The sequence below is a fragment of the Peptoniphilus ovalis genome (assembly GCF_018919265.1).
GTDB classification, from domain to species: domain Bacteria; phylum Bacillota; class Clostridia; order Tissierellales; family Peptoniphilaceae; genus Peptoniphilus_A; species Peptoniphilus_A ovalis.
This window is the reverse complement of record NZ_JAHLQO010000003.1, coordinates 1-57,671: the sequence shown is the minus strand read 5'-3', so window position 1 is coordinate 57,671 and position 57,671 is coordinate 1. Positions and strand designations below refer to the sequence as shown.

Below are 57,671 nucleotides of genomic sequence, written 5' to 3'. Positions count from 1 at the left end.
TAAGAAGACCTGCTTGGATTGAAATTAATCTCGATAACTTTATACATAATATTAAAGAGATTAAAAATAAAATCAGCGAAGATGTTCAAATTATGAGTATAGTAAAAAGTGATGGTTATAGATTAGGTGCAATTCCTTTTGTTCGAGAATCAAGAGAACTTGGAGTGAAATACTACGGAGTTGCAACATTGTCTGAAGCTTTAGCTCTTAGAAAAGAATTTGAAGATGTTGAAATTTTAATCTTGGGATATACTCCCGATTATCTTTTTAAATCAGCAATAGAAAATAATATAATCCTTTCCCTTTCAAGCTTAGAAAATGGTTTAAAGCTAAATGAAAAAGCAAAAGAATTAAATAAAACTACTAAAGTTCATATTGCTTTTGACAGTGGCATGTCTAGAATTGGATTTCTAGCAGATGAAGAACACTTAGACGAGGTTGAAAAAATTTATAATCTATCTAATCTTAATGTAGAAGGAATATTTTCACATTTTGCAGCTTGCGAAGGTGATCATGATTTTACAAAAAATCAATTTGATAAATTTTCTGATTTTCTAAAAAGACTTGAAAAAAGAGAAGTTATTTTTAAATACAAACACATAGCTAACTCTGCTTCAATTTTATTTTATAGAGAATATGATTTTAATATGGTAAGACCTGGAATTATTCAATACGGACTAACTGATGCAAAAGAATTGGCAGATTCATATAATTTAAAAGAAATATTTGAATTAAAAGCACAGATTGCTTCAATAAGAGAAGTTAAAAAAGGTGAAACTGTAGGATATGAAAGAAATTATACTTGTGATAAAGACACTAAAATAGTTACAATTCCACTTGGTTATGCCGATGCTTTTCCCAGAATTTTATCAGGTAAGATCGAAGTTTTAATAAATGGTGTTAGATGTCCTCAAGTTGGATTGATTTGTATGGATCAAATGATGGTTGATGCGACAGATGTTGAAGTTAAAATTGGAGATGAAGGCGTTTTAATTGGAAAACAAGGTGACGAAGAGATAAGAGTAAGAGATATTTGTAAATTCAGCGGAGACTGCGAAACATCTTTTATTACCCACTTTAATAGAAGACTTCCTAAACACTATTTTAAAAACAATAAATTAATAGATACAATTGATATAATTTAAAAAAACTGGTAGAGAAGTCACAGGCTTCTTACCAGTTTTTATTTATTCTTCTTCATTTTCACTATCTTCAGATTGTATTTCATTTAATACTTCTTCGTATTTCTTAAATACAACATCTTCTAATTCTTTTCTAGTCTCAGCATTAATTGGATGTGCAATATCTCTGTATTCACCGTTAGGAAGTTTTCTGCTAGGCATTGCTAAAAATAATGAATCATTACCTTCTATGATTTTTATATCATGAAGTGCAATTTCGTTGTCAAATGTTACAGATACAATTGCTTTTAATTTTCCGTCTGCGGGTATTTTTCTAATTCTTACATCAGTTATATTCATTTTGTGCACTCCCCTTCTTTTTATTAATTATAGCATAAAATCTTGATAAAATAAATTATATTTAAATATATTAATTAATCAAAATAGTTAAAAGTTTTTAATTTTTTTACTTTATTTCTCATATTATTAAAATCATGACTATTTGTGGTATAATTAAAAAGAATTGGAGGAAATAACTTTGTTTGAAATTAACATAGATAATAGCGATTATAAAAATATATTTTTTATTGGTATTGGCGGAATTAGTATGTCAGCACTTGCAGAATTAATGCTTGATAGAGGCTATAATGTTTTTGGAAGTGACAGAAGTCATACAATTAATACAGATAAATTAGAAAAAAACGGCGCAACAATTTATTATGAACATAAGAAAGAGCATATAAAAAATATGGATCTTGTTGTATTTACAGATGCAATTAGTTTTGACAATGAAGAATACATGCAAGCCGTTAAAGATAAAATTGATATTGTAGATAGGGCAACTTTTCTAGGCGCTGTAATGAAAAACTTTAATTCTTCTATAGCAGTTTCTGGAACTCATGGAAAGACTAGTACAACTTCTATGATTGCTGAAATTATTAAAGATTTAGATGTTAATCCTACAATTATGCTTGGAGGTCAACTAAAAGATATTGATGGCAATATTAGAATTGGTGGAGAAGATTTATTCTTAACAGAAGCCTGTGAATACAAGGCAAATATATTAAAATACTTCCCTACAACTGCAATTATTTTAAATATTGATGAAGATCACTTGGATTATTTTGACAATATTGATCACATTATTAAGACATTTAAAAGATATGTAGATAACTTAGATAGTGAAGCCATTGCAATTTTAAATGCCGATGATGAAAATGTTGAAAAACTTTATCCAATCGAAAATTGTAAAGTTATTACGTTTGGTATAAATAATGAAGCTGATGTAATGGCAAAAAATATTGATTACGATGAAAATGGATTTGCATCTTATGATTTGTATATTAATGGAGAAAAAATAAATCGTGTAAGTCTTTCAATTATGGGTAATCACAATGTATTAAATTCTCTTGCAGCTATTGCAGCTTCTCGTGTTAATGGAATTTCAATCGAAAATTGTATAAAGGGGCTAAAAGATTATAAAGGCGTTGAAAGAAGACTTGAAAATAAAGGAACATATGAAGGTGCTCAAATTGTAGATGATTATGCACATCATCCTACTGAAATAAAATCATCTATTCATGCTCTGAAGGTTTCATGTAAAGGAAAACTAATAACAGTTTTTCAACCTCATACATTTACTAGAACTAAACTTTTATTAGATGCATTTTCCAAGTCTTTTGATGAGTCTGATATAATTATTATTACTGATATTTATGCAGCTAGAGAAAAAGATTATGGTGATATTCATTCAAAAACTTTAAAAAATGCCATTGCGGAACACAGAGACAATGTTTATTATATTGCTGAGTTTGATGATATAATAGATTTTATAAAAAATAATATCGAGGAAGATGATATAGTTGTCACTATGGGTGCAGGCGATGTTTATAAAATTGGAGAAATTTTGTTAAAAGAAAAAGCGACTATTTAAAGCCCGCTTTCAGACTGATGACAAAGTAAAAACCCACTATAAAAGCTAACTCGTTAAGCTTTATAGTGGGTTTTCTATAATCTGATGCAATTATTAAAGTCGCTTTTTTATAATTTAAAATCTTTTCTCAAAGCAGCTCTACCAATTCCAACCATATCACATGATTTTTCATCTAGTAATTTTTGAGCTTCTTCTCTTGACTTAATTCCACCAGCCATTAAAACTTTTAAATTTGTTTCATCTTTAACTTTTTTAGCTTCAGATGTGAAATAACCAAGTTCATTTTCAGAATGTTTTAAGAATCCTGTTATTCCACCTGATATGTCAATGTAGTCGATGTATTTTTCAAGAATTTTAGAAGCCTTTACTGCATCTTCAATTACATTTCCACCTTCAACATAATCGCAAGCTCCAAGTCTAACAAAAACTGGGTAATCAGGCATTTCATTTTTTATTTTTTCTAAAATTTCTATTAAAAATCTAAGTCTATTTTCTAAACTTCCGCCGTATTCATCATTTCTTTTATTAGTAACTGGTGAGAAGAATTGATTTAAAAGATATCCATGAGCAGAGTGAATTTCCACAGCATCATATCCCATATTCTTAACCCTAATTGCAGATTGTAAAAACTTCTCTTCAAGTTCTTTTATATCTTCAACTGAAAGTTCTAATACTCCTTCTTCTTCTGAAGCTCCAAACTTAATTTCGCTTCCCTTTGAATTTCTACCACCATGGGCAATTTGCATTATTGCCTTAACTTCATGCTTTTGAATAACTTTTCTAATTTCAGTAAGAGTCTTTTCATCATAATTTTCATCAATAGACATTTGTTTTGGACTTGCTTTTCCCCTTACATCAACATAGGCATGCTCTAAAACTATTAGTCCAAACCCTTTATTTGCCATTTCCTCATAATAATCAATTAACGAAGGGTTTGGTATTCCATCGATTGAGTTTTCTTTTGCCATTGGTGGCAAATAAAAATTGTTTTTAAATTCCATATTACTCCTTATTGCTATTTATATTATTGTCATTTTTAGAATTTTTATTATTGTTTATATTATTATTAGAATTTTTATTGTTATTCCTTTCTGATTGTTCTTTATATTCAATTATTGATTCTTCAATTACATCTTTTTCAGAACTTGAATTATCTGCTTTTGAAATAATTTCAATTTCGCGAGTTTCGTCAATATAATTTACATTCATTCCAAGATTTTCTGCAACAAACCTAATAGGCACATAAGTCCTATCGCCTTTTATAATAGATGCTTGATCAATTTCTAGATTACTTTCATTGATTTTAATAATCTTAGAATCTATTGGAAGTTCAATAATATTTCCGTTGTAATTAATTGTCACAAGTCTTGAATCATTGTTCCAATTTACTTCTCCACCTATAGCTTCAATAATAAATCTAATTGGAACAAGTGTACGAGAGTTTGAAATAAATGGTTTTGCGTCCATTTTTTTTGCTTCTCCATTTATGCTGTAATTTACATCATTGACTTTCATTTTTATAAATTTAGAATTTTCGTCAAACAATCTTAATGTTGAAGTTTTTTCTCCAATTTTAGCTATAATCTTTGGATTTTCACCGTAGCTTATAATATTTATACTAGAATCACTTGGATTTATATTTGCATTAATATCTTCAAAAGAAATATTTATAATTTTTGGAGAAATATTTATTTTTCTTCCATTGAATTCTCCAATAGCTTTTAATTTAATGTTGCTTCCATTTTTAATAATTTGTGTGCTTGGAGTAATTTTAATATTATTATATGCTGAAGCATCAGCTACATTTATCTCTTTATTAAAACTTTCTCCCTTATCAGTAGTTACTGTAAGATTAAATTTACCAGGAGTTAGAGCGGTATAAAGAGTTCCATTTAAAATATTAGCTCCATTTGAATTTTCAGATAAACTGTAATTTCTATTTTTAATATCAATTGGATTTAAATATTCATCCCATGCGGACTTTAATTTATATTCTGAAGTTTCTCCAACTATAGTATTTAAATTACCTTCAACTTTTCCATTTACAATTACTCCAGTATTTTTAGTAGTATTAAAAACTCCAAGTCCATTAACTACTTTTCTCTCGCCTGCATTTTTTTCAGGATTAGTAACTCTTGTTCTATTTATATCTCCAAGATTTCTAACAGACATTGCAGTTGAGCCACCACCATCAAGGTTAAGAGCAATATCGCAACCTAAATCAAGCATAAATTGAGAAAGTTCTCTTAAACTCATACCTGATGATCTATTTGTCCTTCCTTCTGTAGTAACTATAAAAACTGTTTGCTTGTCTTTACTTACTCCAACAGCAGTTCTTGCTCTAACTCCACCAAGTGATGCAGTATCCTTGGTATAATTTTTTACTGCTCCATTTTGCACTAAAAGAGCGTGTCCACCAATCATCATCTTCCAATTTCTGTTTGGATTAATATTTGTTTCAATTTTTAACTTGTCTCCAACTTTCACATTTTGTTGGATAAATCTTTCGGACCCACCACTGACTTGAAGAACTTTCTTTCCTTCTGGGATTTTCATATCTATATTTTTTCTAAATTGGATTTGTTCAACAACATTGTCTTTAGAGAGTAAGACCTCTCCTGCTGTTTTATCTCCTCTGGATTTTGAAGACCAAAAAGAATCATACATCTGAATTTTAGATTCGTGAGAATATTCTTTTGATGGTTGATACCAATAATATGTCTTATTTAGTCCATCAATAGGATATGAATTGCCATTAGGTGCAGTAACTTTTCCTGCAAAATTTGTAATCTCAATATGAGCGTTGTTATTAGAGTCAATTCCAAAAGACCAAATATCAGTCAACACAGCTGGAGATGACTTTATCTCACCATTAATTACAGAAGCTCCCATTGGTGCACCTTGAAGATTCATAGTAAAGAAATCTCCATTAACTAGTGCTACTGCATTAGTTCTATTTGCCATTTGTGTGACTGTAGCTTTATTAGTGTAAGTACCCGCACCTGCAACTGTATTAATTTTAATATAAGGATTGTTTAAATCAACTTTAACTACATTAGCTTGTGCATTTTTAGATTTTTTCTCAACTGTGTATTTATATCTAACAACTCCAGGTGCAATTTCTTCTTGGAAAAGCAACTTATTTTCAGCAAATACATTTCCAACTAAAGTTATTAGAAAAACAAGAGAAAAAGCACATACTATTTTCTTTATTTTTTTATTCATAATTTCACCTACATTTCAAATATGAGTATAAATTAATTGCGTTAATTACTCAAAGAAAATATGCAATTGTAATAAAAATTTAATTAAAAAGACCCTAGTATAACTAGAGTCTAAAAAGATTATAATCCTAAAACTTCTTCAATATTTTTTGTAAGGTATTTCATATCTTCAATTGTATAATCTCCCATATGACCAACTCTAAAAGTTTTATTTATTAAGTCTCCATATCCATTGGAAATCATAATATCTCTTTCCATTAATTTATTATTTAAATCATTAAAATCAATATTATTTGTGTTATTTATAGCAGTAATAGTAGGAGATTGATATTTAGGATTGCCATAAACTGGGAAATATTTATTAGCCCATTGTTTGAAGTAGTCGCTCATTTCAAGATGTCTTTTATATCTATTTTCTACTCCCTCTTCATTTACTATATAGTCAAGTTGATAAGCTGCGCTAACCATATTTGAAATTGCAGGAGTTGAAGGATATTGGAAGTCATGATCTTTAATAAAATCGTATAGATTTACAAAGTCAAAATAATGCCCTCTATTTTCAACGGTCTTTGCTTTTTCATAGGCTTTATCTGAGATTGAAGCAAAGCTAAGTCCTGGAGTGAGGCCTAAACATTTTTGAGATGAAGTGATTACTATATCTATTCCATAATAATCTTGATTAATTGGAGTACCACCAGCCGAACTTACTGCATCAAGAGCCCAAATAATATCACTGTGTTGAGCAATAATATCTTTAAATTCATCTAAATCATTTTTGATACCTGTAGAAGTTTCATTGTGAGTAATTCCAACAAAATCGAAATCGTTTTTATTTAAAAGTTCCTTTAATTTATTTATATCAGTAGCTTCTCCACTTACAGATCTTAAAATATCAGTTTCAATGGAATTTTCAAGACCAAGTTTATACCATAACTCTCCAAAAGATCCTAAGCTACAAATTAGTGCTCTTTTTTTAGTACAAGATCTAATAGCACCTTCCATAAGTCCTGTACCTGAAGATGTAGAAGTTATAATAGTGTGCTCTGTGCCTAATATTTTTTGTATATTTATGCTAATAGTTTTTTGGATTTCAGAAGCTTGTGCAGATCTATGTCCAATAACCGGCTCTAAAAACTTTTCTAATACTTCTTTTCTAACAGAAACAGGTCCTGGTAAAAATAATTTCATCTTTTCCTCCTAATTTTATTTGAAAATAAAAATCATCTATATTTCTACTTAAAAATGATAATACAAAATTTTTATATAGTCAAATAAAAAACTCTGCATATGCAGAGCCTTTTTATGACTTGGGTTTTGCAAATATCATCTTCCCTGCGGAAGTTTGAAGTGCGCTTGTAACCACTACATCAATGCTATTACCTATTAAATTCTTTCCATTTTCAACTACAATCATTGTTCCGTCGTCTAGATATGCAAGACCTTGATTTTGTTCTTTACCTTCTTTAATAATATGGATGTGCATTTCTTCGCCAGGGAGATAAGCAGGTTTAACTGCATTGGCAAGCTCGTTAATGTTTAGCACATCGAGGTTTTGAACTCTTGCAACTTTATTTAAATTAAAGTCATTTGTTACAATTTTACCGCCAAGATCAAGTGTTAATTTAAGAAGCTTTGAATCAACTTCAGGTATTTCATCAATCATACCCTTGTAAATTACAACTTCAATATTATTAAGTTCTTGAATTTCAGCAACTGTATCAAGGCCTCTTCTTCCTCTATTTCTCTTTAAATTATCAGAAGAGTCTGCAATATGTTGAAGCTCCTCTAATACGAAAACTGGAACAATTAAGGGTCCTTCTATAAATCCACTTCTTGCAATGTCAAGTATTCTTCCATCAATAATAACTGAAGTGTCTAAAATTTTAGGGATTCCTGAATATTCTTTTGAAGGCTCCTTAATCTTAGGTGTTTTCTTAGATGATGATGAAGTAATTTCTCTAATTCTATCAGAAAGAGTTATCTTACTTGACATTCCAATTTTTAAACCTAAATATCCTAACATTCCATATAACAATATGGATATTACAGAACCCACATAAGGTATTGGAATTTTATAAATTGGTTGTGAAACTAAAAATGCTATTATAAGTCCAATTATAAGTCCAACTGCCCCTAATAATATTTCTGTTAATGATTTTGTTTGAATTTGTTTTTCCCATACAGATAAAAGTTCTTCCAAAGTTTTTAAAGCCTTTGGAGATAGTATAAAAAATATAAGTCCGAATAAAATAACAATTGCAGCAGAAACTGCAGTAACTATACTTTTATTTTCTATGGTTCTAACAAATTGGATTTCAGACAAAACATTTACAAGAAATAAACCAGCAAGTGCTCCAATTAAAGTAAATAATACTTTAAATATTCTGGACACTATTTTTCTATTCTTGCTAATAATAATCACTCCTTATCCAAATATTGCTTTGTCAATTAATTTAGTTATTTCTTCAACGTCTTTGTCATAAACCAATGCCATTTCTGAAACAATAATTTGTCTTGCTTCATTTAAAATTTTTCTTTCACCTGTAGAAAGAGATTTTTTTTGATCTAAATTCTCTAGACATTTAATAACTTCTGCAATCTCTATAAGATTTCCAGATTTTATTTTTTCAAGATTAAATCTATATCTTCTGTTCCAGTTCTTAGGAACTTCAATTTCTTCAAGTGAAGACAATTCTTCTAGTACACTGTCCATTGCATCAACATTAGAAATTTTACGCAAACCAACTTCTTCGGCATTTTTTATAGGAATCATTACCTTCATTTTATTTATAGGTAGTTTCATAATATAATATTTATGAATATTTCCTAATATTTCACGTTCTTCTATTGATACTATTGTACCCGCTCCATGCATTGGATATACAACTTTATCGCCAATGTCAAACATATTTTACCTCCTATTTCCCCACATAATAGTATATCAGAAAAATTCTATAAAGTAAAATATTTAACTATACCATATTTTATTAACTTATGCAAAAATATTTTAAAACTAAAATAATTTATTTTATTATAAAACTTTATTGTGATAATATCAAAGATAATTTGTGAAATTATTTCTAATATTTTTTACACTTCTATATTGGGGTATAAATCAGATGAGGTGAAGTTAATGAATAGCAATTTAAATATAAAAACTATATATCTTGCTGGAGGATGTTTTTGGGGAACTGAATATTATTTTCAAAACATTAAAGGAATTTTAAAGACCATAGTAGGATATGCAAATGGAAAGACTGAAGATACTAATTACGAGATTGTTGCTTCTACTGACCATTCAGAGACAGTTAAAATTTATTACGATTTTTCTGTGATTTCTCTAACAGAAATTCTACTCCATTTTTTTAGAATTATAGATCCTCACTCAGTTAATAGACAAGGAAATGATATAGGAAGACAATATAGAACTGGAATCTATTGGGAAAAAAATGATGAGAAGTCTAAAGAAATTGTTGAAGACTTTATAGAATATCAAGAAGAAAAAATTGGAAATATTGCAGTTGAAATCTCAGAAATAAAGAATTTTATAAAAGCCGAAGATTATCATCAAGATTATTTAGAAAAAAATCCAAATGGCTATTGTCATGTTAATTTAAATTTAATAGATGAGCCACTTATAGATGATGATAGAAAATTTATAGATTCAAATGAGAAAAAGAGAGAAATATTAAATGATATAAGTTACGATGTTATGGTTAATTCAGCAACTGAAAGACCTTTTACAAGTGAGCTAAACGATGAGTATAGAAAGGGAATTTATGTAGATAAACTTTCTAAAAAGCCTCTTTTTGTGTCAAGTGATAAATTTGATGCCGGTTGTGGTTGGCCATCATTTTCAAAGCCAATAATCTCAGATGATTTAGAAGAAGTTAATGATACTTCTTATGGAATGAGAAGAACTGAAGTTAGATCAATTTCTTCAGATTCTCACTTAGGTCATGTATTTCCAGATGGTCCAAGAGATAAAGGTGGACTTAGATATTGCATAAATGGAGCATCTCTAAAATTTATTCCCTATGAAGAAATGGATGAATATGGATACTCTGATTATAAAATTTTTGTAAAATAAAGAAAAAGCAGAAATTAATCTGCTTTTTTTATTTTGTCTAATATTATTTTTCTTATATCTTTTATTAAGTAAAGTGATCCGCACCAAAGTATTAAATCTTTTTCACTTGCAAGTTCAAAGGTTTTTGAAACTGCTTCTTCCCTATCTTTTATTGCATAAATGTTTTTATTAGAAAATTCTTTGAATTCCCTTTCTAAGTCTTTTAAATCAGTTTTTCTATAATTATCTATTTCAGTTATGACTATTTCATCTGCAATATTTTCAACTAGTTTTAAAATATGAGAATGATCCTTGTCTTTTAAAAGACTAAAACCTAGAATTAATTTATCATAATTAAATTTTTTAATATTTTCAACAAGTCTTTCAACTGAATCTAAGTTGTGAGAACCATCAACAAGAATTGTTGGATTTTTAGATAAACATTCTATTCTTCCAATATTTTTTGCATTTTCAAGTCCTTTTTTTATTAAATCTTCATCTAGATTTAATTCATCTTTTAAAAAATCAAGAATAGTTATAGCAAGAGATGCATTATATGCTTGATACTCTCCAACTAAATTAATTTTTAGATTTTTATGCTTTCTAAAATTAAAAACTGTTTCATTATCTCTAGATGAAATTATTTTAACTTCTTCAATTTTAAATTCATTGTAATTGGAATTTTTTTCTTTTGATATTTTCTTTAATGTATCACTGGCTTCTTTTTCTTGAGGGTAGCTAAAGACATTTGATTTTTCTTTTATTATTCCACCTTTTTCTTTTGCAATTTCATGTAAATTATTTCCTAAAATATTTACATGATCTAATGAAATATGGCAGAAAACTGGAATTGATTTTTCCATTACATTAGTTGAATCAACTCTTCCTCCCATTCCAACTTCAATAACTCCAAAATCAACCTTTTCTTTTGAAAAATAAATAAATGCTATCGATGTAATTATTTCGAATCCACTTACATAAATTTCTTTACTATCTAAGAATTCAACTTTCTCTCTAACTTCATTTGCAATTTTTGTAAAGTCATCTTCAGAAATATAATCTTCATTTATTTGGACTTGTTCTCTTATATTTGTAATATAAGGAGATGTAAATTTACCAACTTTTAAATTATTCGCAAGTAAAGCATTACTTAAAAAGCTTGCAGTTGATCCCTTGCCATTAGTTCCTGTTATGTGAATAACTTTATATTTATCTTGAGGCTTATCAAATAATTCTAAAAGCTTTTTTATATTGTCTGTTGTAAACTCACCAAGAGGAATATTTCTATTTTCAACCCATTTAACTGACTCTATATAGTTCATTTCTTACTCCTTTAAGTTATGTATAAACATATATTAACACTTACATAATTTTTAGTCATTAAATAATTTGCAAACTTTTAGATAAAGTAAAATTATTTTACTTTAAAAATACCTTATTAATTAATAAAAGGAAAGTATTCCATAAGAAAATGTGATATTATATTTTTATATACGTGGGAGGTTTTTTTATGAATCGCGAAATTAAATACAATGATGTTTTCATTATTGGTTTTGCACTTTTTGCTATGTTTTTTGGTGCAGGAAACTTGATTTTTCCACCATATTTGGGACTTATCACTGGTTCTAAATGGTGGGTTGGATTTTTAGGATTTGGTATTGCTGATGCTGGTCTTGGACTTCTTTCAATTATTGCCCTTTCAAAATACGATGGAAACTTAAATTTACTTGCTTCTAGAGTTAATAAAGTATTTGCTATTATTATTTCAACTGCAATTATATTATGTATAGGACCTTTTTTAGCCACTCCTAGAACAGCAGCTACAACTTTTGAAATTGCAATAGCTCCTATATTTGGAAGTTCAATAAATAGATATGTATTTTCAATAATTTTCTTTGTAATTACATGTCTATTAACTATTAGACCAAATAAGGTTGTAGAGATTGTAGGAAAATTTTTAACACCTGCTTTAATTATTTGTATCGTAATTTTAATTACAAAGGGAATTTTTTCTCCTATTGGAGAAATTTCTGACAATTCAATGATTACAAATATTTTAGAAAGAGGAATTAAAGATGGTTACCAAACAATGGATGCAATAGCAGGTTGCATGTTTTCTCTTGTTGTCATAAATGCCGTAAAAGAAAGAAATTATTCTTCAGAGAAAGTTGAAATAGAAGCAACAATAATTTCAGGTATTATAGCTGCTATTTGTTTGGCTGCAATTTATGGTGGACTTACTTATCTTGGAGCTCAAGCTTCAGGACTTGGTAACTATGGAATAGATACTAATAATACTACACTTCTAGTTGATATTACAAATAGAATCCTAGGAGGCGTTGGAGTTTATATTCTTGCAATTATTACTGCTCTAGCGTGTTTAACTACGGCAATCGGTCTTGTTTCCTCAGCTGGTAACTTTTTTAATGATCTTTCCAAGGGAAAAGTTTCTTATGAAGTAAATGTAATTATTTGCTCAGTTATTTCATGCTTAATATCAATGCTTGGTGTTAGCGAAATTATAAAGATTTCAGCACCAATACTAGAAACACTTTATCCATGTGCAATGACAATTATTTTAATCGGACTTTTCAGTAAAAAAATTAAAGATGATTTAATTTTCCAAATTCCTGCATTTGTATCATTATTCTTTGGAATTCTATTTGTTCTAAATGGATATGAAATTCTTGGATCTTTTGGGGAAACATTAAATAATTTACCCCTTCAACAATATGGAATTGGCTGGATTGTTCCCATGCTTATAGGACTTTTTGTAGCAATTGTAATTTCTAAATTTAAAACTAAAAAAGCATAAAAGAAGCTGTGGACTGCCCACAGCTTTATTTTAATTTAAAAACTTCTTTTAATAGTTCCAAAATATTTGAAACTTTTCTTATTTCTAAGGTTTTATAATTTTCTATTTTGACATTTGCATACTTAGAAACATAGGCCTTTTTAAATCCCATTCTTTCAACTTCTCTAAGTCTAGGCTCTAGACTTGGAACATTTTTAAGTTCTCCTGTAAGTCCAACATCAGCAATAAAAACTGAATTTTGTTCAACGGATTGATTTAGTGTTGAAGAAACTATGGAAACCATTACAGATAAGTTTGCAGCCTGTTCTTTTAATTTTATACCACCAGTTGTCTTTACAACTATATTTTTATCCAAGAATTTTATTCCAGCTCTTTCTTCAAGGATTGAGACCAATGTGTTTAATTGATCTTTTTGAAGACATTCAGAAATACGAGATGGATAAGGTAAAAATGTTTTAGATGCAAGAGCTTCTGTTTCAAGTATTATAGGTCTTGTCCCTTCTCTTATCACTGATAGAGATGAACCTGGAACTTCTGCATTTCCCTCTCTTTTTGTCATAAAATATTCTGAAGGATTGTCAATTGATAGCATTCCCTTTTCAGTCATTGAGAAAAATCCAATCTCACCAGTAGAACCATATCTATTTTTTGTGGCCATTAAAGACCTTAAATCTTCTGAAGATTCGCCTTCAATTAATAAAACTGTATCCACTAAATGCTCAAGACTTCTAACCCCTGCAAGTTCATCTTGTTTAGTCATTTGACCAACTAGAAAAACCATTCTAGGTTTGTTAATATCCTTAGCTATTTCAGTCATTTTATAAGCACATTCCATAGTCTGCGTTGGTGTACCTGGTCTTTGTGTAAATTCATCTAATGTAAATGTTTGAATTGAATCAATGATTATAAAACTTGGATCAATTTTATCAACTTGATCTAGTACAGAATTAAGTGAAGTTGTAGAATAAACCCAAATATTATCAGATAACTTATCAAGAATTCTCTCGGCTCTCATTTTTATTTGAGTTTCTGATTCTTCTCCTGATGCGTATAAAACCTTTAAACCTTTATTAGCTAGGTCATTTGCCACCTGCATTAAAAGCGTTGATTTACCTGAACCTGGCTTTGCAGTTAAAATACTAACAGAGTCACGGACGATTCCACCGCCCATAACTCTATTAAATTCTTCAATATCAGTTTTGATTCTCTCATCAGATGAAATTTTTACAGATGATAATTTTAAGGCATCTTTATTTGATTTTTTCTTAGAAGAAGATTTATTACCTGTTTCCTCTTCTTTTTCTTCTAAAGTATTCCATGCTCCGCAATTAGGACATTTTCCAAAGTAACCATGGGAAATATATCCGCAATCACTACACTGATACACTGTCTTCTTTTTCATTTTTTACTGACTTTTTCCTTTTTGATTTATTAATTTGAATCTTCTTGTACTTAACATCAACATTAATTTCGTCGCCGTCTTTAATATTACCTTCAAGGTATTCGTCTGCAATTTTATCTTCAATTAATTTAGTAATTGTTCTTGAAAGTGGCCTTGCTCCAAATTTCTTGTCATAACCTTCTTCAACAAGAAAATCAACAAGCTTGTTTGTAAATTTAGCACTGATGCCCATGTCAAGAAGTCTAGTTTTAAGAGTTTCAAGCATATTCTTAACAATTGATTTAATTTCTGTCTTATCAAGAGTTTTAAATATTACGACATCATCAATTCTATTTAAAAACTCTGGTCTAAATCTCTCTTTTAGTGAACTATTTATAATATCTTTCATTTGCTCAAATTCATTTTTCTTGGCATCATCGCTGGATGTTGAGAAGCCTAAAACTGAATTTTTAGCAAGTAAGTTAGCACCAACATTAGAAGTCATAATTATAACGGTGTCTTTGAAACTTACAGTTCTTCCCTTTGAGTCTGTAAGTCTTCCATCATCTAATATTTGAAGTAAAATATTAAATATGTCAGGATGTGCCTTTTCAATTTCGTCTAAAAGAATAACTGAGTAAGGGTGTGTTCTAACAGCTTCTGTTAATTCTCCACCTTCATCATAACCTACATATCCTGGAGGTGATCCAACAAGTCTAGATACGGTAAATTTTTCCATATATTCAGACATATCGAATCTAATCATATTTTCTTCTTTACCGAAAAGATTTTTAGCTAGACTTTTTGCAAGAAATGTCTTACCTACACCAGTTGGTCCCACAAACATAAAGGATCCAATTGGTTTATTTGGATCTTTAAGTCCAATCCTAGATCTCTTAATCGCCTTAGAAATAGTCTCTACAGCATTATCTTGTCCTTTTACATCTTCTTTTAAGTTTACATCAAGATCTTTTAACTTTTCGCTTTCTTCTTCAGTCATATCCTTTACAGGAACTTTAGACCATTCAGAAACTATATCGGCAACTAATTCTTTAGTAACTTCTTTTTTCTGCTCATTTTCTTTAAATTCTTCAAGCTTTTTCTTGTATTCAGCTTCAACTTTTTTCTGTTCATCACGAAGATTTGCAGCTAATTCATAGTCTTGATTTTTAACGGCTTCATTCTTTTTGTCTTCTATTTCTTCTAGCTTAGCTTTATATTCTTCTTCAAATTCTGGGACTTTATAAGATTCTATTTTTAATTTAGAGCTAGCTTCATCAATCAGGTCTATTGCCTTATCTGGTAAGAATCTGTCATTTAAATATCTATCAGAATATTTGACTGCAGCTTCAATTGTTTCATCAGAAATTATTACATTATGATGATTTTCATAAATGCTCTTTAATCCATTTAATATCTTAATTGAATCTTCTACACTTGGTTCTTCAACCATAATTGGCATAAGTCTTCTTTCAAATGCACTGTCTTTTTCAATATTTTTTCTATATTCATTAATTGTAGTAGCTCCAATTACCTGAAGAATTGATTTTGTAAGCATAGGTTTTAGAATATTTGATGCATCAAGTGAACCTTCAGCAGATCCAGCACCAATAATTACATGCATTTCATCAATAAAAAGAATAATATTTTTATTCTTTGAAGCTTCAGAAGTTACATTTTTAAGTCTTTCTTCAAAGTCCCCTCTGTATTTAGACCCTGCAATAAGTCCTGAAACGTCCAGAGTTAAAATAATTTTATTTTTCATTACTTCAGGAACATTTCCTGCTACAATTTCTGCTGCAAGACCTTCAGCAATGGCAGTTTTACCAACACCAGGTTCACCTATAAGAACTGGATTATTTTTAGTTCTTCTTGAAAGAACTTGTATTACTCTTTTAATCTCTTTATCTCTTCCAATTACTGGATCAATTTTTCTTTCTTCAGCTTTTTTATTTAAGTTAATTGTATATTTTTCTAATGCTTCTGATGAAATTTCAGGACTTTCGTCGTCATCTTCATATTCATCTATATTATTTAATATTTCATTTTCTAGATTTATAATGTCAATTCCTAATCTTTTTAGGACTAAAATTGCCACACCTTGACCTTCTCTTAAAATTCCTAAAAGAAGATGTTCAGTTGAAACTGTAGTTTCTCCTAATTCTCTTGAAATTTCAAAAGCAAGTTCAAAGATTCTCTTTGTTCTAGGTGTGTAAGCAATACTTGAAAGAACTGGGCCTTGTCCCATAGTAACTATATCAAGTGTTGCATCTTTAGCTTTCTTATAATCTATTCCAAGTTTAGAAAGTACATGAGCACCGGCATCAGTACCTTCTTTAATTATCCCAAGCAGTATATGTTCAGATCCAATGTATGAATGTTTCTGTTCTCTTGCTTCTTGTTGGGCAAAAAGTATGGCTTTTTGTGATTTCTCACTAAATCTACCAAACATACTCATCTAAAAACCTCCCTCATTAAGGCTCTTGTTTTATTAGCTCTTAAAATATCTCTTGATTTTAAGTCTAATATTGAGCCTCTATCAATTTGCAAATGACCATTTCTAAGATTTTGAACTTCACTAAAGAAATCAAAATCTCTATTAGGTTTTAAGATAGACAATTCTACGCCTAAATTAATATTGCTCATTGAATTAATCATCTCTTCTTCTGATATTACCCTAGCGTTGGCAAGAGTCCCATAGGACCTATTTACCATATCTTCAAGAGTAATAATATTATCTAAATAAAGTTTTTTTCTATTTTCCATTTCTATATCAGAAATTTCATTTATTATTATCTTTAATTTTTCTATATAAGATTTTTCTTCTTCGCCAAAAGTTGATTCAAATCCTATTGTAAAAATACTTCCAATTGCTCTTCCAGATCTATCTCTAAAACTTCCAAGAGTATAACCAAGTCTTGAAAGTCCACTTGCCATTTCTTTTACTCCAAAGTAGTTAAGTGCTGGTAGATAAATTAAAGACATTGGACTAAGTCCTGTCCCAGCAGTTAATACATTAGGAGTTAAATATCCAAAATTTGGATCAAAAGCAAAGTGTACATGATTTTCAAGTTCTTCTTCTAATTCATAAATTTCATTAAATAATTCATCTAAGGATTTCTCTGCACTTGAAATTGAAAGTTCAATATGATTATAAGAATTAATTAAAATATCAGGCTTATTATCTTTAATATAATAACCTTTATGCTTTCTATCAATAAATTTTTTATCAAGCTTTCCTTTCTCAATTAATTCTAATTTTTTAAGTGATGATAAATTATCAATGTCTAATTTTTCATATCCTAGATTTAATACAATTTCTTCTAATTGTTCAAGATTTTCTCTCAATTCATCATCATTCATATTTTTTACAAAGTTTTTCGAGTCAACATTCCGATATAATCTCATTGTATTTGCTAAAACAATATTATGCAATTGTATCTCCCTTTAAACTTTTAATTTCATCTCTTATCTCAGCTGCTTTTTCATATTCTTCTAAATTAATAGCAAGATCAAGTCTAGATTTTAAATCTTCAAGTTTTCTATTGTAAACTATATAACTATCTGCATCTTTCGGAATTTTTCCTTTGTATTTAGAATTAACATTTAATGCATTTAAATATTTCTTTATATCAGCTTGAAAAGTTTCATAACATTTAGGACAGCCAAGTATTCCTGAATTTTTGACTTGTGTAAAACTTGTTCCACAAAATTCGCATTTTACATCTTCTTCATCTTTAGAATTATTTGCAGTAAATTTAAAAATATTATTTAATGCATTTTCTATTTGAGGAATAATATCTTGATACCCCTTAAATTCTCTTTTAAATTTTTCTTCAGCACATACTTCGCAGAGATGAACTTCTTCCACTCTATCGTCATTTATTTTAGTATATGAGATTACTGATTCTCTCTCTTTACAATTGTCGCAAAGCATATTCTTCCCCCTAACTAAAAATAACTAGGAGCATATTCTTTAATAAACTTGCTCTTAAATTATTCTTATTTTCGCTTTCGCAAAGAGCCCTATCAGATAAACATACCTTAATTAACTCTGACTCTCTCTTAGTAATTTTTTTTAATCTATAAAGTTCTTTTAATAATTCATCGGATTTGTCTTTAGTAATAGAGTCTCCGATAAAATCAATAAAAGTATTTAATGTCTCTTTGTCATCATCAAATTTAACTTTAACTATTCTAATGTATCCTCCACCACCACGTCTTGATTCTACATAATACCCTTTAAATGGTGTAAATCTTGTGGTCAATACGTAATTTATTTGTGAAGGAGCACAATTAAAATAATCTGAAATTTTAGATCTCTGTATTTCTATTGCTCCACCAGATTCAAAAATTAATTCATTTAAAAAATCTTCTATGGAGTTAGATAATTTTGCCATATAATCATTCCTTCTGACTATCTTTGTCTTTTAACGTAAAAAATAATAAATTTGACTATCTTTTACTAATTATATTTTAATATACTTCATGTATTTTGTAAAGTTTTATATAAATAAAAATTGGGTCCCCTTAAGGACCCAAATAAATTTATTTTTCTTTTCTTTCTTCTATTATTTTTTCAGCGATATTTTGTGGAACTTCTTCGTATCTTATAAATTCCATTTCGAAAGTTCCTCTACCTTGAGTTAGTGATCTTAAATCAATAGAATAAGTGAATAACTCAGCTTGTGGAGCTTCAGCTATGAGAACTTGAGTACCATCATTTTGTTGATCCATACCTAAGATTCTTCCACGTCTTTTATTCATATCGCCCATTACATCTCCAAGATAAGCTTCAGGGATTGTTACTTCAACTTTCATTATTGGTTCAAGTAAAACTGGACTTGCTTCTTGCATACCTTTTTTAAATGCCAAGTTTGCTGCTAGTTTGAAACTCATTTCATTGGAATCCACATCATGGTAAGATCCATCGTATAGAACAGCTTTGAAATTAGTAACAGGATATCCTGCAAGAACTCCCTTTTCTTTTGATTCAATAATTCCCTTTTCAACTGCTGGGAAGTAGTTCTTTGGAACTGCTCCACCAAAAACTTCTTCATCGAATTCAAAGTCTTGATCAGATGGTTCAAATCTAATCCAAACATCTCCATATTGTCCGGCACCACCAGATTGTTTCTTGTGTTTACCTTGTACGCTTGCTGTCTTTCTAATAGTTTCTCTATATGGAATAATAAATGGAACTATTTCAACTTCAACGCCATACATATTCTTTAATCTTTCAAGAATTACATCAAGTTGAACTTTACCTTGTCCACCAATTGTAAGTTGCTTAGTTTCAGGATTTCTTTCTATAACAAAAGTAGGATCTTCTTCTCTAATTTTCTTAAGTGATTGAGAAAGTTTTTCTTCATCACCTTTAGTTTTTGGTTCAATTGCATAATAAAGTACTGGTGTTGCATATTTTAATTTCTTATATTCAACTATATGATCTTTGTCACATAAAGTGTCTCCAGTTACAGTATTAGAAAGCTTAGTTGTTGCTCCAATATCTCCTGCATATATTTCTTCAATTTCTATTTGTTCCTTACCTCTCATTACATAAATTCCACCGAGTTTTTCACTTTCTTCAGAATTTACATTGTAAATAGAAGTTTCTTTATTTAGTACCCCAGAAATTACTTTAAAAATTGATATTTTTCCTAAGAATGGGTCAGAAATTGTTTTAAATACAACTGCTGCGAAAGGTTCTTTAGGATTTACTGTTCTTTCTTCCCCTTCTTTAAATCTAAATCCAGTGTGAGCACGAGGATCATTTGGTGCAGGCATGTAGTTAACGATAGTATTAAGAAGAATATCTATTCCTATTCCTTTTTCACCAGAGCCTACAAGAAGTGGTACAGCATCACCTTCTAGTAGAGCTGTTGTAACTCCTCTTAATAAATCTTCTCTTGTAAATTTTTCTCCAGAGAAATATTTTTCCATTAAAACTTCATCAGATCCTGCAACAACTTCTGCAATTTCTTCATACATTCTTTCGGTTGCTTTTAATTGATCGTGATTAAGTTCTGTTTCTTCAGGTGCAGAATTAACATATTTATATCCTTTTTGGAAAATTACATCAGTAACTCCAACAAAGTTTTCTCCTTCACCAATTGGAACTGAAAATGGAATAACTTTCTTGCCAAAGGCATCTTCTAATTCTTCCATTAATTTTCTAAAGTTTACATTTTCACCATCAATTTTATTTATAAAAATAATTCTTGGAAGACCAATTTTTTCTGTATATTTCCAAGTTCTTTCTGTTCCAACTTCTATTCCCTTAGTTGCATCAATTACCATGATTGCTGCTTCACTGGCTCTTAAAGCTCCATGAGCTTCGCCTGAAAAGTCTAAAAATCCTGGTGTATCTATAACATTGACCTTGTAATTTCTCCATTCAACAGGAATAATTGCTGTACCAATTGATGTGCCTCTTTCCTTTTCTTCTTTAGAAAAGTCAGATACAGTATTTTTACTAGAAACATTTCCAAGTTTCTTAGTAGCACCACTTTGGTATAGCATTGCTTCTGTAAGGTTGGTCTTTCCAGACCCAGAATGTCCTACGAGAGCAAGGTTCCTAACTTGTTCTGTTTTATAAACTTTCATAGTCTTCCTCCTAATATGTAAATTTTTGAAATCGTTTTATTAAATAAATTATAACATACTTTTTATTATTTGAAAACTGAATAAGAATTTGTAATAAGGGTATTAAATAAATAATAAAGAAAAGAGAGTTTATATGAATAATAATTTTTTTAAAAACATTTTCAAAAAAGATAATCTTCCATACATAATAATTTCTATTCTTCTTATAATAATAGGATACCAGTATTATGTTTCAAGTAATGTATCAAATGAAAATTATCTCTTAGATATAAATACATCGAAGGAATTTAAAAATAATAAAGAAGAAATTGAAATTGAAAATAAAAATGAGAGTAAAAGTGGAGAAATTTATGTACATATTTCTGGGGCTGTTAAAAATCCTGGACTTTTGAAATTAAATAGTGATAGTAGGATTGTTGATGCTCTCGAAAAAGCTGGAGGACCAATTGATGATGCAGATTTAGATAAAATAAATCTTGCTAAAAAATTAAATGATGAAGAAAAGATTTATATTCCTAAAATTGGAGAAGTTGAAACTCCAATGGTAAACAGTTTAACTTCTATTCCTAGTTCAAATTCTGGACCACTTATTAATATAAATACAGCTGATAGTTCAGAGCTTCAAAAAATTCCAGGAGTTGGAGAAAAAACTGCAGAGAAGATTATAAATTACAGATTGAATTCTCAATTTTCATCAATTGAAGATATTAAAAATGTTGATGGGATTGGAGATAAAAAATTTGAATCAATGAAGGATTATATATCGACTTATTAAAAAAAGCCCCACATGGGGCCTTTTTAAATTACAAAATTTCCGTCTTTGAAGATTTGAACTTCTTCTCTATTTTCTTTGATTCCTACAATATTTGTAGTTTCATCGCCAACCATAAAGTCAACATGAGTTAGAGAATCATTCATTCCTCTTTCCTTTAATTCTTCAATAGATAATTTTTCTCCACTTTCTATACAGCTTGGATATGATTTACCAAGTGCAAAGTGACATGAAGCATTTTCATCATAAAGAGTATTAAAGAATAGAACTTTTCTCATAGAAATTGGAGTGTTGTATGATACTAGTGCAACTTCTCCAAGTTTTTTTGATCCCTCGTCAGTTTCTAAAATATTTTTTAAATATTCTTTACCTTCTTCAGCATCATAGTCTACTACTTCTCCATTTTCAAATTTCAAATAAAAATCTTTTATTAAATTTCCATTGTAATTAAGTGGAAGAGTTGAATAAACTATACCATTTACACCATCGAGTTTTGGAGCAGAGAAAACTTCTTCACTTGGCATATTTGCAATAAATGTTTCTCCATCACTATTTTTATCAGTTGCTCCTGCAAAGATATATCCTTTTGGTAGCTCTACTTGAAGATTAGTTCCCCTTTTAGATGTATATACTAATTTTTCAAATTTATTTTCATTTAAAAATTTGCTGTATCTATTTAAATTTTCAATATGTTCATTAGTTGCTTTTACTGGATCATTTTCAAAAAGTCTAACTGAATTAAATATTTCAAACCATAATTTTCTTACTGCTTCTTCTTTGTCTAAATCAGGAAATACTTTTGTTGCCCAAGATGGAATACTTGCACCAACTACTATCCAAGATATATAATTTGCCATCATCTTAGCACTAAAGTCTTTAAGTGCCTTTGAGCTAGCAAGATTTGCTTTAAATAATTTTTCTGAATCTACTCCTTTAAAAGCATCAGGATTTGCACCAGTTACAGAAAGATATTTTGCTTTCTTTTCCATATAGTAATTCTCTTTATCAACTTTATGCTTTGGGATATCTGTCAATACTTCAACTGATTCATTTTCATATTTAAGTCTTGATAAAATTTCATCTCTGTAGTCCATTTGCACTTCAATCGCGCCTAGTTCATAAGCTTTTTTAGTAATTGAAATTGCAAAATCTCTAGCGTCAACTGGACATCTAACAACAAGTCTGTCGCCTTCTTTAATTCTAAGTCCTGTTTTTAATATTAGTTCTGAATATAAATCTATATAATCCTCAACTTTAAAATCTTTATAATTCATTTAATCACCTTTCCTAAAAATAAATATACAATAAATTCACATTAAATGCAAAAATACTACCTAGTTTCCTAGATAGTATTTTATATTAAGCGTTGTATTTATTTTTTAAGAACTCTTTAGCAACTTGTGGGAATAATGCATAAGTTAAAACATCTTCTTCACATCTTGCTAAATCTCCAACTTCTTGTTTATATTTATCAAGAGCTGGTTCTAAGTGGTTTGCTGGTCTATCAGTAATAACTTCAGCATCTCCAATAATTGATTTTCTAAAGTCCTCATCAATTTCAATTGGAGCTTTACCATAAAGTCCCTTTAGATAATCTTTGATTTCATTTGGAACCATTTTATATCTCTTTCCAGTCATTACGTTAAAACTTGCTTGAGTACCAACCATTTGACTCATTGGAGTAACAAGTGGTGGATATCCCATGTCTTTTCTAACATTAGGAACTTCAGCAAGAACTTTGTCAAATAAATGATCTTGTTTTGCAGCTGTAAGTTGAGAACTTAAGTTAGAAAGCATTCCACCTGGTACTTGATAGATAAGTCCCTTAGGATCAACTGTAAGCATTTTAACTCTCATAGTTCCATCATTTAAATATTTGTTTTTAACTTCTTGGAAATAAGGAGCAAGCTCATTTAATATATCTAAATCTAAATCAACATCATATCCTGCTTCTTTTAAAACAATTGCAAGAGTTTCTGTTGCAGGTTGACTTGTACCGCCTGAGAATGGAGAAATTGCTGTGTCAATTATATCAGCTCCCTCTTCTATTCCCTTAAGATAAGTCATATTTGAGCATCCAGTAGTATCGTGAGTGTGTAGCTCTAGAGGAATATCGATAACTTTTTTAATTGATTTTACTAAATCTCTAGAAACATATGGAGTAAGAATTCCAGCCATATCTTTTATAGCGATTGAATCTGCTCCCATTTCTTGAACTTTAACTGCAAGATCAGTAAAGTATTCAATAGTGTGAACATCTGAAGTTGTATAGCAAATAGCAACTTGAGCTTCTGCACCGGCTTTTTTTGTAGCTTTAAGAGAAGTTTCTATATTTCTAACATCATTTAATGCGTCAAAAATTCTAATAATATCTACACCATTTTTAACAGATAATTCAACGAATTTTTCAACTACATCATCTGGATAGTTTTTATATCCTAGAAGATTTTGTCCTCTTAAAAGCATTTGAGTTTTTGTATTTTTAAATTTACTCTTAATGTTTCTAATTCTTTCCCATGGGTCTTCATTTAAAAATCTTATACAAGAATCAAATGTAGCTCCACCCCAACATTCAATAGCTTTGTAACCAACTTTATCAAGTCTTTCAAGAGCTGGTTCCATATCTTTATATGTCATTCTCGTTGCCATTAAAGATTGATGAGCATCTCTAAGAATTGTATCTACAAATTCTATTTTTTTCATATATCCTCCTATAATTAATAAAATAATATTTTGAATTTCATTTCTGTCTTTGATATTATCTTTAGTATAACATAAAATAATATAATTAATTAATGAATAATCAGTTGTGTTAACAAAATATTTTTGTTAGAGTGTAAAAGTTTTAAATATTCTTTTATTTTACTTTACAAAAACATTGAGATTTAGTATAATGCTATCGGCTTATAAATTATCGCGGCGAAGATTTATAAGGAGTTTGATGAAAATATGGCAAAAATGATGGATCCTAAGTTCAAACAATCAAGAAGACTTGGACTTAATGTTTGTGGTCACCCTAAGGCTATGAAAAGAGCTACAAGAGGTACTGCAAGAAGCGATAAGAAACTTACTGAATACGGTAAACAACTTTTAGAAAAACAAAGATTAAGGGCTTACTACGGCGTTCTTGAAAAACAATTCGTAAATTTATTCAAGGAAGCTCAAAGAACTCAAGGACAAACTGGTCCTAACCTAATTAATTTCTTAGAAAGACGTCTAGATAATCTTTGCTATAGAATGGGCTTTGCTTCTTCTATTAGACAAGCTAGACAAATGGTTAGTCATGGTCATGTAACTGTAAATGGAAAGAAAGTTAATATTCCTTCTTACAGATGTGAACCATCTGATGTAATCGCTCTTTCTGCAAAAGGTAGAAAAGTTGATTTATTCAAGGAAAACTACAACACTAATATTGTTGTAAACTATCCTTATATTTCAAAAGATGAAGACTTCAAAGCTACTTTAGTTTCTTCCCCAGATAGAGAAGAAATTCCAATAGAAATTGAAGATCAATTAATCGTTGAATTCTATTCTAAGAATATGTAATAAAAAAGACCCAAGCGGGTCTTTTTTTATGTTTAAAATTTTATAAACTGACTTAAAAATATTACTACTATAACAATTGGAGAAATATATTTTATACTAATATTCATCCAAGTTTTAATAAATGAATTTTTAATATTTGCACCTTCAATTACATTTTTCATTCCCCATGCTCTTGCAGAAAATATTGCAATGGCAAGGCACCCAAATACAAGTACATAATTACTTTCAAAATTATCTAAGAAATTAAATACGCTGTCACTAGATATAGAAAGTGCTGCGATAATTAATATAATAATTGATGCATAAATTAGTGCTTTAATTCTTCCTATTTTAAATCTTTCCATAAACTGTCCAACTATTGCTTCAAGTACTCCAACTGAAGATGTGAAGGCAGCAATATAAAATCCAAAATAAAATAGAACAGATAAAACTCTTCCAAAAGGAACTACATTAAATGCTAGTGGAAGTGTTAGAAATGTAAGAGCAACTCCTTCTCCTGGTTCAAGTCCAGTTGCAAAAACTATAGGAAGTATCATTAGTCCTGATAAAATTCCAGCAATTACAAGAGCTATACATATCACAGTTGAATGTCTAAAGATATTTTCATTTTCTTCTTTAATATATGATCCAAAAACCATTGAACCTAACATAGCAAGCCCAAGTGCAAAGAAAGCTTGACCTAAACAAGTTATAACTGAATTCATAGAAAAATTAGAAATATCTGGATTGAATAAAAATTCTAAACCTTCCATGGCTCCAGGAAGTCTAAGGGCGAAGAATATTATTATAATCATAATTACAAATAATATAGGAATTAATATTTTTGATACTCTTTCTATTCCCTTTTGAACCCCTAAAATAATTACTAAGTCATTTAAAATGAAATTAATTAGGAAAAATAAAAATACAATTTTTTTATTTGCATTAAAATCATTAAAATAAGTTTGTATTCCTGAACTTGTAAGTCCCACAAAATCTCCAGCAACTGCGCCTGCAATATATTTCATTATCCAAGCATATATAACTGAAGTATATCCAACAATTAAAAGAGCAGCTAAAGTGTGTAAATATCCTGCTAAGTACCATTTTGTTCCTGGTTTTAGATTTTTATATGCATCTATGGCAGCATTTCCTGTCTTATATCCAATTGTAACTTCACAGGTCATAAGAGGAATTCCAATTATTAAAATAATTAGAATGTAAAGGAAAATAAAAATTGCTCCACCATTTTCTCCTACCACATATGGAAATCTCCATAGCGTTCCTATACCTAGTGCAAGCCCAATTGCAACCATTATAAAACCTAAAATCGAAGAAAATCCTTCATTTTGTTTTGACATTTTTCTCTCCTTATATATATTTATAAAACAATTATACACCCATTGAGATTTTAAAACTCAAATAATCTATATAAATTTAAATTATAGGGTATAATTAAATTGGTGATATTATGACAAAAGATATTGAATATGTAAAATTAGTTTCTACTACAAATAAACTAACTTTTGATGAAATTGTGTCTTTTTTAGAAGATAACTCTATTCCCTATTTTGTGGAAAATGATGATGATTTAATGAGAATGCTTTCTGGATTTTCTACTTATGAAAAGGGAATTTATGTAAAAGAAGAAGACTTTGAAAATGCAAATGAACTTCTTGTTTATTTTATGCAAGATAATGACGTATCTGATGAATTAAATTTTGATTAAAAATCCCTCGGCTAATACCGAAGGATTTTCTAATAATATTTTTCGTTTATATAATGATCAATTACTGACGTCTTCATTTTATCGTCAAAGATATTTTCATCTTTTAGAATTGTTAAAAGCCAAGGAGCCTTTGAATGAAAAATGGCTTCTTTTTTGTCTTCTAATACAATTTCGTAAAGTTCATTTCTAAGAGCTTTAGATTGACACCTTATAAAATAAGCTTTCATATTTCTAAATTCTTGCAATCTTAAAATTGCAAGAACTGATTTATCTTTAAGCTGATAATATTTATTTGTTAAATTTAAATAATAATTATAATATTTAGAGTGCTTCTTAGTATTTCTCACTTCTTTAGAAAGAGACCTGTAATACTTTGCCATTACATTATAGTATTGGTAATTATACATTCCCTTTTCATAGGAGTCTACTTTTACATAAGGCTTTGCATTTTTCATTGCAAAGTAATCAAAATTCTTTTGTAAAAATTCTCTTTTAGATAAATCCCCATTAGTATATTGCATAATAAGAAAAGATCTATGCTCAAAGAAATCTTCAAAAAGCCCTTTACGTCTATTAAATTTCACAAAACACCAGTAACATTTAGAACTACTGGAATAACCATAGCAATTACTAAGACTATTGCAATAATTCTGACAATTAATTTTCTATCCACAATTTCACCTTAGTTTTCAGTAACTTCTATTGAATGATCCTTTAATGCTTCAGGCATATCTGCTTTTAAATAATCTACATTAATGAAAATTTCTTTATTTTCTGCATCAGGAATTTTAGAAACTTTGTTGTAAAGATGTTCTAAGTCTTCAATATTTAATGACAATACTTTGTAAATTCCGTCAATATAGATTTTGTGCAAGTCATAATCCATTGCTAAAAGTCCACAAATAAATCCGTAAAAACTGTCAATTGAATTTAATCTGTAGTCAGTTGCATTGATTAATCTTACATTGTAATCAAGACTAAAAATATGATCATCATCAACTTCTACAAAAGCAATGTTTCCGTCGCCTTTTTTGTAATCTTCATTAGCATTGTCGATTAACCATCTTGTTTTTCCAGAACCTTTGCTTCCTAAAATATACTTAATCATAGTATTTCTCCTTTCACTAGATCACCTTGAGAATAGCCTTTATCATTCATTTCTTTAACTATGTCATCTCTAATCTTCCACCAAGACGTATCCCAGTTACAAAATAGAGAATTTTCTTCAGGTGCTCTTCCAATTAATCTTTCAATTATTATATCATCTTTGAGATGTCTTAAAAAGAGTATAACTTTTTTCTTGTAATCTTTTAAAGAAATTGGAGCAATTTCATTATTAAGATACATCTTACCAAGAACTGTATTCCTTACAATATAAAGTGCATGAATTTTGACTTCATCTACACCAAGTGCGTTTAAAATTCTTGCACATTCTACAATATCTCTATCATTATCCCAAGGAAGTCCTATAATAATATGAGTGCAAATATTGATATTTCTTTTTTTGAGTTTAATACAAGAATCTATAAACTCTGCCAAACCATGACCTCTATTTATTTTATCAAGAGTGTGATAATTTACTGTTTGAAGTCCAAGTTCCACAGTTATAAAATAATCTTTATTTAACTCTTCCAAAAAATCTAAATACTCTTCTCCAAGACAATCAGGCCTTGTAGAAATACTTACACCTACTACATCATCAATTAGAGATTCTAAAACGGATTCTTTAAATTTATTAAAGTCCATATAAGTATTGGTAAAATTTTGAAAATAAGAAATATATTTATTTGCCTTGTACTTGTTTTTAATAATTTCTTTATTAAAATTTAATTGGTCTTTAATTGAACCGTAATTATTTTCAAAACTTCCACCTTCTTCCCCACAAAAGATACAACCTCCGTATCCGCAAGTTCCATCTCTATTGGGGCAAGTAAGGTCAAGTTTTATTGGTAATTTATATACCTTTTCTCCAAATTTCTCTTTGAGAAAATCAGAATATTTTCTATAACACATTTAGAAAATTATTCTTCTTCCTCATAGTCATCGAAAATTTCTTCAAAAGCTTCAGAAACTTTTTCAAATTCTTCTTCAGATTCAATTACATCAAGTTCAACTTCTTCTTCAGAAACTTCTTTGTACTTGTAAATAAATACATCTTCTCCATCTTCTTCATTTTCAGGAACTAGAGCAATATATTCTTGTCCTTCAAATTCAAATATGCCTAGTACTAAACAAACTAATTCACTATCATCTTCAAGTGTAAGAGTTATAGTTTGATAGCCTTCTTCGTGGTCGTGGTCGCATCCGCAGCCGCAGTGCTCGTGATCGTGAACATGTTTTTCTTCGTTATTCATAATTCCTCCAAATAATCGTTTATTTTAAATTTTCTAGTATTTTAATTAAAAATTCGAATGTTCTTTCAGTAGATGATATTGAAAGATGTTCGCCTGGTGCGTGAACTCCCTTCATATTAGGTCCTATTGAAAGCATATCAATATTTCCTAGCTCCTCTACGAATTGTCCGCATTCAAGTCCTGCATGTATAGCTTCTAGTTTGAAATCTTTACCAGTAAGTTCTTTATAAGACTTGCTAGCAATATCTCTTAATTCAGAATTTTCGCTATATTCCCAAGCCGGATATTTTGTTAAAATTTCAACTTCTGCTCCAAATTTTTGAGCAGCTATTTTATTTATTTCACCTATATATTCTTTTAATGATGATACTGAAGATCTAATATTAGAAATAATATTAACAGTATCTTCTTTGTTTTCAATAACACCAACATTGACAGATGATTCAACTAATCCTTCAATATTTTTTGACATAGTCATTACACCATTAGGTAGTAAATTTAAAGCTTGAATTATACTTTCTTTTAATTCATCAGTAAAAGCTTTGTCTGATGTATTTTTAGACTTTTCAAAATTAAGTCTAACATCGGGATCAACTTTTCCAAGTTCAGTTACAAATTGTGAATTTAATTCAACTACTAAATCTTGAAGAATTTTAATCTCATCTTCATCTACTCTTATTAGAGCTCTAGCATATCTAGGTATTGCATTTGGTTTTGCTCCACCTTCGATTTCAATTAAATCTGAATTTGTATTTTTAAATATATTATGAAGACTTCTTCCTAAAATTTTAACTGCATTTCCAAGTCCTACTTGAATTTCTTGACCTGAATGTCCACCTTTTAAACCATTAACTATAATTTCATAGAAATTACTATCTTTATCAATATCTTTGTAATCTTTTTTAAATATAATTAAATCTCTTTCCGCTCCAGCACAGCTTATACAACCTACACCTTCAGTTTCAGAGTCTAGATTTAAAAGTCTTTTTGAATCTAGCATTGAGCCATCAAGATTTGCAGCACCAGTCATTCCGCTTTCTTCATTAACTGTAAATAAAGCTTCAATTTTAGGGTGCTTGTACTCCTCTGATTCAAGTATTGCAAGAATCATTGCAATTGCTATACCATTATCAGCCCCAAGAGTAGTCTCCTTAGCAATTAAAAAGTCACCTTCAATTTCATATTTAATGGGGTCTTTAGAAAAATCAATAGTGCATTCATTAGTTTTTTCACAAACCATATCCATATGACCTTGAAGAATAATACTATCTGAATCTTCAAATCCTTCTGTAGCATCTTTTTTAAGCACTACATTTCCAATTTTATCAACACATACTTCTAAATTGTGTTCTTTACCGAAATTAACAAGATATTCTCTTATTTTATCTTCTTCAAAAGAACATCTTGGAATTTTAGTTATTTCATCGAAGTAATAAAATATTCTATTTTCTTTTAAAGAATTTTTATCTATCATTTAGACCTCCTAATAATATTATACATAAGTATTTTAAATATTTACAGTCTTAAAAAGAATAATTATCTCTAAATATTTTTAACATATCTTCTTCTAATGTACTCTTACTAATTCTCATTTCTAAAATTGCTTTATTAAATTTATCCAGAGATTCTTCGAGAAGAAAATCTAGAGTAGGCTTAGCTTTAAATTCATTAGCAACTTCATACAAGAATGTATTTTCTAAAAAATCTCTAGTATCTACATCGAAATCTTTTTCTTCGAATAAATCATAAAGACTAATCGTATATTCATATCTAATAAAAATTATAAAATCTGTAAAATTATGTCTATTATCGTCAGATGTTATTATTCTTATTATTTTAAATAGTATATTCCATTCAAAGTCTTTATTAATTATTTCGTATAGAGTATCTGTAATTGATTTAGAAAATGAATCATAATACTTAGGTTTTTTCTTAAAAACTAAATATTCTTCTAAATCCATGTCACTAGCTGATGCTGAATTTATTTTATTTATCAGAGAAATAAAATTTTCACCATAGCTTAAATCCTTATTCTTTTGAGATTTCAAGAAAAGGAAATCTACAACAACATCGCTTATAGTTTTAAGATTTATAAACATTCCTAGTTCATCTAAAATCTTTCTAGTAAAGACATCGTGAAGTATCTTAGATAGCAGTTTTTTAAGTTGCATTTCAGCAGTTAATGTTTCTGATGCATCTTGTTTTCTCACATGATTGTATAAAATCATGAGTTGTTTATCAATCATTGTAAGATTGTCGCTAATTGAATTCATAATCTCTCTGAAAAAATTTGCAGTTATCATGTAATTGTAATTTTTATAAAGAAGCTTATGGTCAATTTCTCCCCAAAAAACATTAACAAGTGATTTTATTTGAAGTTCGAAACAGTAAAGAATTTCACCATCAAAATATGTTCCATCGAGTTTAAACATTTTAAATCCATTTAACATTTCTTGTGGTTGATTGTCTTCTAAATTAAGTCTAATTTTTGTATTTTTAGATGATGCGTAATATCCATCCTCGCATTTTATTGTAAATTCTTCAATTATTTTTTTGTATAAGTCTTCTTCATCTTTTATGAATCTACACTCAATTCTAACTCCGATAATATCCTGAATCATTTTAAAACCGGCTACTGGATCTGGAAATCTCATGTAGAAATTTCTTCTTATTAACTTTTCCTTTAAAGATTCTTGAGTTTTTAATCTAGTGGAAATATTTACTAATCTGTCGTCATCAATTAATTCTTCTGTAAAATATTTTTTTAATTCATTATTGACTCCAACTATTTCAATATAGTGGTAATCGTACAGCGCTAAGACGTCGTCAACATAATTAAAAAGCTCTAGTTTCATTTCTCACCTAGATTTTCATGTCTACTGTATATTTTTCTTTTAATTCATTAATTTTATTGTTGTATAGGTCCTGTTCTTTAAGTCTTCTGACTTGTGCTTCTAATTTATCTTTAACTTCATCAAATTCTGCATCTTTCGCATCATTTTTTTCAACAACTTTTATAATGTGATAACCAAACTGAGTTTTAACAGGTTCTGTAATATGTCCTTCTTCATTATTAAATACTGCATCTTCAAATTCTTTGACCATTTGTCCCTTAGTAAATGTGCCAAGGTCTCCACCCTTTTCACTTGAAGGACAAGTTGAAAATTCTCTGGCTAAAGCTTCAAAATCTTCACCATTTTTAATTTTTTCATAAATTTCTTTTGCCTTATCTTCTTCTTCAACAAGAATATGTGAAGCTCTTGCACTTTCGCCTTGTTTTAATTCTTCCTTATGTTCTTCAAAAAATTCTTTAACTTCATCTTCTGTAACAGAAACAGTTGAAAGAAGCTTGCCAAGTGCATAAGTTTTAAGCATTGTTTCTTTAGTTTTATTTAGAACTTTTTGAAAATCTTCATCTTCATCTATTCCCTTTTCAATTGCTTCTTGATATAAAAGTCCTTGATAAACTAATTCATTTACAACTTCTTTATTTATTTCATCTTGAGAAAAGTAAGCTCTAAGTTGAGGATTTAAAGATTCCATAAATAAATTGTAATCCTCTCCTGTAACTTCCTTTCCATTTATCACTGCTAAAACTTTCTCTCTATCCATTTTAACCTCCATATGTTTTAAATATGTATTAATTATTAACTTTCTCTAAAATTATGTTACCATTTGATATATTATTTTTCAACTTATGGCTAATTTATACTAACCCATGCTCTTGCGTGTTTAATGCTAGTATCATAGGATTTAAAATCAAAAAATATTTTATCTTTTCCTTTAAATACATCAATATTTACAGTATCACCTAATTTAATTTCTTTCATATAATGAATGCTTATATTTTTAATTTTCATATTTTTAAATTCATCAGGTAGAGAATCTTTCATAATATCTACATAAACAGAGTTATTTACATGATTATTCTCATCTATATCAGATTTTTTCACCTCGTAAATACAGGTATTAATCTTTTCAAAATCATCTTTTATATTTATTCTATCAATATTTTCAAAATTTCTCATTTCATCACAAGTGTAATAATTCATAATGTCTTCTGGAATTTTAATGGGTTTTCTCTTTTTAAGATCTATTAAAATAAATACAACTGAAGCCTTTGATATTATTTCATCTTTAGATTTCATTTCAAATTCTCTAAAGGCATATAAATTTTTAAAACCACTTGCCCATGTGTTAACAATGACTTTTTCATTAACAATAGGTTTCCTATTTATATTAACTCTCCATTTATAAATCATCCATGTGTATCCAAGTTCAATTAATTTATTGTTATCTAAATTTAACTTAATTGATTCTTCATTGGACGTATTTATAAAATATTTAGTTATATCTGAAGTAGTTAAATCTTTATTAATGATATATTCTTTTTGATACTTCATACTTCCTCCCTTCTCTAATTTTAACACAAAGTTTACTTTAAATATCTATTATGTTAAAATCTCTATTGAGATAAAAATTTATTAAGCGCCTGAGCCTATTTGGCTGACGAGGAGTAGAGTTATCGAAAATTCGGCGGATGCTCTAAAGGTATCACAGCCTTAGCATTTCTTAAAAAATAAAAGCAATTTTATAACAAAGGAAATGAAGTGAATCTCTAGTAATGGAGGTAGAAAGAAATGTGTGGAATTGTTGGTTACAATGGCAAGAAAAATGCTACAGAAATTGTAATTAATGGATTGAAAAAGTTGGAATACAGGGGATATGATTCTGCTGGTATTTCACTTGTTAAAGATGGAAAGCTTATAACTAATAAAGAAGTTGGAAGAATTAAAAATCTAGAAGAAAGTTTTGATTTTAGTTCACTTAATTCTAATAATGCAATTGGTCATACTAGATGGGCAACTCATGGAGTACCTAGCAAAATAAACGCTCATCCTCATGTTTCAAATGATGAAAGTATTGCCGTTGTTCACAATGGAATAATCGAAAATTATGTTGAGCTAAGAGATGAATTAACTGAAAAAGGATATAACTTTAAATCCCAAACTGACACTGAAGTAATTCCTAATCTAATTTCAGAAAATTATAATGGAGATATTTTAGATGCAGTTTTTAAATCAATAGATTCTCTTAAAGGAGCATACGCTTTAGGAATTATTGACGGAAATGAACCTGACAGACTTATTGCAGTTAGACATTCTTCTCCTTTAATCTTTGCTATAGATAAAGATGGATATTTAATAGCTAGTGATATAACATCTGTTATTGAACATACTAATAAAATAATTTATCTTGAAGATGGAGATGTTGTAGACATTAGAGAAGATTCTTATACAATTTATGATGCTAATCACAATAAGATCGAAAGAGAAATTCTTGAAGTTGATTATTCTTCACAAGATGCTTCTAAAGAAGGATATGATCATTTTTTAATTAAGGAAATTCACGAACAACCTAAAGTTTTAAGAGATGTAATTTCTGTTAAGCATAAAGACTATAAAATAAACTTAGAAGATGCTGCATTTACAAAAGAAGAAATTGAAAACTTTAATAAAATATTTATTACTGCATGCGGTACTGCTTTTCACGCTGGAGAAGTTGGTAAGTTTGCAATTGAAAAACTTGTTAAAGTTCCAGTAGTTGCTGAAATTGCATCTGAATTTAGATACAAGAATATGTTCATAGATGATAAATCACTTGTAATTTTAGTTTCTCAATCAGGAGAAACTGCTGATACATTAGCTGCCCTTAAAGAAGCTAAAAAACATGGAGCAAAGGTATTAGCAATTACAAATGTAGTTGGATCAACTATTGCAAGAGAAGCAGATAAGGTAATTTATTGTTATGCAGGACCTGAAATTTCAGTTGCTTCTACTAAGGCATACACAACTCAGGTTATTTCACTATACTTTATGGCTATGGATATTGCTCTAAAGGCAGAAAAAATTTCTCAAGATGAAGTTAAAGAAATAATTGAAAATCTTGAAAAGATTCCTTCTCAAATAGAAGAAATTTTAGAAGATAAAGAAAATTTCAAAGAAATAGCTGATGAAATTAAAGATGCAAAATCAATTTTCTATACAGGTAGATCACTTGATTATATAACTGCAAAAGAAGGAGCTCTTAAACTTAAGGAAATTTCTTATATTCACACTGAAGCCTTTCCTTCAGGAGAATTAAAACATGGTTCAATTGCATTGATTGAAGAAGGAACTCCTGTAATATCTGTAGCGACTCAAAAAGATGTGTTAGAAAAGACTTTATCTAACAATCAAGAGTTAACTGCAAGAGGAGCAAAAGTTATTTCTATCATCGAAAATAACAATGTATTTTCTAAAGATATTTCTGAAGATATAATAGAAATTCCAGAGACTATGGATTTATTAACGCCACTACTTGCTGTAATACCTGAGCAATTAATTGCTTATTACACTTCCCTACTTCTTGGAAATGATGTTGATAAGCCAAGAAACCTTGCAAAATCTGTAACAGTTGAATAAAAATTTTAGAATAGCTGCTTCGGCAGCTTTTTTTATTTACATGACTTTAGTATAATAGAAGAAGAATATTAAAAATGGAGTGAACAAAATTAATGATTGACTATATATATCTTCTCATATCTTTAGTTGCAATGTATTTATCTTATATATTTACACTAATTGAGAACGCCTACCTCACACTTGGACCTAATAAAATTGAAAGGCTTGAAGATGAAGGTGCACCTAATATAAGATTAATAAAAAAACTTTCAAATAGCAAAGAATTATATTCTGCTACTTTGATATATGATTACTTTTCAAATGCACTAAGCATAATTTTTATGTCATTGTTTTTTTATGAAAAATGGAATTTCACGGGAGTTATTATTGGAATTATAATTTCAACTATAATAATAATTTTAATTGGAGAAAGTCTTCCCAGAAATTTAGGTAAATCAAATTATAAGGAAATTGTTCCAAAATTTGCGAAATTTTTAAATTTTTCAATTATTTTAATTAGACCACTATCAATGCTTTTGACATTTTTATCAAATACAATTATTAAAATCTTCTTAAAGGATAAAAATTATGAGGACCCAATTATTACTGAAGAAGATTTAAAAGATGCAATGAATTTAAGTATTGAAGAAGGAATAATTAATAAAAACGAATCCAAGATGATTGAAAATGTAATTGACTTCAAAGATATATACGCAAGAGATATTATGACTCCAAGAACAGATATTATTGGAATTGAAATTGATGAAGATTATGAATCAATCATTGATAAGATTTCAAAATATTCTTATTCGAGAATGCCTGTATATGAAGACAATCTTGACAACATTATAGGAATATTAAATGTAAAAGATATCTTTCATATGGATCATAGCAAGCCACTTTCAGAAAACACCTTTTATTTGAAAAAACCATTTTTTACATTTGAGTACAAGCCAACGGGTACACTTTTTAGTCAAATGAGACAAAATAAGCTTTCAGTTGCAATAGTAACTGACGAATACGGCGGAACCGAAGGCATGATTACTTTTGAAGATATCTTTGAAAGGATTGTCGGACAGATATCAGATGAGTATGACACTGAAGATGATGAGGATATAGTAAATGTTGCTCCAGGAAAGTATTTAATCGATGGATCTGTAAATCTCGATGAAATCAATCAAAGATTTGATTTAGATTTAGAATGCCAAGAATTTGACTCTATCGGTGGATTTATAATCGAAAGAATTGATAGATTCCCTGAAATTAATGAAATAATAAATGTGGATGAAATCAAAATAACTATTATGAAGTCAAAGAAAAACAGAATAGAAAAAATCTTACTGGAACTACCAGTTAAGGCAAAAAAATAAGAGATTCAAATTGAATCTCTTTTTTTATATTTCATCTACTAATTCAACAACTTTAATCTTCGAATGTTTCCAGCTTGCCTTATCTCCTAGCCTATCAACAATTTTTATTAAAGTATCATCACTTTCTAACTCTTCAGTTAAAGGGGCAACTCTCATGTCTTTATTATGAGGTATTTCATCAACCTCATTGCCTAAATCATTTTTAACAATTACTCTATTACTTAACTCTCTAAGTTGTAGTTTATCTTCTACTTTTATGTACTTGCCATTATGTCTTGTGTAGAAAAAAATATTTTGATTGAATTTTTCTTTATAATAAATCTTATAAGCCTCACATGAAAATTGAAAACTTCCAAGAGGGCTTGTGTCAAAAACAACTTTTTTCATAGCCTCACCTTGGAAGTATTATATCATAAAAAAATTTTAATTTACATAAAATATACAATAATTTGATTTGTTTTATAAAATCCTTACAATTGATGAAATAACTTCTTCCCTAGTCATATTTTTTTTAGGTTTAAAAGTTCCATCTTCATAAATTGAAAGATATCCACCATTTACAGCAGAATTAACTGCATCTTTTGCATATTTAGCAATATCTTTTGAATCTTTAATCTTTACACTTTTATTATTTTTTAAATCAAATATATTGGAAATAACAACAGCATAATCTTGTCTAGTGACTTCTCGCTTTGGATTAAAAGTTCCATCTCCATTTCCACTCATAATAAATAAATCATATGCCATGTTTACATATTTATTATCAGTGTCTTTGAAATGTTTAACAGAACCTTGTGAAGTTTTATTAAACTTAATTTCACAAGCTTTAACTGCAATTTCAGCAAGCTCTTCTCTTGTAATATTTTTTCCAACATTAGATGCAACTTCAGCTGAAAGCATTTTGTTTGCATAAGCCTTTTGAAGATTTCCATATGCCCAAGGACTGTAGTTTCTAAAAATTTCTGTTTTACCTAAATGTAAATTTTGTGATTTTTTTACATTATTGTTATCATCTAAGAAACCAAGTTTAAAAGAATAACCATTTGAAGGAGTTACAATTTTGTCTAATTCATTTTGATTAATTGAAATTAATTTCTTACCATTTGAATTATCGACGATTTTTACAAGCTTAGATTTTTGATTATTACCATCACTTGAAACTTCAACTTCAACCTTTTGACTTCCCTTTGCATTTTTAATTTCAAAGTTATAATTTTGACCATCTTTATATGCAATAATATTTGAAAGGATACTAACTTCACTATTTGCAAAAGCATTAAAAGAAATGCTAATAGCAAAAATTAACATCAATACAATTTTTTTCATAATTCACCTCGAGGAAATATGATACCAAAAAGTATAGATGTAGTCCAAGAATTTACAATTTTGTAATAATTTTGTAATCTTTAATATTTTACAATTAAAAAAGGCTCACTAAGAGCCTTAATTTAATTAAATTATTTAACTGTATTAATAATAACTGTTCTTGTATCGTTATTCCAGTCTACATTATGACCAAATGTTTCTGATACAAATCTTAAAGGTACATAAGTTCTATCGTTTCTAATTGCTGGAGCAACTTCAAGATCGATATATCTATCTTCTCCATCTTCAATTTCAATTTTTGCTCTTTTTTCTCCAATTTTTAAAGTAACTTTTTCTACTTCACCTTTTTTTGCATCATCGTTTTCGATTTCTACTTCTCTATCATCATCGTCCCATTCTACTTCGTAGTTTAAAGCTTTTGAAATAAATCTAATAGGTACTAAAGTTCTTCCATTGTCAATTATAGCTGGTTGTTCGCTTTTTATTGCTTTTCCATTGATTTCAATAACGATATCCTTTGCTGCGAATACAATACTTGGCACTAATAATAGTACGCTTAGTAATAATATTAATCTTTTTTTCATTTAAAATCCTCCTCTTAATTATTATTAATATAATATCATATAAAAATATTTTACACAAATTTAAAAGTTAATAAAAAAAGTGAGGTCTAAACCTCACTTAATTATTCTGCTTCAACTTCTGCTAAAACTTCTTTGCCTGCATAGTGTCCACATGATGGACAAACTCTATGAGGTAATTTCATTTCATGGCAGTTAGGACATTCTACAACTGTTGCTTTATTTAATCTATAAGAAGATGCTCTTCTCTTGTTTTTTCTTTGTTTTGAAGTTTTTCTCTTTGGTACGGCCATTTTCACACCTCCTCATCTTTAAATAAATCTAATAATTTTTCGAATCTTGGGTCTACTTTTTCCTCTTCAGTTTCTTCTGAAACTTCGCAGTCGCAAGCTCCTTCATTTAGGTTCTTGCCACAATGAGGACAAAGTCCTTTACAATCATCGCTACATAAATTTTTCCCAGGTATAGATGTAATTACTTGTGACAAAATAATTTTTGATAAATCGATTGAATCATCATTTATATCAAAGTATTCATCAATTGAATTTTCATCATAAAAACTTGGATCTTTAAAGTTATATCCCTCGTAATTAGTTTCTCTATGATTTATGAATTCAGCAGTACATCTATCACAATGTGCTTTAAAGCTGTAGCTAATATTTATAGAGAGTACTAACTCACCTGTTAAATCATGCACATACCCGCTATATTCTATGGGATAGATGAGATTTAGATTATCTAGATTTAAATCCGTGTCATTTTCATTTAACTTTCCATCAAAATCCAATCTTTGTTCTTCTGATGATAAAAAACTACTTAAATCTAATTTCATATTCTCACCTCAAAATTACATACACATCATTATAACCATTTGATGTGCAAATGTCAACACTTTAAATGATTTTTTTAAGCTTCAACAAGTTCTTTTGTGTCTCTTGCAATCATTAATTCTTCGTTAGTAGGAATTACAAAAACTTTAACTTTTGAGTTATCTGAAGAGATAAGTTTATCTTCTCCTCTAACATTGTTTCTTTCTTTATCAATTTCAATTCCAAGTGATTTTAGTCCTGCACAGATAGATTCTCTCATTTCTATTGAGTTTTCACCAACACCTGCTGTAAAGACAATTCCATCTACATGATCAAGTTCAGTGAAGTAGTTTCCAATATATCCTCTAACTCTCTTTTCAAAGATATTAAGTGCTAGTGCTGCTCTTTCGTTTCCTTCATCTCTTGCAGCTTCAATATCTCTAAAATCACTTGATACTCCAGAAATGCGAAGAACTCCTGATTTTTTATTAATAACATTGTTAATTTCATCTGGAGAAAGATTTTCTTTTTCCATTAGGAATGGTAAGATTGCTGGGTCTAAGTCACCACATCTAGTTCCCATTGCAAGTCCTTCAAGTGGAGTAAAGCCCATTGAAGTATCAATTGATTTACCATTTTCAACAGCACAAATACTTGATCCATTACCAAGGTGGCAAGTGATTAAGTTAACTTCATTGACATCTTTTCCAAGCATTTCTGCTGCTCTATTTGTAATATATTTATGGCTTGTTCCGTGGAAACCATATCTTCTTATTCTATATTTTTCATAATATTCATATGGAAGTGCATAAATGTAGCTTTCTGCTGGCATTGTTTGATGGAAAGCTGTATCAAATACTGCAACTTGTTTTACATTTGGAAGTAATTTTTGACAAGCCTTAATTCCCATAATATTTGGTGGATTGTGAAGAGGAGCTATTTCTACATTATCTTCAATAGCCTTTAGAACCTTATCGTCAATAATTACGGATTGTGCAAAATCTTCACCACCGTGAACTACTCTGTGACCTACAGCACTAATTTCATCAAGTGATTTTATAGCACCATAATCTTCATTTGTAAGAGAATCCATAACTAATTCAAGTGCTATTTTGTGATCCTTCATTGGTGTTTCAATAGTTTCTTTTTCTTTTCCTATTGTTTCGTGTTTAATTCTAGATCCTTCAATTCCAATTCTCTCTACTAATCCCTTTGCTTTTACTTCTTCATTACTCATATCAATTAATTGATATTTTAACGAAGATGATCCGCAATTAATTACTAATACATTCATATTTTCCTCCTCAAATTTTTAAATAAATATTTTTTGTTGTATAATAACTATAATTAATATTATAACAAATGGTAAATTTAGTCAATAATTGGAGTTTTTAAAAATGAAAATTGCATCAGTAATTGCTGAATATAACCCATTTCACAATGGGCATTTATATCAATTAAATAAAATTCGAGAAATTTTTACAGATAATATTGTAGTAATTATGTCTTCAAATTTTGTGCAAAGAGGAGAACCAGCAATTATTAACAAATTTGAAAGAGCAAAAATTGCTGTTGATAATGGAGCAAGCCTTGTAATAGAAAATCCTCTTATATATTCAACTTCAAATGCTGAAATTTTCTCTAAGGGCACTGTTAATATTTTAAATTCCATGGGAGTTATTGACAGGCTTTATTTTGGAGCAGAAGATGACTCAGAATTGTTAGAAAATATTATTTCTAAAATTGAAAGTAATCTTGATGAAAATAAAATAAAAAAGTTTTTAGATACTGGGAATTCATACATAAAAGCAAGAGAACTATCAATGGACTTTCTTAGTGAGAGAGAAAAATATATTTTAAGTAAACCTAATAATATTTTGGGAATAGAGTATATAAAAGCACTTATAGATTTAAATTCGTCTATTACTCCCCTATCATTAAAAAGAAAAAATGTCGATCATAATGATTTACATTCAATTGATAATATTGCTTCTGCTTCATTTATAAGAAATAAAGCATTTGATGAAGAGGATATTTCTAAATTTATTCCAAATTATGATTTAGTACCTCAAAATAATTTAGAAAATTATTATGATATTTTCAGATATAAATTAATTTCAGGAGATATTAATTATGAAGATTATTTTGATTACGAAGTAGGACTTGAAAATAGAATGAAAGATAATCTTCATGCAAATACTTTTTCTCAATTTATTGAGAAAGTTCATTCAAAAAGACATAGTAAGTCCAGAATTAAAAGATTATGTATGCAAATACTTTTAGACATTAAAAAGGATTTAATTTTAAATTCTTTTAACTATCCATATATTAGAGTTCTAGGTCTCGATGAAAATGGATTGGAGATTCTTAAAAATTCTAAAAACAAAAATATTATTTATTCTTTTAAAAGATTTTATGACAAAGCTGATAAAAATTTTAAAAAAATACTAGATAAAGAAATATATGCTACAAACTTATATAATCTTAAAAATGGATTAATTAATGAAGATTTTACAAAAGAGGTTTATAAAAAATTATAAAAACTATTTCATAATAGCAATTGGCAAAATTATTTTTTTAAATCTCTTATTATGATATAATTTAATTATAAGCAAATTAGGGGGTATTATTATGTTAATGACAAATTTCTTACAAAAGAGAAAATCAGTGAGGGATTTCAAAAATGACAACGTTCCAAGAGATGTTTTAGAAAATATAAAATTACTTATTCAAGAAATAGATAGCGAAGACGGTGTAGGTTTATCTCTTTATGAAAATGGAAAAATTGTGTATGAAGGACTTAAAGGAAAAGCTGGTTACTCTGGCGTAATGATTGAAGCTCCACATTATATTTCCCTTGATATAAAAGACAATTCTCCACTAAATATTTTAACTGGTGGATATTTACTTGAAAAACTAAACACAAAGATTGTTGATTTAAATTTAGATACTTGTTGGATAACTGTAGATCAAGTTGATCATGATACTAAAAAATCTATCTTTGGTGAAAATGGAGTTGGAATTGATTTTTTAATCGCTCTTGGTTATGGACAAAAGAAAAAATTCTTTGATCCTGAAGTTTCCAGTTCAAGACTTCCAGTTGATGAAATTGTGTTCCAAGACACATTAGGAAATCCAATTTCCATGGAAACATTAGAAAACTATGGAATCTTTGATGTATTCTCTTCTGCAAGATATGCACCAAGTCATATGAACTTACAACCTTGGAGATTTGTATTAAATGGCTCTAAGATTGATGCTTATATGGTTAAATCAGAAGATGACAATAGATCTTTCGTAGATATGGGCGTTATTCTTTTCTATATCGAAGAAATGCTTAAATCAATTGGCACAGAAAAGAAATGGACAATTGATTTAAAAGATGCTGGAAAGCATTACTATATTGGAGAAATCTCACTATAAATTAAAGGACTAGTAAATTCTAGTCCTTATTATTTTTCCTATATTTACTTGGGCTTATGCCTGTAAACTTTTTAAAAGATCTTGAAAAATTAGATGGATTTTTAAATCCTATTTTTTCAGCAATATCCGTTATTTCCATATTTGTATTTATTAGATAATTTTCTGCCTTTATCATTCTTATATTATTTAAATATTTAATCGGTGTGTACTGAAATTTTCTCATGAAATTATTATTTAAATAAGATTTTGAAATTTTAAACTTTTTGCAAATTAAATCTAAGTTAATATCTAAATCTAAATTATTTGAAATAAATCTTTCTATTTCTATCATGTCCTCGGTATTATTTTCTTGATAATATTTTTTTCTAATTTCATTTATATTTTCTTTGGTTATTATATATATTAACTCTAATGTTTTAAGAGTTATTAGAAACAAATCTTCTTTCTTCAAATTATCTATTAATTGATTTGCAACAAATAATAATTCTTTGTTGTTTAATATAATTCCAATATCTTTTATGCTGCGAGATATTTTTATAAACTTATCAATTATTTTGTAATAATCCAAAGTCTTATCTAATTCCTTAGGTGCAATAACTATATTAAAGGCAGTTGTCCTGTCATTTGTCGAATAAGATTCTAAAGATTTTGGAATGGATTTACCTACAAAAATCTCTCTAGTTATTAAAACTTTAGTATCATTTATATGAGTGTAATAATTTCCCTCGTAGCAATATGCAATTCTGTAACCAAATCTTCCATTATAATCAGAGTCATGAGCTACATATTTTTGCCCTAAAGTTATAAACATTACATAAATTCCCGGTAAAATTAAGTAAGATTTCATTCTGTTTTTTGGAGCATCTATTCCTACGTATTCTATTATATTTTTATTTTCTGTTGGGTAAGCTTTAAATCCCCAAGTATTAAGACCCTTCATATTCAAAAAACCTCAATATATAAATTCTTCTGATGCTATTGAAGAATCAATCATCTTCTTATAAGTTTTACTTCTATTTAAAAGTTCTTCATGTGTTCCAATGTCTTCAATCTTGCCATCATTCATTACTATAATTTGATCTACATTTTGAATTGATTTCATTCTATGAGAAATTATCATAACTGTTTTATCTTTTGTTAGTTTATTTAAGGATTCTTGAATATATTTTTCATTTTCAACATCAAGTGATGCTGCAATTTCATCAAGTAATATTATTTCAGCATTTTTTAAGAATGCTCTTGCAATAGAAATTCTTTGTCTTTCTCCACCAGATAATTTTGAACCATTTTCTCCAATATTTGTGTCATATCCATTAGGGAGTTTATTTACAAATTCATCGCAATTTGCAAGCTTTGCAGCATGAAGCACTTCTTCATCACTTGCATACATATTTCCAATTCTAATATTATCTATTACACTTCCATTAAATAAAATTACATCTTGGAAAACCATGGATATATGCTTAAATAAATTTTTAGCTGCTACTTTATTTATTTCTTTATCGTCAATTAAAATCTGTCCATCATCATAATCATATAATCTTGAAACAATTCTTAATACTGTAGTCTTTCCACAACCTGATGGACCAACAAGTGCAGTGGTTCTTCCTTGTAAGGACTCAAAGGAAATATTATCTACAACTTTTTTGCCTTCTATATATGAAAAATCAACATTTTCGCCCACAATATCAAAGTTTTTTAAGTTGGCCTCTTTTCCTTTTACCACTACTTCATTTCTAAGAGCGTTTATATTTTTTATTGGAGAATCTATAAACATCATTTCTCCATAGTATCCACTAAAAGCTGTTGTGCCATCTATTAATCTTGCAGCTGCAAATAAATAACCTGCAAAATATAATACATTTATATTTCCCCTAATCAGTTCATTTAAGCCTACAAACATTACTAAACCCAGTGATAAATTTGACACAACTCCAGAAAATGTAATTGGAATTACTTGTCCAAGTTCAGAAGAAATGTGAAATTTTTCTAATTTTCTTACAAATTTTATAGATTCTTCCATCTTTTCATTAGACAAATTATATGATTTAATCTCAGTTGACAAATCAATTAATTCTTGAAACATCTTAGAAGATTTTCTCTGTTCTTTATAATAAACTTTTGCAGATTTACTTTGTATGTCTTTAGATATAAAACTTAAAATCATTGATGAAAGAATTGGAATAATAACTGAAAGTCCTAGTTTTATATTTCCAATTAAAAGCATAATAGAAATTATAATAAAGCTTATAATAAATCCATAGAAACCTGGAAGTGCATGGCTAAGTGCATGCTCAATTGTTTCCACATCTTTCATTATTGTTTGAGAAAGATTAGTTAAATCTGTCCTTGAATAAAATGAAAGTGGTAAATCTTTTACAATATTTGAAATTTCAATTCTTAGATTTGCAGATTCCTTATAGGTTTCATCGTAAGTAGTCATATAATCTCTATTTAAAATGTAAAACATAAATAATCCAATAACTATAAATAATAAAATCGCAATTTTTATATCAAAACTTCCAAGCCCTAAAAGTCCTTGAAGTACATACATTAAAAGCATTATTGGAAGCATAAAAGACAAAGATTTTAAAGTAGAATATTTTGATGCAATAATTAATCCTCTTGCACCTTTATCAGTTAAGGCAAATCTATTTTTTAAATATTCTTTCATCACTTAACCCTCCATTCATTTGCTGACTCATAAAGATTTACAAATTCTTTATATCTAGAATCTCTGTCCATAAGTTCATTGTGACTTCCTCTTTCTATGATTTTTCCATTTTCAACAACAAGTATTTCATCTACTCCTCTTATTGAAGAAAGTCTGTGAGCAATCATTATAACTGTTCTATTTTTAATTAATTCTTTAAATGCAATTTGAAGTTCATATTCATTTTCTGGGTCAGCTGCTGCCGATGCTTCATCAAGTATTATAATCTTAGGATTTTTTAAGAAAATTCTTGCAATAGAAATCCTTTGAATTTCCCCACCTGAAAGATTAATTCCATCTTCTCCTATTACAGCATTATATCCATTCTTAAATTTATTTATAAACTCATCACATCTAGCAACTTTAAGTGATTTTATTACTTCTTCATCACTTGCATCTTTGTTTGCTAGTTTTATATTTTCAAAAATTGATAAATCTTTAAATAATTTAGGATTTTGAAAAACTATTCCAATATTCTTCATTAAATATTCTTTGTCATAATCGTAAATATTTACATCTCCTATTTTAATCTGGCCTGAATCTACTGGATAAAGTCCTGAGATAAGTTTTGCTATTGTGGACTTTCCAGAACCTGATGAACCAACAAGTGCATAGACTTTATTTTCATTAAATTTCAAAGATAAATTATTAATTATTTTATTTTCTCCGTCATATGAAAAGTCAACATTTTTAAATTCAATATTTGAATTTTTCATCTCAGAAATATTTCCGAATGCAATTTTTTTCTCATTCATTTCTTTAAATAAATTTTCAAGATTATCTACTGCAGAGTTTGCTTGATATGTATACATTCCAACATACATAACCTTCATTAGATTTGAGAAGTATATTCCCATAAAAAGTGTGAAAAATAATATTTTAGCTGACCAAAGTGCAGCATCTTCGCCTCTACTTACCATAAATATTGCGAGGAAAACTGGCATGATTATAAAAATATTTAATATCCATTGAAAACTAACATAGGGAATTCTACATGACATTGAATATTTATAAACTAAATCTCTATATGAGATAATATTGTCGTAAAGCTTTTTAAATCCAATAAGTGGTGCATTAAATATTTTTACAACTGGCATTCCACGTACATATTCAACTGCTCCTGCATTTAATTCGTCGCCTTTTTTCATGTACTCACCCATAAAACTTACATCGCCCATCATAGCCTTCATTATAATTAGCGAAATAATCATTATAAGAACGAAAAATATTCCAAGATAAATATTTAATTTAAATACTAATAAAAGCATAAGTATTGGTATTAATATTGCTGTAGTTTGATCAGGTATTAAATGAGCGACAATCATGTGAGTTTGTTCAACATTATTGTCTATTATTTTTCTAACTTCTCCAGAGTCATGTGTGTCAAAAAAAGTATTTGATGCATTAATTAAATGTTTTATTCCTTTTTCACGAAGTCTAGTTTCAAGTCTAAATCCTGTGAGATGACTCATCCATAATCCAAAAATATAAATAATTCCTTGCAAAATAAATAGAGATAAAATCAATATTGATGTCTTCTTTGAATCAGTCAAACTTTCTCCCATAAATACATCTCTTACTAAAGTCCATATAAGATAGTATGCGTAAAATAATAATATATTACCTATTGCAGTAAAAGCTACAGCCAATATAGCATGTACTTTTCTTTCTGGTATATAGGATAATAATTTCTTGTATAATTTCAAATTACAACCTCCTTATTTATTTTTTGATATTTTATATCAATTGATATTATATATCATTCAATAATATTATTCTTGTCAATAATAATTTTATATTCAATTATTTTTTATGTTTTAAATAAAATTAAATGAGTATATAGAATCCAAGAGGTGATTTTATGAAACGAAATTTAAAATTATTACTTATAACTATAATTTTTTTACTTAGCTTGTCACAAAATTTATTTGCACAAAGAGACATAATCATTAACATAAATGGAAAAGCAATTAAAACAGATACAGCTCCAATTATAAGAAATGATAGAGTTCTGGATTTATAGCAGAAAATTTAGGTCTAAATATTAACTGGAATGAAGAAGAAAGAAGAATTGCAATCTTTCGACCTGAATTTCAAAATTCTGGTGGAGGAGTTTTTCTTTGGATTGGAAAAAATATTGTTGGCATAGATGAATATGATGAAATAAAAATAGATACGCCTCCTATAATTTATAAAGATAGGACAATGGTTCCCATAAGAGATATTTCTGAAATATTTGAGAAAGATGTTAGATGGGATGAAAACTCGAGAACTGTATATATAAAAGATAAATAAAAAAAGACTGTATCGCAATTGATACAGTCTTTATTATTTAAATTAAGTTAAGCATTAACTTTTTCTTGTTCTTTTTTAAGTCTAGCTTCTTCTAATTTCTTTTGTTTTTCTTTTTCTTTCTTTTCTTTTTCCTTTTGCTTCATCTTTTCAACTCTTTCAGGATATTCACAGAATATTGCTCCTGTAGGACATTTTGAAACACAGATTCCACAATTTATACATTTATCGTAATCAATTGAAGCAAGATTATTTTCAACATGGATTGCATCTTTAGGACAATTCTTTTCACAAATTCCACAAGATATACATCCAGTCTTACAATTATTTCTAACCACTTTTCCGAGGTCAAGAGACATACATTTAACTTGAGTTTTTGATTTATAAGGAACAAGTTTAATGATTTTCTTAGGACAAATATTAATACATTTCATACAAGCAACGCATTTTTCTTTATCCACTACTGCGATTCCATTAACCATGTGTAATGCATCAAATTCGCATACACTTACACAAGTTCCTCCGCCACAGCATCCATAATTACAAGCTTTAGCACCTTGTTGGTAATCTGCAATAAGTCTACAGTCAACTAAATCATTGTAATCATATTTATTTTTAGCTTTGTCGCAATCACCTTGACAAAGTACACATGCTACATTTCTTTCTATATTTCCTGCATTGACTCCCATTATTTCACTGACTTCTTCAGCTACTTCTGCTCCACCTATTGCACAAGCATTAGTAGGTGCAGAACCATTTGCTATAGCTTCAGCTAGACCATCACAGCCTGGGAATCCACAAGCACCACAGTTGGCACCTGGTAAAGCATCTCTTATTTCTGCTACCTTAGGATCTACCTTAACGTAAAATACCTTTGATGCAATTGAAAGTATAACTCCAAAGAATGCTCCAGCAACTCCCAAAAACAACATTGGGGTAAGTACTGTACTAATTTCCATAACTACCTCCTATACCAATCCGCCGAAACCTGAGAATGCAATAGCCATAAGTCCAGCACTTACTAGAGCTATTGGAACTCCTTGAAGTGGCTTAGGTACATCAGCAAGAAGTAGTTTTTCTCTTAGAGCTGCCATAAGAACAAGAGCTAGTGTAAAACCAACTGAAGCTCCAAAACCACTAAATATTGTTTCTATTAAATTATATCCATTTTGAACATTAAGCACAGTTACACCAAGAACTACACAGTTAGTAGTTATAAGTGGAAGATAAACTCCCATTGCTTGATATAGTGAAGGAGATGATTTTTTAATAAACATCTCTACAAATTGTACTAATGATGCTATTACTAAAATAAATGCAATAGTTTGTAAATATCCAAGTCCAAATTTATCCAACACAAAAGTTTGGATTAGCCATGTAATTGCAGACGCAAGGACTACTACAAAGGTTACTGCAACCCCCATTCCTATTGCTGTTTCTGTTTTTGAAGAAACGCCAAGGAAAGGACAAATACCAAGGAATTGAGCAAAAATATAGTTATTTACAAGTATTGTTGAAATTAAGATTATAAAAATACTTTCTAACATTAATCTGCCCTCCTATTTAAAACTAGTCTAAATCCTGCAATTAAGAATCCAAGAAGAATAAAAGCTCCTGCTGGCGCTCCAAATATTCCTATTCCAGGATAAGATTCTGGTAAAATTTGTACTCCTAAAAGAGTACCATATCCAAAGAATTCACGAACAAATCCCATTGCACATACTGCCATAGTATATCCAACTCCTGTTCCTAGACCATCAATAATAGAAGGAATTAGTTTATTTTTATAAGCAAATCCCTCTGCTTCTCCAAGAATACAGCAGTTTACTACTATAAGTGGTAAGAATATACCAAGTGCTGCATATATTGAAGGAACATAAGCTTGTAGAATCATTTGAACTAATGTTACGAAAGTTGCAATTACAACTATAAAACAAGGAATTCTTATTTTATCTGGTATTATATTTCTTAAAGCAGAAACTACACCATTACTCATTATAAGTACAAATGTTACTGCAATACCCATAGCAATTGCACTACTTAAACTTGAAGTTATAGCAAGTACAGAACAAAGCCCTATAAGTTGCATGAATACAGGGTTGTTCTTTAATGCACCATTTAAAAATACTTTAGATAATTTCATTAATTTCCCCCTTATTCATTTTTTAAAACTTCATTATAAACTTTTACTGCTTCATTAGATCCTTCTTGAGCAGCCTTTGATGAAATTGTAGCTGATGTTAACCACATAATTTCATTTTCAGCTTGAGGATCTTTTGATATTTCAAGTGGACCAGCTGCAGATTTGCCATTATAAGAATTGAAGTACTCTTCTTCTGTTATTCTAGAACCGAATCCTTTAGTTTCTCCATTTGAAATATTTCTAAATCCAGCTATAGTATCTCCATCTAATAAAATACCAATGGCATTAGTCATAGCTCCACCATATCCATTAGAATTAACATTGATACCATAACCTACAACTTCGTCACCATTTTTAGCAACGAATATATTATCTATATTTGGATATTTTTCTTTAATATTTGATAATTTTTCTTTGTCGTATTCTTCAAAATTATCTGCCTTTTCTCCAAAAATTACTTCATAAGAAGCAAGTGTACTTTTTAATTCAGCTTCAGCAATTACTGGTTCAGTAAAGCTATTTACAGCTGCAAGTAGTCCAGCGGAAAAAGCACAGAAAATTAAAAGAATAAGTCCGAATTTAATAGGTTCTTTCATTTTTTCGCCTCCCCATATGCACTACCAATTGTAAGTTTGTCAATAATAGGTGTAGCAATATTCATTAAACAAATTGCATATGATACACCTTCAGGAAGAGATGCCTTAGTTCTTATAAGTGCTGTTAAAAATCCACATCCAATGGCAAAAATAATTCTTCCCTTTCTATTTATTGGATTAGTTGTATAATCAGTTGCCATAAAAATAGCACCAAGTAAAAGTCCTCCTGCTAATAATTCATATGGAACTATATTTACTGGTATTCCAAAAATAATAAGTGAAATAGCAGTTACTGCTACATATATTACTGGAATTTCCCATGAAATAACTTTTCTTACAACTAAATATATAAATCCGATTAAAAGTGCTGCTGCTGAAGTTTCTCCAATAACACCACCAATATTTCCTATAAACATATCTGATAAAGCTGGAAGATTAGCAAAATCTCCAGTAGCAATAATTTGAAGTGGAGTAGCCGATGAAATTGCATCAACTGCTTGACTTGCAGAAGTAGTAATATCAATACCTGATTTTAGCATTTCAGGAGAAATGTAATCAGTGATTTCTTTAGGCCAAGAAGCCATTAAAACAAGTCTTGCTGCAAGTGCTGGATTCATAAAGTTAAATCCTATACCACCAAAACATTCTTTAACAATTAATATTGCAAATACAGAGCCAAAAGCTGCCATCCAAAGTGGAAATGACTGTGGCATATTAAGTGCAATAAGTATACCAGTTACAACTGCAGATAAATCATTAATTTGCACAGGCTTTTTAAGTGCCTTTTGTGTTATAAGTTCTGTAAATACACATGAACCAACACATACAGCAATAAGAGCAATAGATCTAATTCCAAAGAAATAAACTGCTGCAATCATTGCAGGTACTAGTGCAATTATTACATCTAGCATTATTTTTGATACTGTATCATTTGCTCTAATATGTGGAGCTAAAGATACAAATTTTGCTTCATTTGCAGTGACTGGATCTTTTTTTATATTAGTATTTTCCAAATTGATCCCTCCTATTTCTTAGCATTAGCTCTAATTTCTCTCTTAGCTAATTTAACTGAAGCGCTAAGATGTCTTTTAGCTGGACACACAAATGAGCAGATACCACATTCCATGCATTGGTCAGCGTGAAGATCTATACATAAATCTACATCGCCTTTTAAAATTGCATGGTTAATATCTGTTGGATTGATATTTGCTGGACAATGATCTACACATCTTGAACATCTAATGCAAGGTGTTTCAGTAATTGGCTTTACTTCTTCTTCTGTAAACACAAGTATTCCAGAAGTAGTTTTAGTAATAGGTGCATCTAAACTAAATACTGATTTACCAGTCATTGGTCCACCGCATACTATTTCAACAAAGTTTTCTTTTACACCACCACAAAAATCCAAAATATCTCCTACAGGAGTACCTACTTTTACAAGAATATTTTTAGGTTCATTAATTCCAGAACCACTTACTGTAATAACTCTTTCATATGAAGGCTTACCTTCTATTACAGCTTCATAAAAAGCAAGAGTTGTACCAACATTAGTTAGGAAAACTCCTACATCATTTGTAACACCATTTTGAGGAACAATTCTGCCAACTACAGCCTCAGACAATCTTTTAGAATCACCTTGAGGATATTTAGTTTGACAACCAACTACTTTTAGATGGTTCCAATTTGGATGATTATTAATAACCTCTTCCATTTTTGCTATTGCATCAGGTTTATTTTCTTCAATTGCCATGTAAGAAGAATCCTGATTATAAAAATATGAAAAGATATTTAAACCCTCTAAAATTTCTTCTGTTTTTTCTAACATAATTCTGTGATCGCAAGTTAAAAATGGCTCACATTCAGCACCATTTATGATGCATTCATCTAAAACTGGATCTTCAGATTTTAATTTAGCATGAAGTGGAAAACCTGCTCCGCCCATACCTACTATTCCCTTTTCTTTAATAAAAGGAATTAAATCATCGATTGGATGATCTTTGTAGTCTTTAAAATCTGTTGTTTCAGCAATATACTCGTCTTTGCCATCGTTTTCAATTACAACGCAATCACAATACCTACCATCAGCTGTATACATCTTTTTAATATCTATAACTACGCCAGAAACAGATGAATGTACTGCAGCTGAAATATAAGCGCTAGAATCCCCCACAATTTGTCCAACTTTAACAGTATCACCCTTTTTAACAACTGGTGAGCAAGGTGCACCAATATGTTGTGACATAGGTATGTAGCAAATCTTAGGACTTGGCATCCTTTCAATTGCGATCTTTTCTGTTAAAGTTTTGTGTTCGTCCATATGAACTCCACCTACGGAAAAAGTGAGATTTCTTGAACTCATAAAACTTCACCCCTTATTAGGCTATTAAGCCTTTAAATTTACCTTTTGTTATAATTATAACATTATTTAAACTTAAAGTACATTAATTGTAAAGAAAAATACCATTACTAAAAAATCGAAAATATATTAATAATCTAACTTATATTAAATTAATAATGAAAAAGTATAAAGTATTAACTCTTATTCAATGAAATTTTTTGTTAAATAAAAAAACTACAGTCTTAAACTGTAGTTAAAAAATTATTTATTTCTTTCATATGGAATACCATTTGCAGAAGGAGCTTTTCTTCCCTTAACAAATGCTATTAGAACTACAAGAGTTATAACATAAGGTATCATAGAAAGTAAATTTGTATCAATTTCAATTCCTATTGAACCTAAGAAAACTGATAAGCCTTGTGCAAAACCAAATAGTAGACAAGCAAGCATTGCTCCTTGTGGTCTCCATCCACCAAAGATTACTGCAGCTAGCGCAATAAATCCTTGACCTGATATAAGTGTTTCTCTAAAGTTAGAAACAACTGCAAGTGACATTGAAGCTCCGCCAAGTCCTGCTAAAAATCCTGCTGAAAGAACACATATATATTTAATTTTGTAAGCATCTACTCCAAGAGTTTCAGCCGCCTTTGGATATTCTCCAACAGATCTGATTCTAAGTCCAAGTCTAGTTTTATAAAGTATAAAATATACTATGGCAACTAATATAAATGCAATATAAACAGATGCATATTGAGAGAAAACTATATCCAAAAACTTCATAATTTGACTATTTCCTTCAAATTTATTAAAAAATGATTGAAATAAAATTGGCAACTTACTTTCATATGGTATAGATTTACTCATTGCAGCTCCATCAAAGAAGAGTCTACAAAGAAAAAGTGAAAGTCCTGGTCCAATTAAGTTAATTGCGATACCACTTACAACGTGATCAGCAGCAAAGTTTATCGTTGCTATTGCATGAAGAAGAGCCATTGCCATTCCGCCAAGGCCTCCACAAATAAAAGCTATCCACGGATTTCCAAGATAAAACCCTACAATTGAACCTACTACAGCTCCCACTGACATCATACCTTCAAGCCCAATATTAACTACACCTGAGTTTTCTGAAACGACTCCTCCAAGTGCTGTATAGATAAGAGGTGCTGAATATAAAAATGTTATAGAAAGAATACTAGCTATGTTTAAGACTAAATTATTCATATTGACCTCCTTCTACATCTTTTTCATCTTTTTTAAACCATTTAGCAAAAAAGAATCTTATAATGTCTAAAAGTTTAGGAATTGCTATAAATAAAATCATAATACCTACGATTATATCAACTACTTCAGAATAAGTTCCAATAGTAGTAAGTTTTCCACCGCCATATGATAAGCCGGCATATAGAATAGCAGCTGGAATAGTTCCAATGGGATTGTTTCCAGCAATAAGAGCTACTGCCATTCCGTCAAATCCATATCCCTCTTGAGCAGCCATCATACCAATATTACCTGAAACTCCAAGTACAGTAATGGCACCTGCAAGACCTGATAAAGCACCCGCAATTCCCATAGATGCCATTATAGATTTATTAATGCTAATTCCGCCGTATTCCGCAGCTTTAGGATTAAATCCAACAGATCTAAGTTCGTATCCAAGAGTTGTCTTTTTTAATATATACCAAATAATGATTGCTGCAATTATTGCAATTATAATACCCCAGTTAACTGGAGGATTTAAAATATCTCTAAGAAATCTATTGTTCATTAAAAATTCTTTTCCAGCTTCACTTGTCTTCCATTGTCCAAGAATTCTAATATCTGCACTGGATTTAATTGGATAAGAGTTATCTGATTCAATATTTCTAATAATTGGAAAGCTCAATAAGAAGTTACTAAAGTAAAAACCTATCCAGTTCATCATTATTGAAGAAATAACTTCATTTACATCAAATTTTGCCTTTAAAAGTCCAACAAATGCTCCCCATAAATATCCAAAAAACATTCCTGCAGCAAGAGCTACAATACCATGAATAACTGGAGGTAAATCAACTAAAAGACCTACTAAAAGAGCTCCAACTGAACCAACAATATATTGTCCTTCAGCTCCTATGTTAAATAGTCCAGTATTAAAAGCAAAAGCTACAGAAAGACCTGTTAAAATTAATGGAACAGCTTTTACAATAGTCCATGAAATATATTTAGGCTTACCAAAAGCTCCAACGAAAATAACTTTATAGGCTTCAATTGGATTAGTACCGCTTATCAATAAAATAATTGAACCAATAAGCATACCAAGTACTATTGCAAGAAGTGTGTATATAAATCTATTTCTCTTCATTTTTACCTCCCGCCATATAAAGTCCAATTTCACTTTCATTAGTTTCTTTTGCATCAAAAGTTTTTAAAATCTTTCCATTATAAATAACCGAGATTTTATCAGAAAGAGCAAGAATTTCATCAAGTTCAAAAGAAATTAATAGCACTGCCTTTCCCCTATCTCTTTGACCAATTAAGAAGTTTCTAATATATTCAATTGCACCAACATCAAGTCCTCTTGTAGGTTGAGCAGCAATTAATAAATCAGGGTCATTTGAAATTTCTCTTGCAAGAATTACTTTTTGTTGATTACCACCAGATAATTCACCAGCTCTGTGATAGATATCTCTTGGTCTAATATCATAGGATTCAATTAAATCCTTAGCATGATTATCTATATTATTAAAATCTAAAATTCCTTTTTTAGAATATTTATCTGTGTAATAATCTTTTAAAATCAAATTTTCAGCAACAGTAAAATCTAATACAAGTCCTCTAATCTGTCTGTCTTCTGGAATAGAATTAAGTCCAGCTTCTATAATATCTCTTGGACTTTTGTTTAAAATTTCTTCTCCTTTAAAAATTACAGAACCACTTTCTGCATTTTTAAGACCAGTAAGGGTTTCAATTAATTCAGACTGACCATTTCCATCAACTCCAGCTATTCCGTGAATTTCACCAAAGCGTACATTTAAATTTAAATCGTCAAGTTTCTTAACATTTCTAGAATCAAGAACAGTTAAGTTTTTAATATCTAATGCGATATCACCTGGATTAGCATCACTTTTATTAACATCAAGATGCACAGAACGACCAACCATCATATCAGCAAGTTCAGATTCAGAAACATCAGCTACATTTACAGTTTCAATCTTTTTGCCACGTCTTATAATAGTACATCTGTCAGCAACTTGTTTAATCTCTTTAAGCTTGTGAGTAATAATGATTATAGACTTTCCCTCATTAGAAAGATTTTTAATAATTTCCATTAACTCAGTAATTTCTTGAGGAGTAAGAACAGCCGTAGGCTCGTCAAAAATTAAAATATCAGCACCTCTGTAAAGCACTTTTAAAATTTCGACTTTTTGTTGAGTACCAACAGTAATATCTTCTATCTTAGCATCAGGATCAATTTTAAATCCGTATCTTTCAGATAGTTCAACAATTTCCTTTCTAGCCTTATCTTTATCAACTCTAATGCCATTCATTGGCTCCATTCCAAGAATAATATTTTCAACAACTGTAAAGGGCTCAATAAGCATAAAATGTTGATGGACCATTCCAAGACCTTCTTTAATGGCATCGTTAGGATCCTTGAACTCAACTTTTTTATTATTTATATAAATTTCACCCGAAGTTGGAGAAAACATACCGTAAAGCATATTCATAAGAGTAGTCTTACCAGCTCCATTTTCTCCCAAAAGCGAGTGAATTTCACCTCTTCTAATATCGAGGTTTATCATATCGTTTGCAGTAAAATCCCCAAATTTTTTGGTAATATTTACCATGCGAACGACTAAATCATCGTTTTTTATATTCAAGACAAACTCTCCTTTATTAAACTATTTAAATTATACCAAAGATTTAGACAATTTGAAAATAAATTGAAGTGAAAATTGAGAAAATAGAATATTAATTTATAAGATAAGTTGTAAAATTAAGTTCGACACCTAAAATAAATAAAAACTCATACTAACTTCGTGTAAAATGTTAATAACGACAAAAACACACACGGAGGTTAATATGAGTTATAAACATCTTACCCTAAATGATAGAAATAAGATAGAGGTAT

The 57,671-nt window shown here is 29.1% G+C and carries 55 protein-coding genes (1 of these 55 running past the window's edge); 13 read left to right on the top strand and 42 right to left on the bottom strand.

All coding sequences use genetic code 11. From position 1 onward, the window contains the following. On the top strand, positions 1-1,145 hold the 3' portion of the coding sequence (gene alr, locus KQI68_RS03935) for an alanine racemase (RefSeq protein WP_216548835.1). It extends 10 nt beyond the left edge of the window; the window shows 1,145 of its 1,155 coding nt (coding positions 11-1,155); the start codon falls outside the window, past its left edge; it ends in the stop codon at positions 1,143-1,145. A gap of 42 nt (positions 1,146-1,187) precedes the next feature. Here the strand turns inward: alr and spoVG are convergent, their stop codons facing one another. Continuing rightward, positions 1,188-1,481, bottom strand: coding sequence for a septation regulator SpoVG (spoVG, locus tag KQI68_RS03930; RefSeq protein WP_216548834.1), 294 nt, complete (start codon positions 1,479-1,481; stop codon positions 1,188-1,190). A gap of 178 nt (positions 1,482-1,659) precedes the next feature. On the opposite strand from spoVG, the gene murC reads away from it, so the two are divergent. Continuing rightward, entirely contained in the window at positions 1,660-3,054 is a 1,395-nt protein-coding gene (gene murC / locus KQI68_RS03925; protein ID WP_216548833.1) for a UDP-N-acetylmuramate--L-alanine ligase, read from the top strand. Positions 3,055-3,161: 107 nt separating this feature from the next. On the opposite strand, the gene KQI68_RS03920 is transcribed toward murC, so the two are convergent. From KQI68_RS03920 to KQI68_RS03900, 5 genes are all read right to left on the bottom strand, one after another. Next, positions 3,162-4,055 carry an NADH:flavin oxidoreductase gene (locus tag KQI68_RS03920; protein WP_216548832.1) on the bottom strand — a complete coding sequence of 298 codons (894 nt, stop codon included), beginning with the start codon at positions 4,053-4,055 and terminating at the stop codon, positions 3,162-3,164. A 1-nt stretch (position 4,056) separates the two neighbouring features. Then, positions 4,057-6,279 carry a stalk domain-containing protein gene (locus KQI68_RS03915; protein WP_216548831.1) on the bottom strand — a complete coding sequence of 741 codons (2,223 nt, stop codon included), beginning with the start codon at positions 6,277-6,279 and terminating at the stop codon, positions 4,057-4,059. Between the two features lie 119 nt (positions 6,280-6,398). Then, positions 6,399-7,466 carry a pyridoxal-phosphate-dependent aminotransferase family protein gene (locus KQI68_RS03910; RefSeq protein ID WP_216548830.1) on the bottom strand — a complete coding sequence of 356 codons (1,068 nt, stop codon included), beginning with the start codon at positions 7,464-7,466 and terminating at the stop codon, positions 6,399-6,401. 112 nt (positions 7,467-7,578) lie between these two features. Next, on the bottom strand, positions 7,579-8,670 hold the full coding sequence (locus KQI68_RS03905) for a PIN/TRAM domain-containing protein (RefSeq protein ID WP_216548829.1): 1,092 nt from the start codon (positions 8,668-8,670) through the stop codon (positions 7,579-7,581). Positions 8,671-8,703: 33 nt separating this feature from the next. Beyond that, a complete protein-coding gene (locus KQI68_RS03900) occupies positions 8,704-9,186 on the bottom strand; it encodes a CarD family transcriptional regulator (RefSeq protein ID WP_216548828.1) in 483 nt (160 codons plus the stop codon). Between the two features lie 225 nt (positions 9,187-9,411). Between KQI68_RS03900 and msrB the strand changes: the two genes are divergently transcribed. Next, on the top strand, positions 9,412-10,368 hold the full coding sequence (msrB, locus tag KQI68_RS03895) for a peptide-methionine (R)-S-oxide reductase MsrB (protein ID WP_216548827.1): 957 nt from the start codon (positions 9,412-9,414) through the stop codon (positions 10,366-10,368). Positions 10,369-10,382: 14 nt separating this feature from the next. Here msrB and KQI68_RS03890 read toward each other — a convergent pair whose 3' ends face one another. Further along, the gene (locus tag KQI68_RS03890) at positions 10,383-11,669 is read right to left on the bottom strand and encodes a bifunctional folylpolyglutamate synthase/dihydrofolate synthase (protein WP_216548826.1); all 1,287 of its coding nucleotides are present in this window, start codon (positions 11,667-11,669) and stop codon (positions 10,383-10,385) included. 188 nt (positions 11,670-11,857) lie between these two features. On the opposite strand from KQI68_RS03890, the gene brnQ reads away from it, so the two are divergent. Beyond that, complete coding sequence (brnQ, locus tag KQI68_RS03885; protein WP_216548825.1) at positions 11,858-13,162, top strand: branched-chain amino acid transport system II carrier protein; 1,305 nt, start codon at positions 11,858-11,860, stop codon at positions 13,160-13,162. A gap of 25 nt (positions 13,163-13,187) precedes the next feature. Here brnQ and radA read toward each other — a convergent pair whose 3' ends face one another. From radA to fusA, 6 genes are all read right to left on the bottom strand, one after another. Further along, positions 13,188-14,564, bottom strand: a complete 1,377-nt coding sequence (radA, locus tag KQI68_RS03880) for a DNA repair protein RadA (protein ID WP_216548824.1) — start codon at positions 14,562-14,564, stop codon at positions 13,188-13,190. Beyond that, entirely contained in the window at positions 14,536-17,001 is a 2,466-nt protein-coding gene (locus KQI68_RS03875; protein WP_216548823.1) for an ATP-dependent Clp protease ATP-binding subunit, read from the bottom strand. Before KQI68_RS03875 ends, radA begins: the two co-directional genes overlap by 29 nt. Continuing rightward, the gene (locus KQI68_RS03870; RefSeq protein WP_246541242.1) at positions 16,998-17,951 is read right to left on the bottom strand and encodes an ATP--guanido phosphotransferase; all 954 of its coding nucleotides are present in this window, start codon (positions 17,949-17,951) and stop codon (positions 16,998-17,000) included. Before KQI68_RS03870 ends, KQI68_RS03875 begins: the two co-directional genes overlap by 4 nt. Positions 17,952-17,970: 19 nt before the next feature. Further along, positions 17,971-18,480 (bottom strand): UvrB/UvrC motif-containing protein, encoded by a 510-nt coding sequence (locus KQI68_RS03865; protein ID WP_216548821.1) that lies wholly within the window; start codon positions 18,478-18,480, stop codon positions 17,971-17,973. A gap of 10 nt (positions 18,481-18,490) precedes the next feature. Then, on the bottom strand, positions 18,491-18,943 hold the full coding sequence (locus KQI68_RS03860) for a CtsR family transcriptional regulator (RefSeq protein WP_216548820.1): 453 nt from the start codon (positions 18,941-18,943) through the stop codon (positions 18,491-18,493). A gap of 148 nt (positions 18,944-19,091) precedes the next feature. Continuing rightward, entirely contained in the window at positions 19,092-21,149 is a 2,058-nt protein-coding gene (gene fusA / locus KQI68_RS03855; protein ID WP_216548819.1) for an elongation factor G, read from the bottom strand. A gap of 133 nt (positions 21,150-21,282) precedes the next feature. Here fusA and KQI68_RS03850 point away from each other — a divergent pair, with 133 nt between their 5' ends. Next, entirely contained in the window at positions 21,283-21,924 is a 642-nt protein-coding gene (locus KQI68_RS03850) for a ComEA family DNA-binding protein (RefSeq protein WP_216548818.1), read from the top strand. A gap of 23 nt (positions 21,925-21,947) precedes the next feature. On the opposite strand, the gene KQI68_RS03845 is transcribed toward KQI68_RS03850, so the two are convergent. Both KQI68_RS03845 and KQI68_RS03840 read right to left on the bottom strand, forming a co-directional pair. After that, on the bottom strand, positions 21,948-23,195 hold the full coding sequence (locus KQI68_RS03845; RefSeq protein WP_216548817.1) for an aminopeptidase: 1,248 nt from the start codon (positions 23,193-23,195) through the stop codon (positions 21,948-21,950). A gap of 85 nt (positions 23,196-23,280) precedes the next feature. After that, positions 23,281-24,624, bottom strand: coding sequence for an oxaloacetate decarboxylase subunit alpha (locus KQI68_RS03840; protein ID WP_216548816.1), 1,344 nt, complete (start codon positions 24,622-24,624; stop codon positions 23,281-23,283). A gap of 246 nt (positions 24,625-24,870) precedes the next feature. Between KQI68_RS03840 and rpsD the strand changes: the two genes are divergently transcribed. Next, positions 24,871-25,467 carry a 30S ribosomal protein S4 gene (rpsD, locus tag KQI68_RS03835; protein WP_216548815.1) on the top strand — a complete coding sequence of 199 codons (597 nt, stop codon included), beginning with the start codon at positions 24,871-24,873 and terminating at the stop codon, positions 25,465-25,467. 32 nt (positions 25,468-25,499) lie between these two features. Here the strand turns inward: rpsD and KQI68_RS03830 are convergent, their stop codons facing one another. After that, a complete protein-coding gene (locus tag KQI68_RS03830; protein WP_216548814.1) occupies positions 25,500-26,807 on the bottom strand; it encodes a sodium-dependent transporter in 1,308 nt (435 codons plus the stop codon). Positions 26,808-26,917: 110 nt separating this feature from the next. On the opposite strand from KQI68_RS03830, the gene KQI68_RS03825 reads away from it, so the two are divergent. Then, on the top strand, positions 26,918-27,175 hold the full coding sequence (locus tag KQI68_RS03825) for a putative signal transducing protein (RefSeq protein ID WP_216548813.1): 258 nt from the start codon (positions 26,918-26,920) through the stop codon (positions 27,173-27,175). A gap of 29 nt (positions 27,176-27,204) precedes the next feature. On the opposite strand, the gene KQI68_RS03820 is transcribed toward KQI68_RS03825, so the two are convergent. The 8 genes from KQI68_RS03820 to KQI68_RS03785 form a co-directional block, all read right to left on the bottom strand. Next, positions 27,205-27,759: a DUF6648 family protein gene (locus KQI68_RS03820; RefSeq protein WP_216548812.1), complete on the bottom strand. Its 555-nt coding sequence runs from the start codon at positions 27,757-27,759 to the stop codon at positions 27,205-27,207. A gap of 98 nt (positions 27,760-27,857) precedes the next feature. Then, positions 27,858-28,283 (bottom strand): hypothetical protein, encoded by a 426-nt coding sequence (locus KQI68_RS03815; protein WP_216548811.1) that lies wholly within the window; start codon positions 28,281-28,283, stop codon positions 27,858-27,860. Beyond that, positions 28,280-29,188: a tRNA modification radical SAM protein MnmL/YtqA gene (gene mnmL, locus KQI68_RS03810; protein WP_216548810.1), complete on the bottom strand. Its 909-nt coding sequence runs from the start codon at positions 29,186-29,188 to the stop codon at positions 28,280-28,282. Before mnmL ends, KQI68_RS03815 begins: the two co-directional genes overlap by 4 nt. Positions 29,189-29,196: 8 nt before the next feature. Then, complete coding sequence (locus tag KQI68_RS03805) at positions 29,197-29,529, bottom strand: DUF1292 domain-containing protein (protein ID WP_216548809.1); 333 nt, start codon at positions 29,527-29,529, stop codon at positions 29,197-29,199. A gap of 19 nt (positions 29,530-29,548) precedes the next feature. Then, positions 29,549-31,003 carry an aminoacyl-histidine dipeptidase gene (locus KQI68_RS03800; RefSeq protein WP_216548808.1) on the bottom strand — a complete coding sequence of 485 codons (1,455 nt, stop codon included), beginning with the start codon at positions 31,001-31,003 and terminating at the stop codon, positions 29,549-29,551. Between the two features lie 49 nt (positions 31,004-31,052). Then, a complete protein-coding gene (locus KQI68_RS03795; protein ID WP_216548807.1) occupies positions 31,053-32,384 on the bottom strand; it encodes a GTP pyrophosphokinase in 1,332 nt (443 codons plus the stop codon). Between the two features lie 7 nt (positions 32,385-32,391). Continuing rightward, positions 32,392-33,141: a peptidylprolyl isomerase gene (locus KQI68_RS03790; RefSeq protein ID WP_216548806.1), complete on the bottom strand. Its 750-nt coding sequence runs from the start codon at positions 33,139-33,141 to the stop codon at positions 32,392-32,394. Positions 33,142-33,230: 89 nt separating this feature from the next. Beyond that, on the bottom strand, positions 33,231-33,932 hold the full coding sequence (locus KQI68_RS03785) for an acyl-[acyl-carrier-protein] thioesterase (protein ID WP_216548805.1): 702 nt from the start codon (positions 33,930-33,932) through the stop codon (positions 33,231-33,233). 237 nt (positions 33,933-34,169) lie between these two features. On the opposite strand from KQI68_RS03785, the gene glmS reads away from it, so the two are divergent. After that, positions 34,170-35,993, top strand: a complete 1,824-nt coding sequence (gene glmS, locus KQI68_RS03780) for a glutamine--fructose-6-phosphate transaminase (isomerizing) (RefSeq protein ID WP_216548804.1) — start codon at positions 34,170-34,172, stop codon at positions 35,991-35,993. A 92-nt stretch (positions 35,994-36,085) separates the two neighbouring features. Further along, a complete protein-coding gene (locus KQI68_RS03775; protein ID WP_216548803.1) occupies positions 36,086-37,342 on the top strand; it encodes a hemolysin family protein in 1,257 nt (418 codons plus the stop codon). Between the two features lie 24 nt (positions 37,343-37,366). Here KQI68_RS03775 and KQI68_RS03770 read toward each other — a convergent pair whose 3' ends face one another. The 6 genes from KQI68_RS03770 to KQI68_RS03745 all read right to left on the bottom strand — a co-directional run bounded on the left by KQI68_RS03770 (position 37,367) and on the right by KQI68_RS03745 (position 41,352). Continuing rightward, positions 37,367-37,729 carry a hypothetical protein gene (locus KQI68_RS03770; protein WP_216548802.1) on the bottom strand — a complete coding sequence of 121 codons (363 nt, stop codon included), beginning with the start codon at positions 37,727-37,729 and terminating at the stop codon, positions 37,367-37,369. A 72-nt stretch (positions 37,730-37,801) separates the two neighbouring features. After that, a complete protein-coding gene (locus KQI68_RS03765) occupies positions 37,802-38,668 on the bottom strand; it encodes an S-layer homology domain-containing protein (RefSeq protein ID WP_216548801.1) in 867 nt (288 codons plus the stop codon). A 131-nt stretch (positions 38,669-38,799) separates the two neighbouring features. Beyond that, a complete protein-coding gene (locus KQI68_RS03760; protein ID WP_216548800.1) occupies positions 38,800-39,252 on the bottom strand; it encodes a copper amine oxidase N-terminal domain-containing protein in 453 nt (150 codons plus the stop codon). Between the two features lie 101 nt (positions 39,253-39,353). Beyond that, positions 39,354-39,542 carry a 50S ribosomal protein L32 gene (gene rpmF / locus KQI68_RS03755; RefSeq protein ID WP_216548799.1) on the bottom strand — a complete coding sequence of 63 codons (189 nt, stop codon included), beginning with the start codon at positions 39,540-39,542 and terminating at the stop codon, positions 39,354-39,356. A 2-nt stretch (positions 39,543-39,544) separates the two neighbouring features. Further along, positions 39,545-40,081 carry a YceD family protein gene (locus KQI68_RS03750; protein ID WP_216548798.1) on the bottom strand — a complete coding sequence of 179 codons (537 nt, stop codon included), beginning with the start codon at positions 40,079-40,081 and terminating at the stop codon, positions 39,545-39,547. A gap of 74 nt (positions 40,082-40,155) precedes the next feature. After that, positions 40,156-41,352, bottom strand: coding sequence for an acetate kinase (locus KQI68_RS03745; RefSeq protein ID WP_216548797.1), 1,197 nt, complete (start codon positions 41,350-41,352; stop codon positions 40,156-40,158). 103 nt (positions 41,353-41,455) lie between these two features. Between KQI68_RS03745 and KQI68_RS03740 the strand changes: the two genes are divergently transcribed. Both KQI68_RS03740 and KQI68_RS03735 read left to right on the top strand, forming a co-directional pair. Then, on the top strand, positions 41,456-42,598 hold the full coding sequence (locus KQI68_RS03740; RefSeq protein ID WP_216548796.1) for a tRNA(Met) cytidine acetate ligase: 1,143 nt from the start codon (positions 41,456-41,458) through the stop codon (positions 42,596-42,598). A 91-nt stretch (positions 42,599-42,689) separates the two neighbouring features. Further along, positions 42,690-43,481, top strand: a complete 792-nt coding sequence (locus KQI68_RS03735; RefSeq protein WP_216548795.1) for a nitroreductase family protein — start codon at positions 42,690-42,692, stop codon at positions 43,479-43,481. 19 nt (positions 43,482-43,500) lie between these two features. Here the strand turns inward: KQI68_RS03735 and KQI68_RS03730 are convergent, their stop codons facing one another. The 3 genes from KQI68_RS03730 to KQI68_RS03720 are packed head-to-tail and all read right to left on the bottom strand — an operon-like array spanning position 43,501 to position 47,900. After that, a complete protein-coding gene (locus KQI68_RS03730; protein ID WP_246541240.1) occupies positions 43,501-44,421 on the bottom strand; it encodes a helix-turn-helix domain-containing protein in 921 nt (306 codons plus the stop codon). A 12-nt stretch (positions 44,422-44,433) separates the two neighbouring features. Further along, positions 44,434-46,155: an ABC transporter ATP-binding protein gene (locus KQI68_RS03725; protein ID WP_216548793.1), complete on the bottom strand. Its 1,722-nt coding sequence runs from the start codon at positions 46,153-46,155 to the stop codon at positions 44,434-44,436. Beyond that, positions 46,155-47,900: an ABC transporter ATP-binding protein gene (locus KQI68_RS03720; protein WP_216548792.1), complete on the bottom strand. Its 1,746-nt coding sequence runs from the start codon at positions 47,898-47,900 to the stop codon at positions 46,155-46,157. The genes KQI68_RS03725 and KQI68_RS03720 overlap by 1 nt, the downstream gene beginning before the upstream one ends. Before the next feature lie 155 nt (positions 47,901-48,055). On the opposite strand from KQI68_RS03720, the gene KQI68_RS03715 reads away from it, so the two are divergent. Beyond that, the gene (locus KQI68_RS03715; RefSeq protein WP_216548791.1) at positions 48,056-48,217 is read left to right on the top strand and encodes a hypothetical protein; all 162 of its coding nucleotides are present in this window, start codon (positions 48,056-48,058) and stop codon (positions 48,215-48,217) included. Next, a complete protein-coding gene (locus KQI68_RS10540) occupies positions 48,214-48,489 on the top strand; it encodes a copper amine oxidase N-terminal domain-containing protein (RefSeq protein WP_216549169.1) in 276 nt (91 codons plus the stop codon). Before KQI68_RS03715 ends, KQI68_RS10540 begins: the two co-directional genes overlap by 4 nt. 47 nt (positions 48,490-48,536) lie before the next feature. Here KQI68_RS10540 and KQI68_RS03705 read toward each other — a convergent pair whose 3' ends face one another. The 9 genes from KQI68_RS03705 to KQI68_RS03665 all read right to left on the bottom strand — a co-directional run bounded on the left by KQI68_RS03705 (position 48,537) and on the right by KQI68_RS03665 (position 57,387). After that, positions 48,537-49,445: an RnfABCDGE type electron transport complex subunit B gene (locus tag KQI68_RS03705; RefSeq protein ID WP_216548790.1), complete on the bottom strand. Its 909-nt coding sequence runs from the start codon at positions 49,443-49,445 to the stop codon at positions 48,537-48,539. Positions 49,446-49,454: 9 nt separating this feature from the next. After that, positions 49,455-50,033 carry an electron transport complex subunit RsxA gene (gene rsxA / locus KQI68_RS03700; RefSeq protein WP_216548789.1) on the bottom strand — a complete coding sequence of 193 codons (579 nt, stop codon included), beginning with the start codon at positions 50,031-50,033 and terminating at the stop codon, positions 49,455-49,457. Then, positions 50,033-50,629, bottom strand: coding sequence for an electron transport complex subunit RsxE (rsxE, locus tag KQI68_RS03695; RefSeq protein WP_216548788.1), 597 nt, complete (start codon positions 50,627-50,629; stop codon positions 50,033-50,035). The genes rsxA and rsxE overlap by 1 nt, the downstream gene beginning before the upstream one ends. Positions 50,630-50,640: 11 nt before the next feature. After that, on the bottom strand, positions 50,641-51,225 hold the full coding sequence (locus tag KQI68_RS03690) for an RnfABCDGE type electron transport complex subunit G (protein ID WP_216548787.1): 585 nt from the start codon (positions 51,223-51,225) through the stop codon (positions 50,641-50,643). Next, positions 51,222-52,238: an RnfABCDGE type electron transport complex subunit D gene (locus tag KQI68_RS03685; protein WP_216548786.1), complete on the bottom strand. Its 1,017-nt coding sequence runs from the start codon at positions 52,236-52,238 to the stop codon at positions 51,222-51,224. The genes KQI68_RS03690 and KQI68_RS03685 overlap by 4 nt, the downstream gene beginning before the upstream one ends. An 11-nt stretch (positions 52,239-52,249) precedes the next feature. Further along, on the bottom strand, positions 52,250-53,584 hold the full coding sequence (gene rsxC, locus KQI68_RS03680) for an electron transport complex subunit RsxC (protein ID WP_216548785.1): 1,335 nt from the start codon (positions 53,582-53,584) through the stop codon (positions 52,250-52,252). Between the two features lie 240 nt (positions 53,585-53,824). Beyond that, complete coding sequence (locus KQI68_RS03675; protein WP_216548784.1) at positions 53,825-54,784, bottom strand: ABC transporter permease; 960 nt, start codon at positions 54,782-54,784, stop codon at positions 53,825-53,827. Then, positions 54,777-55,901, bottom strand: a complete 1,125-nt coding sequence (locus KQI68_RS03670; RefSeq protein ID WP_216548783.1) for an ABC transporter permease — start codon at positions 55,899-55,901, stop codon at positions 54,777-54,779. The genes KQI68_RS03675 and KQI68_RS03670 overlap by 8 nt, the downstream gene beginning before the upstream one ends. Next, positions 55,888-57,387: an ABC transporter ATP-binding protein gene (locus tag KQI68_RS03665; protein WP_216549168.1), complete on the bottom strand. Its 1,500-nt coding sequence runs from the start codon at positions 57,385-57,387 to the stop codon at positions 55,888-55,890. Before KQI68_RS03665 ends, KQI68_RS03670 begins: the two co-directional genes overlap by 14 nt. Positions 57,388-57,671: the final 284 nt, after the last annotated feature.

Excerpts from the sequence above, each read along its gene's own strand:
- KQI68_RS03760 (WP_216548800.1), bottom strand. The coding sequence starts at position 39,252 with ATGAAAAAAAGATTAATATTATTACTAAGCGTACTATTATTAGTGCCA.
- KQI68_RS03845 (WP_216548817.1), bottom strand. The coding sequence starts at position 23,195 with ATGAATTATAAAGATTTTAAAGTTGAGGATTATATAGATTTATATTCA.
- glmS (WP_216548804.1), top strand. The coding sequence starts at position 34,170 with ATGTGTGGAATTGTTGGTTACAATGGCAAGAAAAATGCTACAGAAATT.
- KQI68_RS03830 (WP_216548814.1), bottom strand. The coding sequence starts at position 26,807 with ATGTCAAAACAAAATGAAGGATTTTCTTCGATTTTAGGTTTTATAATG.
- KQI68_RS03740 (WP_216548796.1), top strand. The coding sequence starts at position 41,456 with ATGAAAATTGCATCAGTAATTGCTGAATATAACCCATTTCACAATGGG.
- KQI68_RS03920 (WP_216548832.1), bottom strand. The coding sequence starts at position 4,055 with ATGGAATTTAAAAACAATTTTTATTTGCCACCAATGGCAAAAGAAAAC.
- KQI68_RS03890 (WP_216548826.1), bottom strand. The coding sequence starts at position 11,669 with ATGAACTATATAGAGTCAGTTAAATGGGTTGAAAATAGAAATATTCCT.
- KQI68_RS03860 (WP_216548820.1), bottom strand. The coding sequence starts at position 18,943 with ATGGCAAAATTATCTAACTCCATAGAAGATTTTTTAAATGAATTAATT.
- mnmL (WP_216548810.1), bottom strand. The coding sequence starts at position 29,188 with ATGTGTTATAGAAAATATTCTGATTTTCTCAAAGAGAAATTTGGAGAA.
- rpmF (WP_216548799.1), bottom strand. The coding sequence starts at position 39,542 with ATGGCCGTACCAAAGAGAAAAACTTCAAAACAAAGAAAAAACAAGAGA.
- KQI68_RS03675 (WP_216548784.1), bottom strand. The coding sequence starts at position 54,784 with ATGAATAATTTAGTCTTAAACATAGCTAGTATTCTTTCTATAACATTT.
- KQI68_RS03790 (WP_216548806.1), bottom strand. The coding sequence starts at position 33,141 with ATGGATAGAGAGAAAGTTTTAGCAGTGATAAATGGAAAGGAAGTTACA.
- KQI68_RS03865 (WP_216548821.1), bottom strand. The coding sequence starts at position 18,480 with ATGCTTTGCGACAATTGTAAAGAGAGAGAATCAGTAATCTCATATACT.
- KQI68_RS03765 (WP_216548801.1), bottom strand. The coding sequence starts at position 38,668 with ATGAAAAAAATTGTATTGATGTTAATTTTTGCTATTAGCATTTCTTTT.
- rsxA (WP_216548789.1), bottom strand. The coding sequence starts at position 50,033 with ATGTTAGAAAGTATTTTTATAATCTTAATTTCAACAATACTTGTAAAT.
- KQI68_RS03750 (WP_216548798.1), bottom strand. The coding sequence starts at position 40,081 with ATGAAATTAGATTTAAGTAGTTTTTTATCATCAGAAGAACAAAGATTG.
- KQI68_RS03705 (WP_216548790.1), bottom strand. The coding sequence starts at position 49,445 with ATGGAAATTAGTACAGTACTTACCCCAATGTTGTTTTTGGGAGTTGCT.
- rsxC (WP_216548785.1), bottom strand. The coding sequence starts at position 53,584 with ATGAGTTCAAGAAATCTCACTTTTTCCGTAGGTGGAGTTCATATGGAC.
- KQI68_RS03840 (WP_216548816.1), bottom strand. The coding sequence starts at position 24,624 with ATGAAAAAAATAGAATTTGTAGATACAATTCTTAGAGATGCTCATCAA.
- KQI68_RS03665 (WP_216549168.1), bottom strand. The coding sequence starts at position 57,387 with ATGGTAAATATTACCAAAAAATTTGGGGATTTTACTGCAAACGATATG.
- KQI68_RS03745 (WP_216548797.1), bottom strand. The coding sequence starts at position 41,352 with ATGAATGTATTAGTAATTAATTGCGGATCATCTTCGTTAAAATATCAA.
- KQI68_RS03785 (WP_216548805.1), bottom strand. The coding sequence starts at position 33,932 with ATGAAGTATCAAAAAGAATATATCATTAATAAAGATTTAACTACTTCA.
- KQI68_RS03910 (WP_216548830.1), bottom strand. The coding sequence starts at position 7,466 with ATGAAATTATTTTTACCAGGACCTGTTTCTGTTAGAAAAGAAGTATTA.
- fusA (WP_216548819.1), bottom strand. The coding sequence starts at position 21,149 with ATGAAAGTTTATAAAACAGAACAAGTTAGGAACCTTGCTCTCGTAGGA.
- KQI68_RS03850 (WP_216548818.1), top strand. The coding sequence starts at position 21,283 with ATGAATAATAATTTTTTTAAAAACATTTTCAAAAAAGATAATCTTCCA.
- radA (WP_216548824.1), bottom strand. The coding sequence starts at position 14,564 with ATGAAAAAGAAGACAGTGTATCAGTGTAGTGATTGCGGATATATTTCC.
- KQI68_RS03775 (WP_216548803.1), top strand. The coding sequence starts at position 36,086 with ATGATTGACTATATATATCTTCTCATATCTTTAGTTGCAATGTATTTA.
- KQI68_RS03825 (WP_216548813.1), top strand. The coding sequence starts at position 26,918 with ATGACAAAAGATATTGAATATGTAAAATTAGTTTCTACTACAAATAAA.
- KQI68_RS03730 (WP_246541240.1), bottom strand. The coding sequence starts at position 44,421 with ATGAAGGGTCTTAATACTTGGGGATTTAAAGCTTACCCAACAGAAAAT.
- KQI68_RS03875 (WP_216548823.1), bottom strand. The coding sequence starts at position 17,001 with ATGAGTATGTTTGGTAGATTTAGTGAGAAATCACAAAAAGCCATACTT.
- KQI68_RS03670 (WP_216548783.1), bottom strand. The coding sequence starts at position 55,901 with ATGAAGAGAAATAGATTTATATACACACTTCTTGCAATAGTACTTGGT.
- KQI68_RS03805 (WP_216548809.1), bottom strand. The coding sequence starts at position 29,529 with ATGAATAACGAAGAAAAACATGTTCACGATCACGAGCACTGCGGCTGC.
- KQI68_RS03870 (WP_246541242.1), bottom strand. The coding sequence starts at position 17,951 with ATGAGATTATATCGGAATGTTGACTCGAAAAACTTTGTAAAAAATATG.
- KQI68_RS03770 (WP_216548802.1), bottom strand. The coding sequence starts at position 37,729 with ATGAAAAAAGTTGTTTTTGACACAAGCCCTCTTGGAAGTTTTCAATTT.
- KQI68_RS03690 (WP_216548787.1), bottom strand. The coding sequence starts at position 51,225 with ATGAAAGAACCTATTAAATTCGGACTTATTCTTTTAATTTTCTGTGCT.
- rsxE (WP_216548788.1), bottom strand. The coding sequence starts at position 50,629 with ATGAAATTATCTAAAGTATTTTTAAATGGTGCATTAAAGAACAACCCT.
- KQI68_RS03815 (WP_216548811.1), bottom strand. The coding sequence starts at position 28,283 with ATGATTAAGTATATTTTAGGAAGCAAAGGTTCTGGAAAAACAAGATGG.
- rpsD (WP_216548815.1), top strand. The coding sequence starts at position 24,871 with ATGGCAAAAATGATGGATCCTAAGTTCAAACAATCAAGAAGACTTGGA.
- KQI68_RS03795 (WP_216548807.1), bottom strand. The coding sequence starts at position 32,384 with ATGAAACTAGAGCTTTTTAATTATGTTGACGACGTCTTAGCGCTGTAC.
- KQI68_RS03900 (WP_216548828.1), bottom strand. The coding sequence starts at position 9,186 with ATGTTTGACATTGGCGATAAAGTTGTATATCCAATGCATGGAGCGGGT.
- spoVG (WP_216548834.1), bottom strand. The coding sequence starts at position 1,481 with ATGAATATAACTGATGTAAGAATTAGAAAAATACCCGCAGACGGAAAA.
- KQI68_RS03915 (WP_216548831.1), bottom strand. The coding sequence starts at position 6,279 with ATGAATAAAAAAATAAAGAAAATAGTATGTGCTTTTTCTCTTGTTTTT.
- brnQ (WP_216548825.1), top strand. The coding sequence starts at position 11,858 with ATGAATCGCGAAATTAAATACAATGATGTTTTCATTATTGGTTTTGCA.
- KQI68_RS03715 (WP_216548791.1), top strand. The coding sequence starts at position 48,056 with ATGAAACGAAATTTAAAATTATTACTTATAACTATAATTTTTTTACTT.
- KQI68_RS03735 (WP_216548795.1), top strand. The coding sequence starts at position 42,690 with ATGTTAATGACAAATTTCTTACAAAAGAGAAAATCAGTGAGGGATTTC.
- KQI68_RS03800 (WP_216548808.1), bottom strand. The coding sequence starts at position 31,003 with ATGATAGATAAAAATTCTTTAAAAGAAAATAGAATATTTTATTACTTC.
- KQI68_RS03725 (WP_216548793.1), bottom strand. The coding sequence starts at position 46,155 with ATGAAAGAATATTTAAAAAATAGATTTGCCTTAACTGATAAAGGTGCA.
- msrB (WP_216548827.1), top strand. The coding sequence starts at position 9,412 with ATGAATAGCAATTTAAATATAAAAACTATATATCTTGCTGGAGGATGT.